The organism is Streptomyces sp. 130, assembly GCF_007096885.1.
In the GTDB taxonomy this organism is placed as follows: domain Bacteria; phylum Actinomycetota; class Actinomycetes; order Streptomycetales; family Streptomycetaceae; genus Streptomyces.
Genome location: NZ_VJNO01000009.1, coordinates 1 through 56,097, shown reverse-complemented (window position 1 = coordinate 56,097; position 56,097 = coordinate 1). Strand labels below are relative to the sequence as shown.

Here is a 56,097-nt window from a genome sequence, read left to right as displayed (position 1 = left end):
GCGCCACGTCCGACGCGCCCATCACCACGGTTCCGATACGCATGGCGCCGAGCCTTTCACGTCAGCGCCCGGGAACGCGCCGGGCCCGGCCCGTCCCGAAGGACGGACCGGGCCCGTGGGCGGCCCGCCGGCGGCCGGTCAGGCGGAAGCCGGCGGATACAGGGCGCGCGGGAGCCGGGAGGCCGCCGCCGCGTCGAGCAGCCACAGCGTGCGGGCGCGGCCGTACGCACCGGCCGCCGGTGCCTGGACCTCGCCGGCCCCGGACAGGGCGATGGCGACCGCCTCCGCCTTGTCCTCGCCCGCGGCCAGCAGCCACACCTCGCGCGCCGCCCGGATGGCGGGCAGCGTCAGCGACACCCGGACCGGCGGCGGCTTGGGCGCACCGTGCACACCGACGACGGTGCGCTCGGTCTCCCGCACCCCGGGCAGTTCCGGGAAGAGCGAGGCGACGTGCGTGTCCGGGCCGACGCCCAGCATCAGCACGTCGAACTCCGGCACCGGGCCGTGGTCCTGGGGCGCGGCGGCCGCCGCCAGCTCGGCCGCGTACCCGGCGGCCGCGGCGTCGGCGTCCGGACCGTGGGGGCCGTCCGAGGCCGGCATCACGTGCACCCGTGAGGGGTCCAGGGGCACGGCGTCCAGCAGGGCCTCGCGGGCCTGCGTGACATTGCGCTCCGGGTCGCCCTCCGGCAGGAACCGCTCGTCGCCCCACCACAGGTCGAGCCGCGACCAGTCGACCGCGTCCCGGGCCGGCGCCGCGGCGAGCGCGGCCAGCAGGCCGTTGCCGTTGCGCCCGCCGGTGAGCACCACCGAGGCGTCGCCGCGCGCGGCCTGGGCGTCCACGATCTTCGTGATCAGCCGGGCCGCGGCGGCCTGCGCCATCAGCTCCTTGTCGCGGTGCACGACGAGCTGCGGGACTCCGGTCACTTCGCCGCCGCCTTCTTCGCCGGGGCGGCCTTCTTCGCTGCGGGGGCCGGGGCGGGCGCCTTGGCCGGCTCGCCCGGGCCCGCCTTGTGGAGGCGGTCCACGCCGAACTTCACGGTCGACTCGTAGATGTTGTCCGGGTCCAGGCGCCGCAGCTCCTCCGCGAGGAGCTCGGCCGTCTCGCGGCGCTTGAGCGCCACCGCGCGGTCCGGCTGGCCCACCATGCAGAGCGTGGCGAGCGAGCCGTCGGCCCGGTCCAGGACGATGTCGCCGTTCTTGGTGACCATCCGGACGGCCGTCAGACCGGGGCCGCCGGACGTGGTGCGCTCCACCGGGACCCCGAGCCGGTCCGCGAGCCACATGGCCAGCAGCTCGCAGCTCGGGTTGTCCGACTCGCCCTCGACCGTGGCCGAGACGACCTCGGCCGGCTGCTGGTCGAGCGCGGCGGCCAGCATCGAACGCCACGGCGTGATGCGCGTCCACGCCAGGTCCGTGTCACCGGGCCGGTAGGTGTCGGCGCGCACTCCCAGCTCGTCGAGCGGGTGCTCGGCCGAGTAGGTGTCGGTGATCCGGCGCTGGGCCAGCGCGCCGAGCGCGTCCCTCGCCGGGTCGGCGGGGGAGTCCTGCGGCCACCACACCACCACCGGGGCGTCCGGCAGCAGCAGCGGCAGGACGACCGACTGGGCGTGGTTGGCCAGTTCGCCGTGGAGCCGGAGCACCACGGTCTCGCCGGAGCCCGAGTCGGAGCCGACCCGGATCTCGGCGTCGAGCCGTGCGTCGCGGCGGGTGCGCGGCGACCGGCTGAGCCGCTTGATGACCGCGATGATCCGCGAGGGGTGCTCCCGCGAGGAGTCGCTCGCCGCCTTCAGCGCGTCGTAGGCGTTCTCCTCGTCGGTGACGATGACGAGGGTGAGGACCATCCCGATCGCCGGGGCGCCGACCGCGCGCCGGGCCGAGATGAGCGCCTGGTTGATCTTGCTGGACGTGGTTTCGGTGAGATCGATCTTCATGGCCGGCGCCAGCTCCGTCCGTCGCGTGCGAGCATCTCGTCCGCCTCGGCCGGACCCCAGGTGCCGGCCGGGTACTGGGCGGGCTTGCCGTGCTTGTCCCAGTACTCCTCGATCGGGTCGAGGATGTTCCAGGAGAGCTCGACCTCCTGGTGGCGCGGGAAGAGGTTGGCGTCGCCGAGCAGGACGTCGAGGATGAGCCGCTCGTACGCCTCCGGGCTGGACTCCGTGAAGGACTCGCCGTACGCGAAGTCCATCGTGACGTCGCGCACCTCCATCGAGGTGCCGGGGACCTTGGAGCCGAACCGCACGGTGACGCCCTCGTCCGGCTGCACCCGGATGACCAGGGCGTTGCCGCCCAGCTCCTCGGTGGCGCCGGACTCGAACGGCAGGTACGGGGCGCGCTTGAAGACGACCGCGATCTCCGTGACCCGGCGGCCGAGCCGCTTGCCGGTGCGCAGGTAGAACGGCACGCCCGCCCAGCGGCGGTTGTTGATCGTCAGCTTGATCGCGGCGAAGGTGTCGGTCTTCGACTTGGGGTCGATGCCGTCCTCCTCCAGATAGCCGACGGCCTCCTCGCCGCCCTGCCAGGCGTGCGTGTACTGGCCGCGCACGGTGTGCTTGCCCAGGTCCTCGGGCAGCTCCACCGCCGTGAGCACCTTGAGCTTCTCGGCGACCAGGGCCTTCGGGTGGAAGGAGCCGGGCTCCTCCATCGCGGTCAGCGCGAGCAGCTGGAGCAGGTGGTTCTGGATGACGTCGCGGGCGGCGCCGATGCCGTCGTAGTAACCGGCCCGGCCGCCGATCCCGATGTCCTCGGCCATCGTGATCTGCACGTGGTCGACGTAGCTGCGGTTCCAGATCGGCTCGAACATCGTGTTGGCGAAGCGGAGCGCCAGGATGTTCTGGACGGTCTCCTTGCCGAGGTAGTGGTCGATCCGGAAGACCTCGTTCGGCGGGAAGACGTCGTGCACGATCTGGTTGAGCTCCTGCGCGCTCTTCAGGTCGTGGCCGAACGGCTTCTCGATGACGGCGCGCCGCCAGCTGCCTTCCTTCTGGTCGGCCAGCCCGTGCTTCTTGAGCTGCTGGACGACCTTGGGGAAGAACTTCGGCGGGACGGACAGGTAGAAGGCGAAGTTGCCGCCCGTGCCCTGCGCCTTGTCCAGCTCCTCGATCGTGGCCCGCAGCGTCTCGAAGGCCACGTCGTCGTCGAAGTTGCCCTGCACGAAGCGCATGCCCTGGCTGAGCTGCTGCCAGACCTCTTCGCGGAAGGGGGTACGGGAATGCTCCTTGACGGCGTCGTGGACGACCTGGGCGAAGTCCTCGTCCTCCCAGTCGCGGCGCGCGAAACCGATGAGCGAGAAGCCCGGCGGCAGCAGGCCGCGGTTGGCCAGGTCGTAGACGGCGGGCATCAGCTTTTTACGGGACAAATCGCCCGTGACGCCAAAGATGACCAGGCCCGACGGCCCCGCGATGCGCGGGAGCCGTCGGTCCTGGGCGTCACGGAGCGGGTTGGCTCCGGGAACACCAGACAAAATGGTCAGCCCTTCGAGGGAGCGAGGCGCTGCAGCTCCGCCTCGGTCGACTTGAGCAGGTCGTTCCAGGCCGTCTCGAACTTCTCGACGCCCTCGTCCTCCAGCACCTGCACGACATCGTCGTAGTCGACGCCGAGCTTCTTGATGGTGTCGAGGTCGGCACGGGCCTGGTCGTACGCACCGGCGACGGTGTTGCCGGTGATCTCTCCGTGGTCCGCCACCGCGTCCAGAGTCGCCTCCGGCATGGTGTTGACCGTGTTCGGCGCGACCAGGTCCACGACGTACAGGGTGTCCTTGAGGGCCGGGTCCTTCACGCCGGTCGAGGCCCACAGCGGACGCTGCTTGTTGGCGTGCGCCTTGTCCAGGGCGGCCCAGCGCTCACCGGCGAAGACCTCCTCGTACGCCTCGTAGGCCAGCCGGGCGTTGGCCAGGGCGGACTTGCCCTTCGCGGCCTTCGCCTCGTCGGAGCCCACGGCGTCCAGGCGCTTGTCGATCTCGGTGTCCACGCGGGACACGAAGAACGACGCCACCGAGTGGATCTTGGAGAGGTCCAGGCCCGCGGCCTTCGCCTTCTCCAGGCCCGCCAGGTAGGCGTCCATGACCGCGCGGTAGCGCTCCAGCGAGAAGATCAGCGTGACGTTGACGCTGATGCCCCGGCCGATCGTCTCGGTGATCGCGGGCAGGCCCGCCTTGGTCGCCGGGATCTTGATCAGCGTGTTCGGGCGGTCCACCAGCCAGGCCAGCTGCTTGGCCTCGGCGACCGTGGCCGCCGTGTCGTGCGCCAGACGCGGGTCGACCTCGATGGAGACCCGGCCGTCCTGGCCCTCCGTCGCGTCGAAGACCGGGCGCAGGATGTCGGCCGCGTCGCGGACGTCCGCGGTGGTGATCATGCGGATCGCCTCCTCGACGGTCACCTTGCGGGCCGCGAGGTCGGCGAGCTGCTGGTCGTAGCCGTCGCCCTGCGAGATGGCCTTCTGGAAGATCGACGGGTTGGTCGTGACCCCCACGACGTGGCTCTGGTCGATCAGCTCGGCGAGGTTGCCCGAGGTGATCCGCTTGCGCGAGAGGTCGTCGAGCCAGATCGCCACGCCCTCGTCGGAGAGGCGCTTGAGTGCGTCTGTCATGAGAAATGCATCTCCTACTAGTCGTATATGGGCGTCAGCGCGTGGCGGCGGCGAGGGATTCCCGGGCGGCCGCGGCGACGTTCTCGCCGGTGAAGCCGTACTCGCGGAACAGGACCTTCGCGTCCGCCGAAGCGCCGAAGTGCTCCAGCGAGACGATCCGGCCGGCGTCCCCCACGTACCGGTGCCAGGTCAGGGCGATGCCCGCCTCGACGGCCACCCGCGCCTTGACCGACGGCGGCAGGACGCTGTCCTTGTAACCCTGTTCCTGCTCCTCGAACCACTCGACACACGGCATCGACACCACACGGGTCGGAATTCCGGCCGCCTGGAGCTCCTCGCGCGCCTCGACGGCGAGCTGGACCTCGGAGCCCGTACCGATCAGCACGACCTGCGGCTCGCCGCCCTCGGCGTCGAAGAGCACGTAGCCGCCCTTGGCCGCGTCCTCGTTCGCCTCGTACGTCGGCACGCCCTGGCGGGTCAGCGCCAGACCGTGCGGGGCACCCTCGCCGAACACCTTGGTGTGGCGGCGCAGGATCTCGCGCCAGGCGATGGCGGTCTCGTTGGCGTCGGCCGGGCGCACGACGTTGAGGCCCGGGATGGCGCGCAGCGAGGCCAGGTGCTCGACCGGCTGGTGGGTCGGGCCGTCCTCGCCGAGGCCGATCGAGTCGTGCGTCCACACGTAGGTCACCGGCAGGTGCATCAGCGCGGACAGGCGCACGGCGTTGCGCATGTAGTCGGAGAACACCAGGAAGGTGCCGCCGTAGACGCGCGTGTTGCCGTGCAGCGCGATGCCGTTCATCGCGGCGGCCATGGCGTGCTCGCGGATGCCGAAGTGGATCGTGCGGCCGTACGGGTCGGCCTCCGGCAGCGGGTTGCCCGCCGGGAGGAAGGACGACGTCTTGTCGATCGTGGTGTTGTTCGAGCCGGCCAGGTCGGCGGAGCCGCCCCACAGCTCGGGGATGATCCCGCCGAGCGCCTGGAGCACCTTGCCGGAGGCGGCGCGGGTGGCGACGCCCTTGCCGGTCTCGAAGACCGGGAGGCTGTCCTCCCAGCCCTTGGGCAGCTCGCCCGCGGCGATGCGGTCGAAGTCGGCGGCGCGCTCCGGGTTGGCGGCCCGCCAGGCGTCGAAGCCCTTCTGCCACTCGGCCTTGGCCTCGCGGCCCCGGTCCAGGGCACGGCGGGTGTGCGCGATGACCTCGTCGGCGACGTCGAAGGACTTCTCGGGGTCGAAGCCGAGCACCTTCTTGGTCGCGGCGACCTCGTCGTCGCCGAGCGCGGAGCCGTGCGACGCCTCGGTGTTCTGGGCGTGCGGGGCCGGCCAGGCGATGATCGAGCGGGCCGCGATGAAGGACGGGCGCTCGGTCTCGGCCTTGGCGGCCAGCAGCGCGTTGTAGAGGCCCTCCGGGTCCAGGTCGCCGTTGGGCAGCTGGTCGACGCGCTGGACGTGCCAGCCGTACGCCTCGTAGCGCTTGACGGTGTCCTCGGAGACCGCGGTCTCCGTGTCGCCCTCGATGGAGATGTGGTTGTCGTCCCACAGCAGGACCAGGTTGCCCAGCTTCTGGTGGCCGGCCAGCGAGGACGCCTCGGCCGAGATGCCCTCCTGGAGGCAGCCGTCACCGGCGACGACCCACACCATGTGGTCGAACGGGGAGGTGCCGGGAGCCGCCTCGGGGTCGAACAGACCGCGCTCGTAGCGGGCGGCCATGGCCATGCCCACGGCGTTGGCGACACCCTGGCCGAGCGGGCCGGTCGTCGTCTCCACACCGGTGGTGTGGCCGTACTCCGGGTGCCCCGGGGTCTTGGAACCCCAGGTGCGGAACGACTTGAGGTCGTCCAGCTCCAGGCCGTAGCCGGCCAGGTAGAGCTGGATGTAGAGGGTCAGGCTGCTGTGGCCCGCCGAGAGCACGAACCGGTCGCGGCCGGTCCAGTCCGCGTCCGCCGGGTCGTGCCGCATCACCTTCTGGAAGATGGTGTACGCGGCGGGAGCCAGGCTCATCGCCGTGCCCGGGTGGCCGTTTCCGACTTTCTGTACGGCGTCCGCGGCGAGGACGCGGACGGTGTCCACGGCCCGCTGGTCCAATTCGGTCCACTGGAGGTCTGTGGTGGTCGGCTTGGTGCTCACCCTGAGTCAGGGCTCCTCTCCAACTGTTGTAGACCGGTGACTGTGACCGCACCGGATGCTGTCGAGCCTACCCCCGTCCGTACCCGTGTTTTCCGGCTCCTACCAGGGTGCGGGCGGCCCGCGGAATCCGCCTCCCGTATGAGCGGAAGGGCTCACCGATGGGCTTCTCCGATGAGCGCGGAGACCCACTCCTGGGCGCTCCGAAGAGCGGCCCCGGGCGCGGTTGCCGAGGGCCCGCAAGGGGGTCGCGCGAACCCTGCGACACCAGTGCGTCACTCGTGCGTACGAGGGGGCCCGCGGCGGCCGTCCGCGCCACATCAACACGACCCCACCCCCGCGAAGGGCGGCCTGTCCCCAACGTCTACAGTGGTCGGGTTCGCGCAAGTCTTTACTGGGCCCTCACGCCCGGAGCTTGCTGGGATTTCTCTGTCAGGGGTGTGCGTGACGGCCGTCGAGTCCCGACCCGCAGGGGTCGCCTTGACTCCGAGCCCAGGGGGCCAACGCCCATTCGGGGCCCGTGTCAAGGCATTCGTGGCACTGACCAAGCCTCGGATCATCGAGCTGTTGCTGATCACCACTGTTCCGGTGATGTTCCTGGCCGCTCAGGGTGTACCCGACCTGTGGCTCGTGCTCGCTACCACCATCGGCGGCTATCTGTCCGCCGGCGGTGCCAATGCACTGAACATGTACATCGACCGCGACATCGACGCGCTGATGGACCGTACGTCGCAGCGCCCGCTGGTCACCGGAATGGTCAGCCCGCGCGAGTGCCTGGCCTTCGGCATCACCCTCGCGGTGGTCTCGACGGTCTGGTTCGGGCTGCTGGTCAACTGGCTGTCGGCGGCCCTGTCGCTGGGCGCCCTGCTCTTCTACGTCGTGATCTACACGATGCTGCTGAAGCGCCGCACCGCGCAGAACATCGTCTGGGGCGGCATCGCGGGCTGCATGCCGGTCCTCATCGGCTGGTCCGCCGTGACGAACGAGATGTCGTGGGCCGCGGTGATCCTCTTCGCCGTCATCTTCTTCTGGACGCCGCCGCACTACTGGCCGCTGTCGATGAAGGTGAAGGACGACTACGCGCGCGTCGGCGTCCCGATGCTGCCGGTCATCGCGTCCAACCGGGTGGTCGCCCGCCAGATCGTCGCCTACAGCTGGGTGATGGTCGCCGTGTCGCTGCTCCTCACCCCACTGGGCTACACCGGCTGGTTCTACACGGCCGTGGCGCTGCTGACCGGCGGCTTCTGGCTCTGGGAGGCGCACGCGCTGCTCGGCCGGGCCAAGGCCGGGGTGACGGGCGCGAAGCTCAAGGAGATGCGGCTGTTCCACTGGTCCATCACCTATGTGTCGCTGCTCTTCGTGGCCGTGGCCGTGGACCCCTTCCTGCGGTAGGACCCCTGCTCCGCCCGTCGCCGGTTGATCTACCCGCCGGTAGCATCCTGTCCATGGCAGAGACGGCAGAGGCTGAGACCCAGCGGGTGGACGGCAGGCGGGCGGCGCGCGCGGAGCGCACGGCGGCCCGGCTGGCCAAGCAGATCGGCGCCTTCGCGAAGGCGCACGGCGGTGCGGAGGGACAGGTCGCCTACCTCGGGCAGATGGGTGCCCGGATCGTCCTGGTGGGCGAGGACGGCGGCTGGGGCGATCTGGTCGCCCCCTCGTACGAGGTCGCCGAGAGCGCGGCGCGGAAGTCCGGGATCACGCTCCACGAGTCCTTCGACGGCGAGTTCGCGGCGAAGGTGCGCACGGGCCCGTACGAGTGGAGCCGGATGGCCGGCATCCAGGTCGGCGGCCCGTCCAACGCGGCCTGACACGCGATACGGACCGGGGCTCCCGCTCCGGCGGCGTAGAGCCGCGGAGCGGGAGCCCCGGTCCGTATCCGTGCGCCCCGCGTCAGCCGGCCGCGGCGGGCTCCGCCCGCTCGACCGCCGGCTCCGGCAGCCGCGCGACGGCCACCGGCCGCTCGCGCAGCGACAGCAGTACGCGGACGACCCCGATCCACACCAGGCACGAGCCGAGCATGTGCACGCCGACCAGGATCTCCGGCACGTCGGTGAAGTACTGCACATAGCCCACGATCCCCTGGGCCATCAGGATCAGGAACAGCTCGCGGGTCCGGTGCAGCGGGCCGATGGGCGCGTCCACGGCCTTCAGGACGAACCAGAGCGCGACGGTCAGCGCCACCACGCCCCAGGCCAGGTCCGCGTGCAGCTGGGCGACCGTCTTCCAGTCGATCGGGATGCGGTGGACGTCGCTGGAGTCGCCCGCGTGCCGCCCGGCGCCCGTGACCACCGTGCCCACGGCGATCAGGAGCCCCGCCGCGACGGCCAGCAGCCAGGCCAGCTGCGCGACCGCCTTGCCGACCAGCGGCCGCGGCGCCTCGTCCCCCTCGCGGACCCGCTGCCAGGTCATCAGGGCGACCGTGAGCAGCGCGGTGGACAGCAGGAAGTGCGCGGCGACGGTGTACGGGTTCAGCCCGACGAGCACGACGATGCCGCCGAGCACCGCGTTGCCCATCACGATCCAGAACTGCACCCAGCCGAGCCGGGTGACGCCGTGCCGCCAGGGCTTCGCGGACCGGGCCGCGATGATCGCCCAGCCCACGGCCGCGCACAGGACGTACGTGAGCATGCGGTTGCCGAACTCGATGGCGCCGTGGAAGCCCATCGCGCTCGTCGCCGTCAGGCTCTCGTCGGTGCACTTGGGCCAGGTCGGGCAGCCGAGGCCGGAGCCGGTCAGCCGGACGGCGCCGCCGGTCACGACGATGACGACGGCCATCACGACCGCGGACATGGCCGCGCGGCGCACCGTCCTCGGCTCGGGCGTCCAGCGTTCGGCGATGTACAGCAGCGGGTTGCGCAGGGCTTGAGCGACTTCGGCTCGGGTCAGCTTGGGCACGCGCACCATGGTAGGACGCCGCTTGTGCAAGCTTTCACGAGGGGACCCCGCCCTGACCGGCGCGACGCCCCCCTGGGGGGACGAGTTGGCGGAAAGGGCGACGGACCGCGTTCGCCGGCTCACTCCCAGCGGAAGAAGCGGGCCGCCGCGCCGAGCCCCAGCACCGTCCAGACCGCGAGGATGCCCAGGTCGCCCCACGGCATCCCGGCGCCGTGCTGGAGGACGTCCCGCAGCCCGTCCGAGAGGGCCGAGATGGGCAGCAGGCCCAGCACCGACCGCACCGCGTCCGGGAACTTCTCCAGCGGCACGATCACCCCGCCGCCCACCAGGAGCAGCAGGAAGACCAGATTGGCGGCGGCGAGCGTCGCCTCCGCCTTCAGCGTCCCGGCCATCAGCAGCCCGAGCCCGGAGAAGGCGGCGGTCCCCAGCACCAGGAGCAGCAGCACGGAGAGGGGGTTGCCGTCCGGCGACCAGCCCAGCGCGAAGGCGATCACCGTCAGCAGGACCACCTGAAGCACCTCGGTGACCAGCACGGACAGGGTCTTCGCGGTCATCAGGGCCCAGCGCGGCAGCGGTGAGGCGCCGAGCCGCTTGAGCACCCCGTAGCGCCGCTCGAAGCCGGTGGCGATGGCCTGGCCGGTGAAGGCGGTCGACATCACGGCCAGCGCCAGCACACCGGGCGTGAGGAAGTCGACCGGCTCGCCCGCGCCGGTGTCGACGATGTCCACGGAGCTGAAGAGCACCAGCAGCAGCGTCGGGATGACCACGGTCAGCAGCAGCTGTTCGCCGTTGCGCAGCAGCATCCGCGTCTCCAGCGCGGTCTGCGCGGCGATCATGCGCGGCAGCGGGGCGGCGCCCGGCCGGGGGGTGTACGTACCGGCGCTCATGCGCGCAGCTCCTTGCCGGTCAGTTCGAGGAAGACGTCCTCCAGGGTGTGGCGCTCGACGGAGATGCCGGAGGGCATCACGCCGTGCTGCGCGCACCAGGAGGTGACGGTGGCCAGCAGCTGCGGGTCGACGTCGCCGGTGATGCGGTACGTGCCGGAGCTCAGCTCGTCCGCCCGCGTGCCGTCGGGCAGCGCCTTGAGCAGCGAGCCGAGGTCGAGCCCGGGGCGCCCGGTGAAGCGCAGGGTGTTCTCGGCGCCGCCCCGGCACAGGGCCTCGGGGGAGCCCTGCGCGACGATCCGGCCGGCGTCGATGACGGCGACCTCGTCGGCCAGCTCCTCGGCCTCGTCCATGAAGTGGGTGGTGAGGACCACGCTCACGCCGTCGGCGCGCAGCTCCCGGACCAGGTCCCAGGTGGAGCGGCGGGCCTGCGGGTCGAGCCCCGCGGTGGGCTCGTCCAGGAAGACCAGCTCGGGCCGGCCGACGACCGCCATGGCCAGGGCGAGCCGCTGCTGCTGGCCGCCGGAGAGCCTGCGGTAGGAGGTCCGGCCGCAGGAACCGAGGCCCAGGCGTTCGATCAGGGCGTCGACGTCGAGCGGGTGGGCGTGCAGCCGGGCCATGTGGCGGAGCATCTCGTCGGCTCGGGCGCCGGAGTAGATCCCGCCCGACTGGAGCATCACGCCGATCCGGGGGCGCAGCCGCGCGGCGTCGGCGACCGGGTCGAGGCCGAGGACCCGGACGGTGCCGCCGTCGGGGCGCCGGTAGCCCTCGCAGGTCTCGATGGTGGTGGTCTTGCCGGCGCCGTTGGGGCCGAGGACGGCCGTGACCGCGCCGGCCGGGATCTCCAGGTCGAGGCCGTCCACCGCGGTCTTGTCGCCGTACCGCTTCACCAGGCCGCTGATCCGGACGGCCGGGCGGGGCTCGCTGTTCATGGCGAATGAGTCTAGGCAGCCGCCGGCCGGTCTCCGGCCCCGGGGCTCGATTAGGTGACCCTAAGTGATGGAGAGCACCGTTGATCGTTTCGGACCGTGGTTGTCAGGGCCGGAGGAATTACGCAACAATGGCGTTGTGAAATACGCGGGCGAGGCTCCCCAGGAGGAACTCGCGACCGGTGAGCGCTCGACGCGCAACCGCGTCGCGCGGTCCATCCTGGACCACGGCCCGTCCACGGTCGCCGACCTGGCGAAGCGGCTGGGGCTCACCCAGGCCGCCGTCCGCCGTCATCTCGACGCGCTCGCCTGCGACGGCGTGGTCGAGGCCCGCGAGAAGCGGGTGTACGGGGCACGGACCCGGGGCCGTCCGGCCAAGGTCTTCGCCCTCACCGACTGCGGCCGGGACGCCTTCGACCAGTCCTACGACACGCTCGCCGCGGACGCCCTCCGCTGGATCGCCGAGACCGCGGGCGACGAAGCGGTCATGGCGTTCGCCCGGGCCAGGACCGCCGAGCAGTCGGCGGCCTACCGCGCGGCGATCGAGGCCGCGGACCCCGACGCCCGTACGGAGGCGCTGGCCAGGGCGCTGTCCGCCGACGGGTACGCTGCTACGGCGCGCAGCGCGCCGGGCCCGCAGCAGGGTGAGCAGCTGTGCCAGCACCACTGCCCGGTCGCGCACGTCGCCGAGCAGTACCCGCAGCTGTGCGAGGCGGAGACGGAGATCTTCTCCAGCCTCCTGGGGACCCATGTGCAGCGTCTGGCCACCATCGCCCACGGCGACGGGGTGTGCACGACGTACATTCCGCGCAGCGGACACCCCACCCCACAGACCACCGATTCAGCATCTGCAAGCACAGCCGGGAGGAACCCCGCATGACGCTCCCCACGGAGACTGCCCACCCTGAGCTCGAGGGCCTGGGCACGTACGAATTCGGCTGGGCCGACTCCGACGAGGCAGGCGCGGCGGCCAAGCGCGGCCTCTCCGAGGCCGTCGTCCGCGACATCTCGGAGAAGAAGAACGAGCCGGACTGGATGCTGAAGCTGCGGCTCAAGGGCCTGAGGCTCTTCGACAAGAAGCCGATGCCGAACTGGGGCTCGGACCTGTCGGGCATCGACTTCGACAACATCAAGTACTTCGTCCGCTCGACGGAGAAGCAGGCCGCCTCCTGGGACGACCTGCCCCAGGACATCAAGAACACCTACGACAAGCTCGGCATCCCGGAGGCGGAGAAGCAGCGCCTCGTCGCCGGTGTCGCCGCGCAGTACGAGTCCGAGGTCGTCTACCACCAGATCCGTGAGGACCTGGAGGAGCAGGGCGTCATCTTCGTCGACACCGACACCGCGCTGAAGGAGCACGAGGAGCTCTTCAAGGAGTACTTCGGCACCGTCATCCCGGTCGGCGACAACAAGTTCGCGTCGCTGAACACGGCCGTGTGGTCCGGCGGCTCCTTCATCTACGTGCCCAAGGGCGTCCACGTGGACATCCCGCTCCAGGCCTACTTCCGTATCAACACGGAGAACATGGGCCAGTTCGAGCGGACCCTGATCATCGTCGACGAGGACGCCTACGTCCACTACGTGGAGGGCTGCACGGCCCCGATCTACTCCTCGGACTCGCTGCACTCCGCGGTGGTCGAGATCATCGTGAAGAAGGGCGGCCGCTGCCGCTACACGACGATCCAGAACTGGTCGAACAACGTCTACAACCTGGTCACCAAGCGGGCCGTGGCCTACGAGGGCGCGACCATGGAGTGGGTCGACGGCAACATCGGCTCCAAGGTCACCATGAAGTACCCGGCCGTCTACCTGATGGGCGAGCACGCCAAGGGCGAGACGCTGTCCATCGCCTTCGCGGGCGAGGGCCAGCACCAGGACGCCGGCGCCAAGATGGTCCACATGGCCCCGAACACCTCGTCCAACATCGTCTCCAAGTCGGTGGCGCGCGGCGGCGGCCGTACCTCCTACCGCGGTCTGATCGAGATCGGCGAGGGCGCCCCGGGCGCGAAGTCCAACGTGCTGTGCGACGCGCTGCTCGTGGACACGATCTCCCGGTCCGACACCTACCCCTACGTCGACGTGCGCGAGGACGACGTGTCGATGGGCCACGAGGCGACCGTCTCCAAGGTCTCCGAGGACCAGCTCTTCTACCTGATGAGCCGCGGCATGACCGAGTTCGAGGCCATGGCGATGATCGTGCGCGGCTTCGTCGAGCCGATCGCCAAGGAGCTCCCGATGGAGTACGCGCTGGAGCTCAACCGGCTGATCGAGCTGCAGATGGAGGGTTCCGTCGGCTGATACGCCGCGAACGCGTCCTGAAGAGTTCTTGACAGAGAAAGCGAGCACTACGACAGCCATGGCTGAGGCTCAGAACATCCCTGCGGGGTCCACCACCGCCGGTTCCATCGCGGTGGCCGCGGAGTCGACCGTCGCCACGCGCATGAGCGCGCCCCCGTCCTTCGACGTCGCGGACTTCCCCGTCCCGCACGGCCGCGAGGAGGAGTGGCGGTTCACCCCGCTGGAGCGGCTGCGCGGCCTGCACGACGGCACCGCCGCCGCCACCGGGAGCGGTGTGAAGGTCGCCATCGAGGCACCCGAGGGCGTCGTGGTCGAGACCGTCGGCCGCGACGACGCCCGGCTGGGCAAGGCCGGCAAGCCGGTCGACCGGGTGGCCGCCCAGGCGTACACCTCCTTCGAGCAGGCCCACGTCGTCACGGTCCCCAAGGAGGCCGTGCTGACCGAGCCGATCCGGATCGCCGTGCACGGCGAGGGCGGTGTCGCCTACGGCCACCAGGTCGTGGAGCTGGGCGCCTTCGCCGAGGCCGTCGTCGTCATCGACCACACCGGTGACGCGGTGCTCGCCGCCAACGTGGACTACGTCCTGGGCGACGGTGCCAAGCTGACCGTCGTCTCCGTGCAGGACTGGGACGAGCGCGCGGTCCACGTCGCCCAGCACAACGCGCTGGTCGGCCGGGACGCCTCGTTCAAGTCCGTCGTCGTCACCTTCGGCGGCGACCTGGTCCGGCTGCACCCCCGGGTCGCCTACGCGGGCACCGGCGGCGAGGCCGAGCTGTTCGGCCTGTACTTCACCGACAAGGGCCAGCACCAGGAGCACCGCCTCCTGGTCGACCACAACACCCCGCACTGCAAGTCCAACGTGGCCTACAAGGGCGCGCTCCAGGGCGACGAGGCGCACGCGGTGTGGATCGGCGACGTGCTCATCCAGGCCGCCGCCGAGGGCACCGACACCTACGAGATGAACCGCAACCTGGTCCTCACGGACGGCGCGCGGGTCGACTCCGTGCCGAACCTGGAGATCGAGACCGGCGAGATCGTCGGCGCCGGCCACGCCTCCGCGACCGGCCGCTTCGACGACGAGCAGCTGTTCTACCTCCAGTCCCGGGGCATCCCGGCCGAGGAGGCCCGCCGCCTCGTCGTGCGCGGCTTCTTCGCCGAGCTGGTCCAGCAGATCGGCCTGCCGGACGTCGAGGCCCGGCTGCTCGACAAGATCGAGGCCGAGCTGGAGGCGTCGGTCTGATGGCCTTCGTCAAAGCCTGTGCGCTGAGCGAGCTGGAGGACGACACCCCCAAGCGGGTGGAGCTCGACGGCACGCCGGTCTCCGTCGTCCGCACCGAGGGCGAGGTGTTCGCGATCAACGACATCTGCTCGCACGCGAACGTCTCGCTGTCCGAGGGCGAGGTCGAGGACTGCTCGATCGAGTGCTGGCTGCACGGATCGAGCTTCGACCTGCGCACCGGCAAGCCGTCCGGCCTTCCCGCGACGCGCCCCGTCCCCGTATACCCCGTCAAGATCGAAGGGGACGATGTGCTCGTCTCCGTCACCCAGGAGTCCTGAGTCACCCATGGCAACGCTTGAAATCCGCGACCTGCACGTCTCCGTCGAGGCCGACAACGCCACGAAGGAGATCCTCAAGGGCGTCGACCTGACCGTGAAGCAGGGCGAGACCCACGCCATCATGGGCCCCAACGGGTCCGGCAAGTCCACCCTCGCGTACTCCCTCGCAGGCCACCCCAAGTACACGATCACCAGCGGCACGGTGACCCTGGACGGCGAGGACGTCCTGGAGATGTCCGTGGACGAGCGGGCCCGCGCCGGCCTGTTCCTCGCCATGCAGTACCCGGTCGAGATCCCCGGGGTCTCGGTCTCCAACTTCCTGCGTACCTCCGCCACCGCCGTGCGCGGCGAGGCGCCCAAGCTGCGCACCTGGGTGAAGGAGGTCAAGGAGACGATGGCCCAGCTCCAGATGGACCCGGCCTTCGCCGAGCGCAACGTCAACGAGGGCTTCTCCGGCGGTGAGAAGAAGCGCCACGAGATCCTCCAGCTGGAGCTCCTCAAGCCGAAGGTCGCCATCCTGGACGAGACCGACTCCGGTCTGGACGTCGACGCCCTGCGCATCGTCTCCGAGGGCGTCAACCGGGTCCGCGAGACCGGCGAGGTCGGCACCCTGCTGATCACGCACTACACCCGGATTCTCCGGTACATCAAGCCCGACTTCGTGCACGTCTTCGCCAACGGCCGGATCGCCGAGTCCGGCGGCGCCGAGCTGGCCGACAAGCTGGAGAACGAGGGCTACGAGGCGTACGTGAAGGGTGGCGCTGCCGCGTGACATATCTGCCGGGCCTCCTCGACACCGAGGCGATCCGCAAGGACTTCCCCCTCCTGGACCGCACGGTCCACGACGGCAAGAAGGTCGTCTACCTGGACAGCGCGGCGACCTCGCAGAAGCCGCGCCAGGTCCTCGACGCCATGGGCGAGTACTACGAGCGGCACAACGCCAATGTGCACCGGGGCGTGTACACGATCGCGGAGGAGGCCACGGCGCTGTACGAGGGCGCCCGTGACAAGGTCGCCGCTTTCATCAACGCGCCCAGCCGCGACGAGGTCATCTTCACGAAGAACGCCTCCGAGTCGCTGAACCTCGTGGCCAACATGCTCGGCTGGGCCGACGAGCCCTACCGGGTCGACCACGAGACCGAGATCGTCACCACGGAGATGGAGCACCACTCCAACATCGTTCCCTGGCAGCTGCTCTCGCAGCGCACGGGCGCGAAGCTGAAGTGGTTCGGCATCACCGACGACGGCCGCCTCGACCTGTCCAACATCGACGAGATCATCACCGAGAAGACGAAGATCGTCTCCTTCACGCTGGTCTCGAACATCATGGGCACGCACAACCCGGTCGAGCAGATCGTCCGCCGCGCCCAGGAGGTCGGTGCGCTCGTCTGCGTCGACGCCTCCCAGGCGGCCCCGCACATGGTGCTCGACGTGCAGGCGCTCCAGGCCGACTTCGTGGCGTTCACCGGTCACAAGATGGTCGGCCCGACCGGCATCGGCGTGCTCTGGGGACGGCAGGAACTCCTGGAGGACCTGCCGCCGTTCCTGGGCGGCGGCGAGATGATCGAGACCGTGTCGATGCACTCCTCGACCTACGCGCCCGCGCCGCACAAGTTCGAGGCGGGTACGCCCCCGATCGCCCAGGCCGTCGGCCTCGGCGCGGCCGTGGACTACCTCTCGGCGGTCGGCATGGAGAACATCCACCGCCATGAGCAGGCCATCACCGGTTACGCGGTCAAGCGCCTCCTCGAAGTGCCGGACCTGCGCATCATCGGACCGGCCGACGCGGAGGACCGCGGCGCGACGATCTCCTTCACGCTCGGCGACATCCATCCGCACGACGTGGGGCAGGTGCTGGACGAACAGGGCATCGCGGTCCGGGTCGGCCACCACTGCGCCCGGCCGGTCTGCCTGCGGTACGGAATTCCTGCGACGACGCGAGCGTCGTTCTATCTGTACTCCACGCCCGCCGAGGTCGACGCCCTGGTGGACGGGCTGGAACACGTCCGGAACTTTTTCGCCTAGACGCGGCTGGGGATTAGAACTCGTGAAGCTGGATTCCATGTACCAGGAAGTGATCCTGGACCACTACAAGCACCCCCACGGGCGCGGCCTGCGGGACGGCGACGCCGAGGTGCACCACGTCAATCCGACGTGTGGTGACGAGATCACGCTGCGGGTGCGGTACGACGGCGAGACCATCGCCGACGTGAGTTACGAGGGCCAGGGCTGCTCCATCAGCCAGGCCAGCGCCTCCGTGCTGAACGAGCTGCTGGTCGGCAAGGAACTGGGCGAGGCGCGGAAGATCCAGGCCGCGTTCCTGGAACTGATGCAGTCGAAGGGGCAGCTGGAGCCCGACGACGCGATGGAGGAGGTGCTGGAGGACGCGGTCGCGTTCGCCGGCGTCTCCAAGTACCCGGCCCGGGTGAAGTGCGCGCTGCTGAGCTGGATGGCGTGGAAGGACGCGACGGCGCAGGCGCTGTCCGAAGGGAAGACCGCATGAGCGACAACGAGACCGTGACCACCAAGCCGGCCACCGAGGAGGAGGTCCGCGAAGCGCTGTACGACGTGGTCGACCCCGAGCTGGGCATCGACGTCGTCAACCTGGGGCTGATCTACGGCATCCACATCGACGACGCCAACATCGCCACCCTCGACATGACCCTGACGTCCGCGGCGTGTCCGCTGACCGATGTCATCGAGGACCAGGCGAAGTCCGCGACGGACGGCATCGTCAACGAGCTCCGGATCAACTGGGTCTGGATGCCGCCGTGGGGCCCGGACAAGATCACGGACGACGGCCGCGAGCAGCTGCGCGCGCTGGGCTTCAACGTCTGAGCGTCCGCGTACGACGCCGTACGACCCGCAGGACCGCAACGGCCCCGGCACCCGCCGGGGCCGTTGCGGCGTTGTGGCCCGGGACTCCGCCGGGCAGACTGTGCCCATGGCTCTCCGCTTCCACCAACTCGCCGTCGACGCCCACGACCTCCCCGCCCAGGCGCGCTTCTGGTGTGCCGCCCTGGACTGGCGGGTGCTCTTCGAGGACGAGGACGAGATCGTCATCGGGGCCGACGAGACCGCGCTGCCCGGCATCTGCTTCCTGCCCGTGCCCGAGGACAAGGCGGTCAAGAACCGGCTGCACATCGACCTCTCGCCGGACGACCAGGCGGCCGAGGTCGAGCGCCTGATCGGGCTCGGTGCCCGGCGCGTCGAGGTCGGCCAGCCGTCGGACGTGACGTGGGTGGTGCTGGCCGATCCCGAGGGCAACGAGTTCTGCGTACTGCGCCCGAAGAAGACGCTGACCGACTGAGGACGGGCTACCGCGGCGGTACGGCGGCGGCCTCGGCGAGCACCGGGCCCAGGTCCTCGGTGCGGATGCGGCGGTCCACGTACAGCAGCCCCGTCACCAGCGGCGGGAACACCGCGACGATCAGCTGGCTCACCAGCTGGCCGAGCACCCCGACGACCAGGTAGCCGCCGAGCAGGGTGAGGATCGCGGCCGGGTGGGTGTTCTCGTCGAAGGCGGCGCCGCCCAGCGCGCCCGTGAACACGCCGAGGAGGCTGAAGGGCAGCTGGATGATGTAGCTCGCCGCCGCGGAGATCACGCCCGCGAGCAGCGTCATCCCGCAGATCCGCCACCAGTCGCCGCGCACCAGCTGGGCCGAGCGGCGGATCGAGGCCACGGGCCCCTGGTTCTCGAAGACGGCGGCCGAGGGGGCGAGCGTCAGCCGCACCCCGAGCCAGAGGGCCAGCGGGACGAAGGCGAGGAAGCAGACCGCGCCGACGACGATCAGTGCCACCGCGCCCCCGCTGCCGTCCGTGGCGACCGCGGCGATGATGCCCCCGGTGAGCGCGGCCACCGCCAGGGCGATCGGCACCATGGTGATCAGCCCGGCCAGCAGCACGGTGCCGACCACCGCGGGCGTCCGCGCCCAGGCCCGCCGCCAGACCGCGGAGAACGTCGTCGGCCGGCCCAGCACCGCCTCCTGGAGGACCGCCGGCACCGCCGCGTAGACGACGGCCGAGGCGATCACCATCGCGAGGATTCCGGCCAGCGCGACCGCGCCGAACGCGACGATTACCGGCACCACGTCCCCCGAGGCGGCGCTCTCGCCCTCCTCCAGCTCGAACAGCCGGTCCAGATGGTCCGAGACCGCCGAGTACGCGACGGCGACCGCCACGCCCACCACGACCAGCGCCCCGCCGTACAGGGCCGCCCCCACCGCGAAGAGCTGCTTGCCGTAGCGGCCCAGCGTCGAGAACGCGCCGTTGAATATGTCCCCCAGCCTCAGCGGGCCCAGGGGTATGACCCCCGGCTTCGGCGGCATCCAGCCACCGCCGCCCCAGCCGCCCCACCCTGCGTCCTGCGCCACTGCCGATCCGCCCGTCTGTTCGATCCTGTGCTGAACCGACCACGGTAGCGGCTAGGCGTTGCGTACACTCGTACACATGGGATACGGACTGCTTGCCGCGGCCATCGCCGCGGAGGTGGCGGGGACGACCGCCATGAAGTACAGCGAGGGATTCACCCGGCTCTGGCCCTCACTGATCACCGTCGCCGGCTATCTGCTGGCCTTCTCCCTGCTCGCCCAGACCCTCAAGACCCTGTCCGTCGGCACCGCCTACGCGATCTGGGCGGGCGTCGGCACCGCGGCCGTGGCCCTCATCGGCATGTTCTTCCTGGGGGAGTCCGCCAGCCCGCTCAAGGCGCTCGGCGTCGTGCTGGTCATCGCCGGCGTGGTGGTGCTCAACCTGGGCGGGGCGCACTGATGGTGCGGCGGTACGACCCCGAGCGGCGCGACCGGATCATCGACGCGGCGATCCGGGTGGTCGGCGAGCGGGGGATCGCCGGGCTGAGCCACCGCTCCGTCGCCGCCGAGGCGGATGTGCCGCTGGGCTCGACCACGTACCACTTCGCCTCGCTGGACGAACTGCTGATCGCGGCCCTGCGCCGGACCAACGAGAACTTCGCCGCCGTCCTGCGAGCGAGCCCCGCCCTCGCCGACCCGGACGCCGACCTCGCCGCCGAACTCGCCCGGCTGCTCGGGGAGTTCTTCGCGGGCGGGCGCGGCCGGGCGGAGCTGGAGTACGAGCTGTATCTCGCCGCCGTGCGCAGGCCCGCGCTGCGCCCGGTCGCCGCCGAGTGGACCGACGGCGTGACCGCCCTGCTCCGCCCCCGCACCGGCCCGGCCACCGCGCGCGCCCTGGTCGCCCTGATGGACGGCATCTGCATCCAGGTGCTGCTCACGGACGGCGCGTACGACGAGGCGTACGCGCGCGAGATGCTGGGCCGGGTCGCGGGCTGAGGGCCCGTCAGCGCGGGGACGGCCCGGCGAACCGGCGCACGATGCGCGGGGTGGCCGCCACGTCCGCCCCCGGGTGGCGCGAGCCGTGGTGGTCGGCCGCGCCGAGGTCCGTGCCCGGGGCGCGCACCCCGTCCCGGGCCGGGGCCGCGCGGGGCCCAGTCCGCGCAGACCGCGTCGGTGGTCCGCAGCGCCTCGGGCAGGGCGCCCGTCGGGTGCGCGAGCGGGGCGTGGCCGTGCCCGGTCAGCAGCTCGTCCGGCGTCTCCGGGGTGCCCGCCATCCGCTCCTGGCCGGTGTGCGCGCCGTCGAAGAGGGCCTCGACCGTACCGGCGTACGGCTCCCGGAAGACCTCGGCCGGGTCGGCGTGGACGGCGTGCAGGCGGTTGCAGGCGACCAGCGTGTACGCGGCGTAGACCACGCTCGGCTTGGCGTCCGGCCCGCCCGCGAGGAGTGCGCGACTCCGCGCCGCCGAAGTCGTTACGCCCAGCTGACCGGCGCCGGCGCGCCGCGCCGGAATCAGCGGTCCTCGCCCGCCTGGAGTGCCCGGCCGAGCCCGAGGGCCGTGGACGCGTCCTGCGAGAAGCCGGTGACCAGGACCTCGCGGTCCAGGACGTGCCCGGTGCGGGGCGCGAAGGCGCGGGCGGCCCGGAGCATGCCGGGAAAGGCCGTGGTCTCGGAGCCGATGTCCATCCAGGGGCCCGCCGACGCGCAGGGCCGCTCCGGAGCCCGTACGCGGGCGCCTCGGTCAGCGGTCAGGCCCGCGTCGCTCCGGCGGTGCGTCGCCCGGACGCTGAGACCGGTTCGCCCGCGCGGCTCCGGTCCGGTTAGGTTTCTGGTCATGACCGACACGACTTCCACCCGTACCACCGGCGCCGTCGCCGCCGGCCTCGCCACCATCGCCGGCGACGGTGCCGTCCTCGACACCTGGTTCCCCGCCCCCGAGCTCACCGCCGAGCCCGGCCCCGCCGGAACCGAGCGGCTCGGCCCCGACCAGGCCGTCAACCTGCTCGGGGAGGGCGCCGCCAAGGCCATCGGCGTGGACGCCCGCCGCGGGGTCGAGGTCGTCGCCGTGCGCACGGTCATCGCCTCGCTGGACGACAAGCCGCTCGACGCCCACGACGTCTACCTGCGCCTGCACCTGCTCTCGCACCGCCTGGTCCAGCCGCACGGCCAGAACCTGGACGGCATCTTCGGCCACCTCGCCAACGTCGCCTGGACCTCGCTCGGCCCGGTCGCCGTGGACGATCTGGAGAAGGTGCGGCTCAACGCCCGCGCCGAGGGCCTGCACCTCCAGGTGACCTCCGTCGACAAGTTCCCGCGCATGACGGACTACGTGGCGCCGAAGGGGGTGCGGATCGCCGACGCCGACCGGGTGCGCCTCGGCGCGCACCTCGCCTCCGGCACGACCGTGATGCACGAGGGCTTCGTCAACTTCAACGCCGGCACGCTCGGCACGTCCATGGTCGAGGGCCGCATCTCCGCCGGTGTCGTCATCGGTGACGGCTCGGACATCGGCGGCGGCGCCTCCACCATGGGCACGCTCTCCGGCGGCGGCAAGGAGCGCATCGTGATCGGCGAGCGCTGCCTGGTCGGCGCGGAGGCCGGGGTCGGCATCGCGCTCGGCGACGAGTGCGTCGTCGAGGCCGGGCTGTACGTCACCGCCGGGACGCGCGTCACCATGCCGGACGGCCAGGTGGTCAAGGCCCGCGAGCTCTCCGGCGCCTCGAACATCCTCTTCCGCCGCAACTCGGTCACCGGCGCCGTCGAGGCCCGCCCGAACAACGCGGTCTGGGACGGCCTCAACGACGTCCTGCACAGCAACGACTAAGCGGACACGAGGAGTTCCTCGTACGCCGCGCGCAGCCCGTCGGACGCCTCGCGCCCGGCGGGCTGCAGCGGTTCGCGCACCGGGCCCGCCGCCAGCAGCGCCTTCGCGGTCACCGTGCCGGGCAGCCCGGACGCCATCATCAGCGCGGTCAGCGGCGCGAGCCGCGCGTTCAGCCGGGCCGCTCCGGCGGTGTCCCCGGCGTCGAACGCGTCCAGCACCGCCCGCAGCCGGCCGGGCACCACGTTGGCGACCGTGCTGACGAACCCCGCGCCGCCCACCGCGTACAGCGGCAGGTTCAGCTCCTCGCAGCCCGAGTAGTAGGCGAGCCCGCCGGCGGCGATCACCCGGGTCGCCGTCAGCAGGTCCTGCGAGCAGTCCTTCACGGCCACGACGCGCGGGTGCTCCGCGAGCCTGAGCATGGTCTCCGGCTCGATGCGGGTGCCGGTGCGGCCGGGGATGTCGTACAGCATCACCGGCAGGCCCGCCTCGTCCGCGATCCGCCGGAAGTGGGCCTCCACCGCCGCCTGCGGTGGCCTGCTGTAGTACGGAGTCACCACCAGGAGCCCGTCCGCGCCCGCGCGTTCCGCCTGACGGGCCAGCTCGATCGTGTGCCGGGTGTCCGCGGTGCCGACGCCCGCCACCAGCGGTACGCCGGGGCCGACCGCCTCGCGCACCGCGCGCAGCAGCTCCGCCTTCTCGCTGTCGGAGGTGGTCGGGGACTCCCCGGTCGTGCCGCTGAGCACCAGCCCGTCGCAGCCGCCCGCGACCAGGGCGGCGGCGTGCGCGGCGGCGGCCTCCCGGTCGAGGGCGCCCTCGGCGGTGAACGGCGTGATCATGGCGCAGAGGGCGCGGCCGAAGGGGCGCGGGCGGGCGGAAGCGGAAGGTGTCATACCCGCAGTCTCGGGCGCCGGATCGTGAAGGTCCACTTAGATCTGCTGCGGGTGAAGGTGAAGCAACGCTCAAGAATGGGCGATGATCCGTACGGCAGGTGTCCGGGGCCCGGGCCCCTTGCCCGCATTCCGGTCGGCACGCGGCGAAATGCGTTTACGCTTGGGGCGTGTTCCGCCCGCGCCCCGCCGAAGGTCCTGGGCCGCGGCACACGTCCTGAGCCGGCCCGGCCCGGCGACCAGCCCCCGCACGTTCCGAGGAGACCCCCTGATGTCCGCAGAGCGCCCGACCCTGCCGCCGGTCCGGCTGCACACCGAGGCCGAGCTGGCACGGGACGCCCTTGCCGCGCCGCTGCTCGCCCGTGCCGCACGGCTCGCCCGCTGGGCCGGCCCGGACACCAGGGTCGGCGCCGGCGGCGAACTGGTCGACGCGCAGCTGCCCGCCGCCGCCGAACACCTCGGCCTCACCCCGGACGAGGACGGCGCGGCGGAGGCCAGTGAGGCGTGGCGGCTCGCCGTGGACACCGGCCTGGTCGAGGTCGAGGACCCCGCCGGTGAGACGGGCGACCCGGACGACGGCTTCGGCGGGGACGACGGCTTCGGCGACGAGGAGGCCGGGGACCAGGAGCCGGCCGGGACGGTCACGGCCGGGGAGAACCTGGCGCTGCTGACCGGGGGTTCACCGGCGGACGTCCTCGCGATCTGGCTCGACGGCCTGGAGGCCGCGTACGCCGACGCCACCGCGCCCGCCTTCGACGACTTCGCCGACCTCATCGGCGAGGACGGCTCGGTCGACTTCGACGCGCTCGACTGGGACCCGGAGACCGAGGCGGAGTTCCTGGACGGCGTCCTCGGCAATCTCTACCTGCTCACCGTCGGCGAAGGGGCGGACGGGGCGCCCGTGCCGCTGCCCGCGCTCGCCGCCTCGATGATCGTCCCCGACGACATGGGGGAGCCCACCGACGACGTCCTGGAGCAGATCTCGGACGCGATGATGCGGCTGGACGACCAGTTCCGGGTCCTCGAACCCATCGGCATCGTCGAGTACCAGCCGGTGGACGAGGCGCTGCTGGTCGAGGAGGGCGAGGGCGCCCTGTCCCCGGGCGACGAGGAGGACGTCACCCGGTACGGCATGGTCCGGCTGACGCCCCTCGGCCTCTACGGCATCCGCGCCCGGATGCTGGACGCCGGGGTGGACGCCCCGGCGATCGGGGACCTCGCGGACAAGGGCGCCGACGCGCTCCTCGGCGGCGTCGCCCACTACCCGGAGGCCGCCGCGCGCGCGGAGATCCAGCTGTGGCTCACCCACCGGGGCCCGGACGGCGCCGCCGCCGAACTCCTGGACGCGGCACGGGGCGCGGACGAGCTGGGACCGCTGCGCCGGCTGCACTGCCAGCAGGCGCTCGCCCTGGTCGGCGCCGAGGCGGAGCCCGCCGTGCGCGCGGTGCTCGACGACGCGGAACTCGGCGGCCTGGCCCGGGTCTGGCTCGCCGAACGCGGCGCGGAGGACGTCCCGGCGCCCTCGGAGGAGATGATCTTCTGGCTCGCCATCGACACGATCGCGGCCCAGCTGGAGGCCGCCGGTGACCTCGACGAGCTCCAGGGCCTGGTCGAGGGTCTGTCCGGCCAGCACAGCGGCTTCTTCGAGGAGGCGTGGCGCGTCGACCACCCGGCCACGGCGGACGTCCTGGAGGCGATGGGGCGGCTGCACAGCGACAAGAAGCAGGCCAAGGACGCCCGCAAGGCCGCGTTCAAGGCACGCTCACGCGGCGGTTCGGCCGACTGAGCGGGCGTAGCGCGACGGGGTGAGGGGCGGCCGAAGTTCACCGAACGGGTCGCCCCGAAGTCGTCGCGGGTTCAACTGGTGTTGGGGAACGGACGGAACGGTGAGCCCGTCAACAGCACGCCCCCGCAGCACCAGGAGTACGTGATGGCCTTCACGCGCAGGGAATTCACCAGACAGTCCGCCCTCACCGGCGCAGGCATCGCCCTCACCGGAACCGTCGCCGCGCTGGCCACCGCGCCCGGCGCCCTCGCCGCCGGGGACCCGAAGCACGGCCACGGCCACGACGGCCACGGCCACGACGACCACGACGGCCACGGCCACGGCGGTCACGACAACGGACCCGGGTACGGCCCGCTGCGCCCCGACCCGAAGGGCATACTGGCGCTGCCCGCCGGCTTCTCGTACCGGATCATCACGCGGTGCGGGGTCACCAAGCTGGAGAGCGGCGAGTACACGCCGTCCAACCACGACGGCACGGCCGCCTTCGAGGGCCCGCGCGGGGTGACCCTCCTGGTCAACAACCACGAGCTGAGCGGCACCCGGGCCGGCTGGGAGCACCCCGTGCCCCTCACCGACGGCCTGGTCTACGACCCGGTCGCGGCGGGCGGCTGCACCGTCGTGGAGACCCGCCGCGACGGCCGCACCGCCGAGTGGGTCGGCATCGCCGGCACCTCCACCAACTGCGCGGGCGGCGCCACCCCGTGGGACACCTGGCTGACCTGCGAGGAGACCGAGGACAAGGCCGGCAAGAACGGCCTCCTGAAGGACCACGGCTACGTCTTCGAGGTCGACCCGTACGACAAGCGCGCCAACCGCTCGCCGCGCCCCATCAAGGCGTTCGGCCGGTACGCGCACGAGGCGGTCGTCATCGACCCCAAGCAGGGCCACGCCTACCTCACCGAGGACGCCTCGGGCCCCAACGGCCTGCTCTACCGCTGGGTGCCGCCGCACGGCTTCCGGCACGGCCGGGGCAAGCTGCGCACCCTCGCCGACGACGCGGGCGTGCTCCAGGCGTTCAAGTGCTTCGACAAGCAGGGCAAGTTCGTCGACGACCTCTCGCGCGCCACGAAGACCGGCACGGTGTACGGCGTGGACTGGGTGGACGTGCCGGACCGCGACGCGAAGTCGGTCTCGGTGCGCAAGCAGTTCGCGGACGGCCAGGTCACCCGCGCCCGCAAGCTGGAGGGCATGTGGTGGGCCGACGGCGGCGCGTACGTCGTGTCGTCCTTCGCCCGTGACGAGAGCCCCGTCCAGCACGACGGCCAGGTCTGGTTCTACGACCCGAAGCGCCGCACGCTGACCCTGAAGGTGCTCCTCGGCGTCAACCCGGACCCGTCGAAGGACGGCGCGTTCGACGGCCCGGACAACATCACCGTCTCGCCGTACGGCGGCCTGGTCATCGCCGAGGACGGCGAGGGCGTCCAGCACCTCTTCGGGGCGACCGAGAGCGGCCGTACCTACCCGATCGCGCGCAACGAGCTGAACATCGGCAGCGAGGAGGAGCCGGAGTACAGCGAGTTCACCGGGGTCACGTTCTCGCCGGACGGGCAGACGCTGTTCGCCAACATCCAGACCCCGGGGATCATGGTCGCGATCACCGGCCCGTGGAAGCGGCAGCCCAACCGTTAGCAGCGGGGCATGGCGCCGGGGGCGCCGGGGGCGCATACTCGACCTCAATGAAACAGTCAGCCGGCTCCCGGCGCCACCTGCCGTCCAGTCCCTTCAACCGCCCGGCCCAGGCGGCCCCACCGGTCGAATTGTTCGACGTGGGTGACCGGGTCTCGCACGACCAGTTCGGTCTCGGACGCGTCCTCGCCGTCGAGGGCGACAACGACGCGGTGCTCATCGACTTCGCGGGCCGCCAGGGCCGCATCATGAGTCCGTACTCCAAGCTCACGAAGCTCTGAGGCCGTCTCAGGGGCCGTCCGCCAGCCGCGCGGACGGCCCCTGAACCGTGCTCGGGGCCCTACAGGGCCTGGGCGGCCGGCTTGACCATGCCCCGGACGGTCCGCGACTTCACGAAGTCGCCCATCGCGGTCATCTCCCACTCGCCGGAGAACTGCTTGATCAGCTTGGCCATCATCACGCCGGTCTGCGGCTCGGCCCCGGTCAGGTCGAAGCGGACCAGCTCCTCGTCGGTGGCGGCGTCGACCAGCCGGCAGTACGCCTTGGCCACCTCGGTGAACTTCTGGCCGGTGAAGGAGTTGACCGTGAACACCAGGCCCGTGGCCTCCGCCGGAATCCGGCCCAGGTCCACGACGATCACCTCGTCGTCCCCCGCGCCCTCACCGGTGAGATTGTCCCCGGAGTGCTTGATCGCGCCGTTCAGGACGGAGAGCCTGCCGAAGTAGCAGCTGTCCAGGTGGTTGCGCTGAGGTCCGTAGACGATGACCGAGGCGTCCAGGTCGATGTCCTTGCCGCGGAAGGCGGGCTCCCAGCCGAGGCCCATCTTGACCTGGGAGAGCAGCGGGCGCCCCGCCTTGACCAGCGAGACCGTCTCGTTCTTCCGGAGGCTGACCCGGCCCTTGTCCAGGTTGATCCGGCCGGGCGCGGGCGGCGCCGCGGGGGCGGCGGCCGGCGGCGGGGGAGCGGGGGCGGTGACCGGGGCCGGGGCGGCGGCCGGCGGCGGGGGCGCCGGGGTGGTGGCCGCGGGCGCGGCGGGGGGCTCCTCGACCGTGACGCCGAAGTCCGTGGCGATGCCGGCCAGGCCGTTCGCATAGCCCTGGCCGACCGCGCGGACCTTCCAGGCGCCGCCGCGCCGGTAGACCTCCATGATCACGAGCGCGGTCTCGGCGCCCAGCCGGGGCGGGGTGAAGGAGGCGATCACGGCACCGCCGTCCGCGTCGCGCACGGTGGCGGTCGGCTCGATGCCCTGAAAGGTCTGGCCGGCGGCGTCCGGGCTCGCCGTGACGACGATCTTCTCGATGCCGGCGGGCACCGAAGCGGTGTCCACGACGACGGCGTCCGGCGCGCCGCCGCCGGAGCGGTAGCTCACGCCGGGGCCCGTGGGCTGGTTGTAGAAGATGAAGTCGTCGTCGGAGCGCACCTTGCCGTCGGCGGTGAGCAGCAGGCCCGATACGTCGAGCCGCACGGGCGCGGCGACGTCCACCGCCACGCGGACGGCGGTGAGCGGGAGGTTCGAGCCGGGTGTCATAGCGGTCATGTCCGGATGAACGAACGACCCGGCTTTGCCGTTCCCTTACCTTTCGACGGCTTCGCCCGGACGGCGGAACGCCCCGCTCCGGCCCTTCGGTCAGTGCGGCCAGATCGGCGGGTTGGTGCAGAAGTGGCCGCCGAGGTGGGCGTGGTCCGGGTTGTCCGGGTCCAGCTCGCCCTGGTCCGCGACGAGCTGTGCCGCGTACGGCTCCGAGTCGTCGCGCGGCTCGTAGCCGAGCGCCCGGGCCGAGCTGAGGTCCCACCACAGCCGGGTGTTGTCCGACGAGCCGTACACGACGGTGTGGCCGACGTTCTCGGCGGTGAGCGCGGCGTCGAAGAGCCGGGCGCCGTCGGCGGGGCTCATCCACACCGACAGCATCCGGACGGACGTCGGCTCCGGGAAGCAGGAGCCGATGCGGACGGAGACCGTCTCCATGCCGTGCAGGTCCCAGTACAGCTGGGCCAGGTCCTCGCCGAACGACTTGGAGAGGCCGTAGAAGGTGTCCGGGCGGCGCGGGGTCTCCACCGGGATCAGCGGATCGCCCGGGAGCGGGCGCGGGGTGAAGCCCACCGCGTGGTTGGACGAGGCGAACACGACGCGCCGCACGCCTGCCTCGCGCGCGGCCTCGTACAGGTTGTACGTGCCCTCGATGTTCGCCTTGAGGATCTTGTCGAACGAGGCTTCCAGGGAGATGCCCGCGAGGTGGATGATCGCGTCGACCCCCGTCACGGCCGCGCGCAGCGCCTCCCGGTCCCCGAGGTCGGCGGTGATCGCGTCCGGCTCGCCCTCGATCGGCACCATGTCGAACAGGCGCAGGGTGTAGCCGTGGGCGGGCAGCAGCTCGCGCATCAGCGTGCCGAGGCCGCCGGCGGCGCCGGTGAGCAGGACGGTGCGGGGCTTTTCGGCGGGCATGCGGGGTCTCCTCTTGGATCAGGTTCACATGCGTGGACAAGGTATGCGGGGGGTCGGGGGGCGTCAAGGGAACCCGGTGTCGGGATGGCCCGGACCAGGGTGTCGGCGCCTTGACCCCGGCGCCCCGGCGGGCCTAGCTTAGGCGTCGTTCATGAATATGGACGTTAATCAGAGATGCGCACGCCTCAGGAGGCGCCCGTGAGCTCAGACCCGCTTGCCGCCCGGCTCACCGCCGTTGCCGGGCCGCTCTTCTTCCCCGTCACCGCCTACGACGCGGCCGGCTCCGTCGACCTGGACGCCTTCCGGGCGCACGTCCGTCAGGGCGTCGACGCGGGCGCGGCGGCCGTCTTCGCGTGCTGCGGCACCGGGGAGTTCCACGCCCTGGCACCGGAGGAGTTCCGGCGCGTCGTCGCCGCCGCCGTGGCGGAGACCGCCGGGCGGGTGCCGGTCGTCGCGGGAGCCGGATACGGCACCGCGCTGGCCGTCCACTTCGCCGAGCTCGCCGAGGAGGCCGGCGCGGACGGACTCCTCGCCATGCCCCCGTACCTGGTCCACGCGGACCAGGAGGGGCTGCTGGCCCACTACACCGCGCTGGCCGGGGCGACCGGCCTGGAGACCATCGTCTACCAGCGCGACAACGCCGTCTTCACCCCCGAGACCGTGCTCGCCCTGGCCCGGACCCCGGGGATCATCGGGCTGAAGGACGGCTACGGCGACCTGGACCTCATGCAGCGCATCGTGAGCGCGGTGCGCACCGGGCTGCCCGGGCAGGACTTCCTCTACTTCAACGGGCTCCCCACCGCCGAACTCACCGGCCTCGCCTACCGGGGCATCGGCGTCACGCTCTACTCCTCGGCCGTCTTCGCCTTCGCCCCGGACATCGCGCTCGCCTTCTACCGCGCCCTGGACTCCGGCGACGACGCCCTGGTCAACGCGCTGCTCGACTCCTTCTACCGGCCGCTCGTCGAACTCCGGGCCCGGGGGCGCGGCTACGCCGTCTCCCTCGTCAAGGCCGGCGTCCGGCTCGGCGGCCTGGACGTGGGGCCGGTCCGCAGCCCGCTCACCGAGCCGCCCGCCGCCCACGTCGAGGAGCTGACGGAGATCATCGCCGCCGGCCGCGCGCTGCTGGAGCGGCACCGGACGCAGGGGCGCGGATGAGGACGTCCGCCTTCCTCTACCCCTGGGACGTCGTCGGCGACCCGGACGCCGCCGCCCGCGTCGCGGACCTCGGTGTCCAGCAGGTGACGCTGGCCGCCGCCTACCACTCCACCCGGGCGCTGACCCCCCGCCACCCCGGCCACCGCATCGTCACGGCCGAGTACGCGGCGGTCCTGTACCCGCCGGACGAAGGCCGCTGGGCGGGCCGGGCGCTGCGCCCGTACCGGCAGGCGTGGACCGCTTCCGACGACGCCTTCGCCGAGGCCGCCGAGGCGCTGTCCGGCGCCGGTCTCGACGTGCACAGCTGGGTGGTCCTCGCGCACAGCTCCCGGCTGGGCGCGGAGCACCCGGACACCTCCGTGGTCAACGCCTACGGGGACCGCTACCCGTGGGCGCCCTGCATCGCGCGCCCCGAGGTCCGCGCCTACCTGGTGGACCTGGCGGCGGAGGCGGCGGTACGCGACGGGGCGCGGGGCACCGAGCTCGAGTCCTGCGGCTGGTACGGCTTCGCCCATCTGCACGCCCACGACAAGGTGGCGGGCGTCGGGCTCGGCGACGCGGCGCAGTACCTGATGTCGCTCTGCTTCTGCGCCGTCTGCCGGGCCGGTTACGCCGGACAGGGCCTCCACCCCGACGAGCTGGGGGCGGCCGTGCGCCGGGCCCTGGAGCCGGTCTGGTCCGGGTCCGGATCACCGGACGCGGGCTGGGACGCCGTCGGGAAGCTGCTGGGCGCCGGCCTCGCGGAGGCGACGCTGCGGTGGCGCACGGAGACGGCCCGCAGCCTCCAGGAAGCGGTGACCGGCGCGGTGCGGGCGGCTGCCGCGCCCGGGTTCCAGGTGCTGCTGCACGCCGACCCCGCCCCGTACCGCTGCGGGGCCAACGCGGGCGTCGATGCCGGGCACATCCTGTCCGTGGCGGACGGGGTGGTCCTGCCGTGCACCGGGGCGGACGCGGCGCGCGAGGCGGTGCTCGGGCCGTTCGCCGGCGCCTCCGGCGCGGTCGTCGCCGCCAACCTCACCGTGGTGCGCGGCATGGGCGGCAGCCCGGACACGCTGGAGCGGGACGCCGCGCACGCCGCCTCGCTCGGCGCCAACCAACTCCGCCTGTACCACGCGGGCCTGGCCTCCGACCCGGACCTGGCCACCGTCAGGGGGGCGCTCTCGCGCCTCGGCTGAGACGGGCGGGCCGGCGGGTGCCAGGGGGCCCCGCCGGCCCGTCACCAGCGGCAGCGCCGCCGTCGGCACCGCCCCCGCGCCCACGGGCGGCAGCCGCACCGTGACGCGTCCACCCACGCCACCGGCCCCGCTCCCGCCCGGGTGCCGCCGCGCGGGCCGGCACGAGCCCGCCGCCCCACCGCGATCCCGGACACCGCGCCACCGGTCCCGCTCCCGCCCGGGTGCCGCCGCGCGGGCGGGCACGAGCCCGCCGCTCTACCGCGCTTCCGGACGCCGCGCTCCCGGTCCCGTTCCCGCCCGGGTGCCACCGTGCGGGCCGGCATGAGCCCGCCGCTCCACCGCGCTTCCGGACGCCGCGCTCCCGGTCCCGCTCCCGCCCGGGTGCCACCGTGCGGGCCGGCGCGAGCCCGCCGCTCCACCGCGATCCCGGACACCGCGCCACTGGTCCCGCTCCCGCCCGGGTGCCACCGTGCGGGCCGGCGCGAGCCCGCCGCTCCACCGCGATCCCGGCCGCCCCGCGGACACCCGCCCCGGCAGCCGGGGCATCGGCGCGCCCGCGAACAGGCCGACCGCGACGGCGTACGGCGCCGCCCCGTTGAGCGCGGCGTACGGCATCGTGTCCGAGGCGGAGGAGGCCGCGCCCGGAGCGCTACGGCCGGCCCCGCCATCTCGCCTTCCTGACCTGCGCGTTCGTCAGGCGGCCAGGCCGGCGGCCGAGGTCCCGGCGCGGCCCGGGCGGATGCCCCGCGCCGGTGAACTTCCGGCGGGCACACCGCAATCCGTGTACGGCACATGTCCTCGTTCCACGAAGTTCTTTCGTCAGAAGCGTTGACGAAACATTCGCGGCGGCCCTAGCTTCATCGCGTCGTACTCCGTACGTCATATATGAGACGCGATACGCGAGATGTGAGAGCCCTGCACCCATGACCTTTGCGCCCACCCCGATTCCGTCCCGCACCCAGTACGTGCTGGAGGCGGTCAAGCACGCGATCCTCACGGCACAACTGAGGCCGGGGCAGGCGCTCGTGGAGACCGAGCTCGCCGCGCAGTTCGGGGTCTCCAAGACCCCCGTCCGCGAGGCGCTGAAGACCCTCGCCGGCACCGGACTCGTCGTCATGAGCCAGTACAAGGGCGCCACCGTCCGGCTGGTCGACGCGGCCATGGCCCGCGAGGTGTACGACGTACGGCTGCTGCTCGAGCCCGAGGCGCTGCGCCGCTCGATCACCCGCAAGGCGTCGCTCGACGAGGCGCAGGAGGCCCTGGAGCGGGCGGACTCGGCGGGCGACAAGGCCGACCGGTCGCTCGCCAACCGGGACTTCCACCGCGCGCTCTACCTGCCCTGCGGCAACCCGCTGCTGGCCCGGATGCTCGACGAGGTCCGCGACCAGGCGGCGCTCGTCTCCACGGTCGCCTGGTCCACCATCCCCTCCTGGGAGCGGGAGGCGGCCGAGCACCGGGAGATCCTGCGGCTCGCGCTCGCCGACGACGCGGACGCGGCGGCCGGGGCCCTGCACGACCACATCGCGTCGTTCGTCCGCCGCGCCTTCCCCGACGACGAGGACGGGGGCGGCGCGGCGTGAACCGGCACACCGACGAAAGGCCAGTCCGCATGGACCTCACACCGCTGAAGGCGGCCCTCGCAGATGTCGTGGCGATCCCGGTCACCCCGTTCGCCGGGGACGGGACCGTCGACACGACGGCGCACCGCGCCCTGCTGCGGAGACTGCTCGACGGCGGCGTGCGCATCGTCACCCCGAACGGCAACACCGGGGAGTTCTACGCGCTCACCCCCGAGGAGCGGCGCACCGTCACCGAGCTGACCATCGACGAGGCCGGCGGCCGTGCCACGGTCCTGGTCGGCGTCGGGCACGACGTGCCGACCGCCGTCGCCGCCGCCGAGCACGCCCGGGACGCCGGGGCCGAGATGGTGATGGTCCACCAGCCCGTCCACCCGTACGTCTCGCAGGACGGCTGGATCGACTACCACCGGGCCATCGCGGAGGCCGTCCCCGGACTCGGCGTCGTCCCGTACATCCGCAACCCGCACCTGGACGGCTCCTGCCTGGCCGTGCTCGCCGACAGCTGCCCCAACGTCATCGGCGTCAAGTACGCGGTGCCGGACGCGGCCCGCTTCGCCGCCTTCGCCCGCGACGCCGGGCTGGAACGTTTCGTCTGGATCGCCGGGCTCGCCGAGCTGTACGCCCCGGCCTACTTCTCGGCCGGCGCCACCGGCTTCACCTCCGGGCTCGTCAACGTGGCGCCCGGCGTCTCGCTGGCCATGCTGGAGGCGCTGCGGGCAGGCGACCACCCGGCGGCCATGAAGGTCTGGGAGCAGATCCGCCGCTTCGAGGAGCTGCGCGCCGACCGCCAGTCCGCCAACAACGTCACCGTCGTCAAGGAGGCCCTGGCCGCCCTCGGGCTGTGCGACCGCTCGGTGCGCCCGCCCAGCCGGGTGCTGCCCGAGGCCCAGCGCGCCGAGGTGGCCGACCAGATCGCCGGGTGGTCCATATGACCGGCCGCATCGCCCCCGAGGAACTGCGCAGCCACCAGTGGTACGGCACCGACGGGCTCCGCTCGTTCAGCCACCGCGCCCGCACCCGCCAGCTCGGCTACCTCCCCGAGGAGCACCTGGGCAAGCCGGTCGTGGCGATCCTCAACACCTGGTCGGACATCAACCCCTGCCACGTACACCTGCGCGACCGGGCGCAGGCCGTGAAGCGCGGGGTCTGGCAGGCGGGCGGCTTCCCGCTGGAGTTCCCGGTCTCCACGCTCTCGGAGACCTTCCAGAAGCCGACCCCCATGCTCTACCGCAACATGCTGGCGATGGAGACCGAGGAGCTGCTGCGCTCCTACCCCGTCGACGGGGCGGTGCTGCTCGGCGGCTGCGACAAGTCCACCCCGGCGCTGCTGATGGGCGCCGCGTCCGTGGACCTGCCGGCCGTCTTCGTACCGGCCGGGCCGATGCTGCCGGGGCACTGGCGCAACGAGGTCCTGGGCTCCGGGACCGACATGTGGAAGTACTGGGACGACAAGCGCGCCGGGCTCATCGGTGACTGCGAGATGGGCGAGCTGGAGAACGGCCTCGCCCGCTCGCCCGGCCACTGCATGACCATGGGCACCGCGTCCACCCTCACCGCCGCCGCCGAGGCGCTGGGCGTCACCGTCCCCGGCGCCTCCTCGATCCCCGCCGTCGACTCCGGGCACGACCGGATGGCCGCCGCGTCCGGACTGCGCATCGTCGAACTGGTGTGGCAGCAGCGGAAGCTGTCGCAGATCCTCACGGCCGATGCCTACGAGGACGCCGTCGCGACCGTCCTCGCGCTCGGCGGGTCCACCAACGCGGTCATCCACCTCATCGCGATGGCCGGCCGCTCCGGGATCAAGCTCACCCTGGACGACTTCGACCGCATCGCCCGCACCGTCCCGGTCCTGGCCAACCTGCGCCCCGGCGGGAAGTACCTGATGGAGGACTTCCACTTCGCCGGCGGGCTCCCCGGCTTCCTGGCCCGGATCGCCGACGTCCTCCACCTGGACCGGCCCACCGTCGCCCACGACACGCTGCGCGAACAGCTCGACGGGGCGCTCGTGCACAACGACGACGTCATACGGGAGCGCTCCAACCCGCTCGCGGACGAGGGCGGCGTGGCGGTGCTGCGCGGCAACCTCTGCCCGGACGGCGCCGTCATCAAGCACATCGCCGCCGAGCCGCACCTGCTGCGCCACACCGGGCCCGCGGTCGTCTTCGACGACTACAAGGAGATGCAGCGCACCATCAACGACCCGGCGCTCGCGCTCACCCCCGACCACGTCCTGGTCCTGCGCAACGCGGGCCCCAAGGGCGGTCCCGGGATGCCCGAGTACGGCATGCTGCCGATCCCCGACTACCTGCTCAAGCAGGGTGTACGGGACATGGTCAGGCTCTCCGACGCCCGGATGAGCGGCACCAGCTACGGGGCGTGCGTGCTGCACATCGCGCCCGAGTCCTACGTCGGCGGGCCCCTCGCCCTCGTCCGCACCGGTGACCTCGTCACCCTGGACGTCGAGGCGCGGCTGCTGAACCTCGACGTGCCCGACGAGGAGCTGGCGCGCCGCCGCGCCGAGTGGACCCCGCCGCCCGTCCGGTACGAGCGCGGCTACCAGGCGCTCTACCAGGACCAGATCACCCAGGCCGACACCGGCTGCGACTTCGCCTTCCTGGCCCGGCCGGGAGAAGTGCCCGACCCGTACGCCGGCTGAACGGCCCCTCAGGAATTCCGGCGCCCCCTTGTTCGGCATGCCGAACACCATGCGGGAAGCGCTTGCGTACTACACGCACCACCGGCTCCGCCGCGTAACACCGCACCACCCGCACCCCCGTACAGAGAGAACGGAGACGTGTCATGGCCCAAGCCTCCGCCGCGGCCACACCGCCCAAGGTGCCCAGGCGCCGCTCCGCGAGCCCCCGCAGGCTGCCGTATCTGCTGATCGCCCCCGCGGGGCTGCTGATGCTCGGCTTCATCGCCTATCCGGTGGTCAGCGTCTTCTACTACAGCCTGCAGAACTACAACGTCACCAAGCCGTGGCGGAACGGCTTCGCCGGCTTCGACAACTTCACCCGGATCTTCACCGAGGACGACCAGTTCTGGACGACGCTCGGCTTCAGCGCCCAGTGGGTCTTCGTGCAGGTCGCGCTCCAGCTCACGCTGGGGCTCGCACTGGCCCTGATCGTCAACCAGAGCTTCATCGGCCGGGGCATCTCCCGCGCCATGGTCTTCTCGCCGTGGGCCGTCTCCGGGGTGCTGACCAGCACCATCTGGATTCTGCTCTACAACTCCTCGACCGGCTTCAGCCGCTACCTCGCGGACGCCGGGATCGGTGAGTACGGCACCTCGGTGCTCTCCGACACCGGCACCGTCTTCTGGGCCGCGACCGTCTCCGAACTCTGGCGCGGCGTCCCCTTCTTCGCCATCCTCATCCTCGCCGACCTCCAGTCCGTCTCCAAGGAGCTGTACGAGGCCGCCGCCGTGGACGGCGCCGGACGGATGCGGCAGTTCTTCCACATCACCCTGCCCCACCTGCGGGACGCGATCATCCTGTCCACGCTGCTGCGCGGGGTCTGGGAGTTCAACAACGTCGACCTGCTCTACACCCTGACCGGCGGCGGACCGGCCGGCGAGACCACCACCCTGCCGCTCTACGTCGCCAACACCGGCATCGAGGGCCACGACTTCGGCTACGCCTCCGCGCTCACCACCGTCGCCTTCGTGATCCTCCTCTTCTGCTCGATCGTCTATCTGCGCCTGAGCAAGTTCGGAGGCGACCACAAGTGACTGCCGCCCTCGCCGAGAAGAACGGCACCCACGCCGCACGGCCGGCCGCCCCCGAGGGCCCGCCGCCCGCCAGGCCCCGCCGCAGGCCCGGCCGCGAACGCGCCTTCGACGACGTACCGCGCTGGCAGATCTACGTGCCCCTGGGCATCTACCTGATCTTCACGCTCGTCCCGTTCTACTGGATGTTCCTCTTCGCCGTACGGCCCGCGGGCTCCACCTCGCTGGTGCCGTGGCCGATGACCGGGGAGCACTTCTCCAAGGTCTGGAACGAACGCAGCTTCGCCGTCTTCTTCCAGAACAGCATGATCGTCGGCGTCTGCACCCTGGTCGCCACGACCCTCGTCGCACTGGCCGGCGGCTACGCCCTCGCCCGGTTCGACTTCAAGATCAAGAACGGCTTCATGCTGGCGCTGCTCTGCTCGCAGTTCATCCCCGGCGCCCTGATGCTCGTCCCGCTCTTCGAGATCTTCAAGAACCTCCAGATGATCAACTCCCTGGGGAGCGTGGTCATCGCCGAGACGGTCTTCCAGCTGCCGCTCTCCATCATCCTGATCAGCGGATTCATCAAGAACGTGCCGCCCTCCCTGGAGGAGGCCGCCTGGGTGGACGGCTGCTCGCGCTTCCGGGCCTTCTGCGCGGTCGTGCTGCCGCTGCTGCGCCCCGGCCTCATCGCCGTCGGCTCGTTCGCCTTCGTGCACAGCTGGAACCACTTCCTGTTCGCGCTGATGTTCCTCAGCGAGCAGGACAAGCAGACGATCCCGGTCGGCCTGAACACCCTCATCGGCGCGGACAGCGTCGACCTGGGCGCGCTCGCCGCGGGCGGGGTGATCGCCGCGGTGCCCGTGGTGATCGTCTTCGCCTTCATCCAGAAGTGGCTGATCACCGGCTTCAGCGCCGGCGCCGTGAAGGGGTGACGGACATGACCTCGCTGCCCCCCACCGCCACCCCCGTCCCGATCGTCCTCGCGGGCGCCCGGGGCCACGGCCGCTGGCACCTCGCCAACATCCGCCGCCTCCAGCACCAGGGCCTCGTCCGCCTGGCCGGCATCTGCGAGCTCACCCCGCTCGACGCCACCGAGCTCGACGCCTTCGCGGACGAACCCCCCGAGCAGTCCGCCGACTTCGGCGCCCTCCTGGACTCCACCGGGGCCCGTGCCGCCGTCATCTGCACCCCCATCCAGACCCACACCGCCCTCGCCCTGACCGCCGCCGGGCGCGGCGTGCACCTCCTCCTGGAGAAACCGCCCGCCGCCACCCGCGCCGACTTCGACCGCATCCTCGCCGGGGTGCGGGAGGCGGGCACCGCCTGCCAGGTCGGCTTCCAGTCCTTCGGCTCGCACGCCGTCCCCGCCATCCGGGAACTCGTCGCCGCCGGCGCCATCGGCACCGTCCGGGGTTACGCGGCGGCAGGCGCCTGGGTCCGCGACGACGCCTACTACCGGCGGGCCCCCTGGGCCGGGCGGCGCCGCATCGGGGACACCGACGTGGTGGACGGCGTCCTCACCAACCCGCTCGCCCACGCCGTCGCCACCGCCCTCGAACTCGCCGGCACCACCGCCGAGGACGTCACCGCCATCGACACCGAGCTCTTCCGGGCCCACGACATCGAGGCCGACGACACCTCCTGCCTACGCGTCACCACCGCGTCCGGGCCGCCCGTCACCGCCGCCGTCACCCTCTGCGCGGAACAGGCGGGGGAGCCGTACGTCATCGTCCACGGCGACCGGGGCCGGGTCACCTTCTGGTACAAGCAGGACCGCGTCCTCGTCCAGCGCGCCGGACACGGCCCCCTGGAGACCGTGCACGGGCGCACCGACCTCCTGGAGAACCTGGTCGCCCACCTGACGGACGGCACCCCGCTCCTCGTACCGCCGGAGCGCACCGGCGCCTTCATGGAGGTCGTGGAGGCCGTACGCACCGCGCCCGAACCGCGCCCCCTGCCGTCCGGCGCCTGGCACACCGTCCCCGTGCCCGGCACCGGCGCCACCCGCCGGGTGGTGCGCGGCATCGACGCCCTGGTCGCGTCCGGCGCCGAGACCCTCGCGCTCTTCTCCGAACTCGGCGCGCCCTGGGCGCTCAGCGAGGTGGCCTCCTCATGACGACCACCGCCCTGCTCAGCTGCGCCGGCCGCCCCGTCGGCCGCTACACCTACCTCCCCGCCGACGCGGGCCGCCCCTACCTGCACCCCGTCACCACCCTCGCCGGCATCCCCGTCACCGAGGAGCGCCCGGCCGACCACATCCACCACCTCGGCGCCTCCGTGGCCGTCCCGGACGTCTCCGGGCACAACTTCTGGGGCGGGCGCACCTTCGTCCGGGGCCAGGGGCCCACCGTGCTCGACAACCACGGGACGCAGCGCCACCTGGGCTGGAAGCTGTGCGACCCGGACGGCTTCGTGGAGGAGCTCGGCTGGGAGGCCGGCGGCGGCGAACTGCTGCGCGAACACCGCACGGTGGCCGCCACCGCCCTCTCCGACACCGCCTGGGCGCTGGACCTGTCCTTCTCGCTCACCAACCCCGGCCCCGGCGACCTGTCGATCGGCAGCCCCGCCACCAACGGCCGCCCCGGCGCCGGATACGGCGGCTTCTTCTGGCGCGCCCCCAAGGAGGCGTCCCCGCCCGCCGTGTTCGGCCCGGCGGCGGACGGCGAGGAGGCGGTGCACGGGCGGGCCGCCGACTGGGTCGCGCTCTGCGGCGACGGCTGGTCCCTGGTCTTCGCCGGGGCCACCGAGGAGACCCGCCGCGACCCGTGGTTCGTGCGCACCGCCGAGTACCCGGGCGTCGGCTCCTCCCTGGCCGCCGCCGAACGGCTGCCCGTCCCCGCCGGCGCCACCGTCGTACGCCGCGTCGTCACCGTCGTCGCGGACGGCCGGCTCGACCGGGCCGGCGCCGCCGCCCTCGTCCGCCGGGCGGTGACCGCGTGAACGGAACCCGCCCCTGGACCGCCGACCTCGGCGACACCTACCGCAACCCGGTCCTGAACGCCGACTGGTCCGACCCGGACGTCATCCGCGTCGGCGACGACTTCTACCTCACCGCCTCCAGCTTCGGCCGCGCCCCCGGGCTGCCGCTGCTCCACTCCCGCGACCTCGTCAACTGGACGCTGACCGGGCACGCCCTGGACCGCCTGGAGCCCGCCGCCGAATTCGCGGTGCCCCGCCACGACTGCGGGGTGTGGGCGCCCTCGCTCAGGCACCACGCCGGACGGTTCTGGATCTTCTGGGGCGACCCCGACCACGGCATCCAGCAGATCAGCGCCGAGGACATCCGGGGCCCGTGGACCACCCCGCACCTGGTGAAGGCCGGACGCGGACTGATCGACCCGTGCCCGCTGTGGGACGAGGAGACCGGCGAGGCGTACCTCGTGCACGCCTGGGCCAAGTCCCGCTCCGGGATCAAGAACCGGCTCACCGGACACCGGATGAGCCCCGACGGGCGGGAACTGCTCGACGGGGGCAAGACCCTGATCGACGCCGACACCCTGCCCGGCTGGTTCACCCTGGAGGGCCCCAAGCTCTACCGGCGCGGCGGCGAGTTCTGGATACTCGCCCCGGCCGGCGGGGTCGCGACCGGCTGGCAGGGCGCCTTCCGCTCCCGCGACTTCTTCGGCCCGTACGAGGAGCGCGTCGTCCTCGCCGAGGGCCGGACCGGGGTCAACGGCCCGCACCAGGGCGGCTGGGTGACCACCCCGTCCGGCGAGGACTGGTTCCTGCACTTCCAGGAGCGCGGGGCGTACGGGAGGCTGGTGCACCTCCAGCCGATGCGCTGGGACGCTGACGGCTGGCCGGTCATCGGGGACGCCGGCGAACCCGTCGCCACGCACCGCAAGCCCGCCCTGCCCGCCCAGCCCGTCGAGGCCCCGGCCTGCGACGACGGCTTCCCGGGCGGCCGGTACGGCAGGCAGTGGCAGTGGACGGCGAACCCGCGCCCCGGCTGGACCGTCGAGCACGCCGGGGACGGGCTGCGGCTGAGCTGCGTACCGGCCCGGGACGCGCACGACCTGCGGCTCCTGCCCCACGTACTGGTCCAGCGGCTGCCCGCCGAGACGTTCACCGCCGAGGTCGGGCTCGCCCTGGACAGCGAGGCGCCCGGGGCCAGGGCGGGGTTCGCCGTGCTCGGCGACGCCTACTCCTGGATCGGCCTCGAACGCGAGGCGGAGGGCGGGGTGCGGCTGGTGCACCGGTTCGCCGAGACCACCGCCACCGCCGAGCGCGACGCCGGGCACGCCAGGCCGGCGCCCTCGGGCACGGCGCGGCTGCGGATCGAGGTGGCGCCCGGCGCCCGGTGCCGCTTCCTCGCCGACACCGGGGACGGGGGCGGGTTCCGGCCCTCCGGGCAGGTCTTCGCCGCCACCCCGTGGCGCTGGGTCGGCGCGCTGCTCGGACTGTTCGCCACCGCGCCGCCCGGGACGGGCCCGACCGGGACCGCCCGCTTCACCGGCTTCCACGTAACCGCGTAACCGGACCACCGTCCGGCGCACAACCCCCCATGCACGCGCACGACCCGAGAGACCCGAGAGAACCGAGAGAGAAGAGCCGATCATGAACATCTCGAAGACGCAGCGGGGGCGCGCCACGGCCGCCGTCTCCCTCGCGGCGGTGCTCGCCCTGACGGCGACCGCCTGCGGCGACGACGGCAGCGACAGCGGCAACGAGGGCAGCGGCAAGGGCGAGATCACCTTCTGGGACAACAACGGCGGTCCGCGCACCGCCGTCTGGAAGGAGATCATCCAGGACTTCGAGAAGAAGTACCCGGACATCAAGGTCAAGTACGTGCCGATCCCGATCGCCGACGTGCAGTCCAAGTACGACACGGCCATCGCGGGCGGCGGCGTGCCGGACGTCGGCGGCGTCGGCACCGCCTACCTGGCCAACATCGTCTCCCAGGAGGCCCTGGAACCGCTGGGCGACCGCATCAAGGACTCCTCGCTGAACGGCAAGCTCGTCGAGGGCATGGTCGAGAGCGTCAAGGACGCGGCCGGCCGGGGCGGCGAGATGTACACCGTGCCGACCTCCGCGAACAACGGCGCGCTGTGGTACCGCACCGACCTCTTCAAGGCGGCGGGCCTCGAAGCGCCGACCACCTGGGCGAAGTTCTACGAGGCGGCCGAGAAGCTGACCGACGCCGGGAACAACAAGTTCGGCTACACCATCCGCGGCGGCGCCGGCTCGATCGCCCAGGCCATCGACGCGGCGTACGGGCAGTCGGGCATCACGGAGTTCTGGAACGGCGACAAGACCACCCTCAACGACCCGAAGAACGTGGCGGCGCTGGAGAAGTACGCCGCCCTCTACAAGAAGGCGACGCCGTCCGCCGACGTCAACAACGACTTCACCAAGATGGTCGCCCAGTTCGACACCGGCACCATCGGCATGCTGAGCCACAACCTCGGCTCCTACCAGGACCACCTGAAGGCCCTCGGCAAGGACAAGTTCGCCGGCATACCCAACCCGATCGGCGACGGCGGCACCCGCGTCCAGGTCTCCAACCCGGTCGACGGCCTCGGTCTGTTCAAGGCGAGCAAGAACAAGACGGCCGCCTGGAAGTTCATCGAGTTCGCCGCCTCGCACGAGTCGAACAGCAAGTGGAACGAGTCCGCCGGCGCCATCCCGGCCAACACCGAGGCCGCCAAGGACCCGTGGATCAGCGAGGCCGCGCCGACCGAGCTGGCCGCGAAGGCCCTCACCGACGGCTCCACCAAGATCGTGCAGCTGCCGTACTACCTGCCCGACTGGAACAACATCAGCAAGGCCGACAACGAGCCGGAGTTCCAGAAGCTGCTGCTCGGCAAGGTCACGGCCAAGGCGTTCCTGGACAAGATGGCCGACGAGCTGAACGCGGCCCAGAAGGAGTGGAAGGAGCGGAGCGAGGGCTGACCCCGCTCCCGCCGGCGCGGGGCCGGCGGCGGGACCGTCCCAAACGGCCCGCCCCGCCCCGCCGCCCCTGCCCTTCTGCGTACCCACCCACGAGAGAGGCAGTTCCCCCGTGTCACTCACCCGCAGGCAGACCGCGGCAGCGCTCGCCGCGCTGCCCCTGGCGCTCGCCGCCACCCCGGCGACGGCGCACGGCGCCGCCCGCCGCACCCGCACCGTGCACATCGCGGGCGACTCGACGGCCGCGCAGAAGTACGCCGACGCCGCCCCCGAGACCGGCTGGGGCATGGCCCTGCCGTTCTTCCTCGGCCACGGGCTCACCGTGGCCAACCACGCCGTGAACGGCCGCAGTTCCAAGAGCTTCATCGACGAGGGACTGCTCGCCGCCCTGCTGCCGGACGTCCGCCCGGACGACCTCCTGCTGATCCAGTTCGGGCACAACGACGAGAAGACCGAGGACCCGGCGCGCGGCACCGACCCGTACACCACCTACCAGGACCACCTGCGCGTCTACATCGCCGAGGCCCGCGCCCGGCGCGCCCGGCCCGTGCTCATCACCCCGGTCGAGCGCCGCAGGTTCGCCGCCGACGGCACCGCGAAAGCCACCCACGGCGACTACCCGGCCGCCATGCGCGCCCTGGCCGCCGAGCAGCGGGTCCCCCTGCTCGACCTCCAGGCCCGCACCCTCGCACGCTGGCAGGAACTCGGCCCCGACGGCACCGAGGCGTACTTCAACTGGCTGGCGCCCGGCGAGTCCCCCAACTACCCCGACGGGCGGCAGGACAACACCCACTTCCGGCCCGCCGGCGCCGTCGAGGTCGCCCGGATGACGGCGCACGCCCTGCTCGACGCGCGCGTGCTCGCCCCGCGTGAACTGCGCCGGCTCGGCGCCCGCATACCCGAGACGTGGATCAGCTGGCCGCCGGCCTCCTGACGCCCGCGCCACCCCCCTTTCTCCTCCTTCCACAGGTCCCGCACCAGAACCGAGGATTTGTCATGTCCGCATACACCTCTGCTCGCAGGAACCGCGCCCGTGCCGTCGCCGTCGCGATGGGCTGCGCCTCGCTGGCCCTCGCCCTGAGCGTCCCCGCCCAGGCGGCCCCGCACCCGCACGGAAAGAAGGGCATCGAGCGCGCCGTCCTCGCCAAGGGCGACGGCTGGGCCTCCGCCGAGGGCTCCACCACCGGCGGTGCCGCCGCGACGCCCGACCACGTCTACACCGTCCACAACCGCGCCGAACTCATCGCCGCCTTCGAGGACGCGGGCGACGCGCCGAAGATCGTCCGGATCGCCGGGACCATCCACGGCAACGCCGACGCCGAGGGCAACCCGATCGACTGCGAGGCCTACCAGACGGACGGCTACACCCTGGACAAGTACCTCGCCGCCTACGACCCCGAGACCTGGGGCCGCGAGGAGGTCCCCTCCGGGCCGATGGAGGACGCCCGGCTCGCCTCCGCCAAGCTCCAGAAGGCCGCCGTCAACGTCTACGTGCCGTCCAACACCACGCTGATCGGCGTCGGCAAGGACGCCACGGTCATCGGCGCCTCGATCCAGATCCAGAACGTCTCCAACGTCATCGTCCGCAACATCAGCTTCGAGGACACCTACGACTGCTTCCCGCAGTGGGACCCGACCGACGGCGAGACCGGCCACTGGAACTCCGAGTACGACAACCTCGTCGTCTACGGCTCCGACCACGTCTGGGTCGACCACAACACCTTCAGCGACGGGGACCGCTCCGACGCCGACCAGCCCCGCTACTTCAACGAGCTGTACCAGCAGCACGACGGGCTCTTCGACATCGTCAAGGGCGCCGACCTGGTCACCGCCTCGTGGAACGTCCTCAAGGACCACGACAAGACGATGCTGATCGGCAACAGCGACAAGGCCGGCGACACCGACCGGGGCAAGCTCCGCGTCACCCTGCACCACAACCTGTTCAAGGACCTCAACGAGCGCGCGCCCCGCGTCCGCTTCGGCCAGGTCGACTCGTACAACAACCACTTCGTCGCCACGAAGGGCAGCGTCTACGGCTACACGTACGGGATCGGCGCCGAGTCCCACCTGGTCGCCGAGCACAACGCGTTCTCGCTGAGCGGCGAGTTCGACAAGGCGAAGATCCTCAAGAAGTGGTCCGAGTCCTCGCTGACGGCCTCCGACAACTGGGTCAACGGCCGCCGCACGGACCTGATCGCCGTCCACAACGCGGGCGTTCCCGAGGAGCAGCTGACCACGGGCGCCGGCTGGACCCCGACCCTGCGCAACCGGGTCGACCACCCGCTGCTGGTCCCGCTCACCGTGGGCCTCGGCGCGGGCGCGGGCCGGCTGCCCGGCGCCTGACAGCCGCCCCCCTTCCTCCGCCGGCGCCCGCGCGGCGCCGGCGGAGGCCGCCCCCGCAAAGGAGTACCCATGCCCACCCGCCGTGCCGCCCTGGCCCTCCTCGCCGGCTCCACCACCGCACTCGCCCTCTCCACCGCCCCGCCCGCCGCCGCCCACGCCCGCCCCTTCGGCCGCTACGGCTCACCCGCCCGCCGCCTCGACCGCGCGACCCTGTACGTCGACGCCCGGGGCCGGGGCGACCACACCACCGTCCAGGCCGCCGTGGACGCGGCCACCGGCACCGGGCGCACCCTGGTCATCGCCCCGGGCACCTACCGGGAGACCGTCGACATCCCGGCCGACCGGACCGGCCTCACCCTCATCGGCGCGAGCGGCGACCCGCGCGACACGGTGATCGTGTACGACAACGCCAACGGCACCCCGCGCCCCGACGGCTCGGGCACCTACGGCACCAGCGGGTCCGCCACCGTCACCGCCCGGCCCGCCGGACTCACCGCCCGCGATCTGACCTTCGCCAACGACTGGCTGCGCGCCGACCACCCGGACTACACCGGCACCCAGGCCGTCGCCGTCAAGGTGACCGGCGACCGCTCGTCGTTCACCGGCTGCCGCTTCCTGGGCCACCAGGACACGCTGTACGCGGACTCCCCGTCGCTCACCGTCTTCGCCCGGCAGTACTACCGCGACTGCTACGTGGAAGGGGACGTCGACTTCGTCTTCGGCCGGGCGTCGGCGGTCTGGGACCGCTGCCACTTCCGCACCCTGGTCCGCACCGACCTGGCCGGGCCGCCCCACGGCTTCGTCTTCGCGCCCAGCACCGCCGGGACCAACCCGCACGGCTTCCTGGTGCTGCGCTCCCGCGTCACCAGCACCGCCCCCCGCGGGTACTTCAAGCTGGCCCGCCCCTGGGTGCCGTCCTCGGACCTCACCGCGCACCCGATGCTGACCGTGCGCGAAAGCCACCTCGGCGCGGGCATCGACACGGACGAGCCGTACGGCACCATGTCGGCCGGCTTCCCGTGGCAGGACCAGCGGTTCGCGGAGTACCGCAACACGGGCCCGGGCGCCCGCGTCACCGTCCCCGCCGGCCGGCCGCAGCTCTCCCGGACCGAGGCGCGGGAGCACACCCCGGCCGCGTGGTTCGGCGACTGGCGGCCGTAGGGGGCCGGGGGCCGGTCAGCGCGAACGCCGGAAGCGGTCGCCCACCGACGCCTTTCCGCCCGAGGCACGGACCGCGTGCGCGGTCACGTAGTCGCCGGTGGCGTCCCGGTCGCCCTCCGCGTGGTTGTACTGCCCGGCGAACGTGTGCGTGCCGGCCGGGACGGTCCGCCCGGCACGCAGCGTCCACCGGTAGACCAGAAAGCCGCCGCTCTCGTTCACCGAGACGGTGAAGTCCGGCTCGGGCAGCGAGCGCCAGGAGCCGGTGCTGTTCACCCCGCCGGTCTGGGCGACCCGCAGCTCCACGGTGAGCGCGGACAGCGGCTCGGTGGTCCGCAGCGTGACGTTGCTCTGCGCCCAGTACGCGTTGGAGTGCGGGTCCACCACGCCACCGGTCCACAGCGGTCCGTCCTCGGGCCGCAGCCCACCGGGGGCCGCCGCGTCACCGGGTGCCTTCGCGGCGGGGGAGTCCGGCGCCGGGGAGTCAGGGGCCCCGGAGTCAGGGGCGGCGGAGGGCGCCGAGGCCGCCTGCCCGCCGCGCGCCCGGTCGTCGTCGCCCGCCGTGGTGACCGCGAACGCCCCGGCCGCCAGCACCCCGCAGACCGCCGCCGTCGCCCCGGCCACGCGCAGCCACGGGCGCACCGCGCGCGGCGGGCGCACGGACCGGGGTGCCGGGCCGCCGCCCGCCATCCCGCGCTCGATCCGGGCCAGCATCCGGGCCCGGTCGGGGCGGTGGGCCCCGGCGGCCTCCCGCAGCCGCCCGGACAGCTCCTCGTCCTTCACCGGTCTCCTCCGCTGCGCTGCGCCTCGACGGCCGTCCGGACCCGCGCGGCGGGCGTCCCGGTCCCCGGGGGCGTCTTGCCGATCATGGCCGGGTCCGCGACGCCTGGCACGGCATCTCGCCGCGTCGCCGGAACATCCCGATGGCTCCGCCGTCACGACGCTCCGGCGCCTCGCTGCGCACCGCACCGGACGCCGCGGCCCGTCCGACCCCGACCGGCAGGACGCCCCCGAGCAGCCGCTGCAGTTCCGCGACGCCGCGCGAGGTCTGGCTCTTCACCGTGCCCACCGAGATCCCCAGCACCAGCGCGGTGTCCCGCTCCGAGAGGTCGAAGGCGTGCCGCAGCACCACGCAGGCCCGCTTGCGGAACGGCAGCCGCCGCAACGCCTCCTGCACGTCCACCACCGCCGGCACGTCGGGCCCCTCGGCCACCCCGTCGTCCCCACCGCCGCGCGGCGCCCAGAAAAGGGCGATCCGGCGCCGCTCGCGGACCGCGCTGCGGATGCGCGTCCGGGCCAGGTTGGCGACCACGCCCCGCGCGTACGCCACCGGGTGCCCGGCCTCGCGGACCCGGTCCCAGCGGTGCCAGAGCGCGAGCAGGGCGTCGGCCGCGAGATCGTCGGCGGCGTCGGCCTCACCGGTCAGCAGATGGGCGAGGCGGGCCAGTTCCGCGTAATGGGCCTCGAAGAAGTCGTGGAACTCGGCGGCGGCGGCATCGTCGACTGCTGTGCCCACGGCTACCTCGTCCCCCTGCGCTCGCACGCCCGGCCCGTCCGGATACGCCCCCGCCGGGGCGTGAGCGTACCGCAAGCGCTTCGACAGCGGGACGGGGCTACCGCCGCAGCGCCGCCTCCATCATCTTCCTGGCGACCGGCGCCGCGAGCCCGTTGCCGCTGACCTCCGACGCCGTCGAGCCGGAGTCCTCCACGACCACCGCGACCGCGACCTCCTGGCCGCCGGACTTCGCGTACGAGGTGAACCAGGCGTACGGCGTGTTGCTGTTGTCCACGCCGTTCTCGGCGGTGCCCGTCTTGCCGCCGACCTCGGCCCCGGCGATCCGGGCGTTGGTGCCGGTGCCCTTCTCCACCACGGTCACCATGGCGCTGCGCAACTGCTTCGCGGTGTCCTCGGAGACGATCCGTTCGGTGTCGCCGTCCGCGAAGTCCTCCAGCGTGCCGCCGTCCCCGTCGGTCACCTCGGAGACCATGTGCGGGGCGGCCAGCTCACCGCCGTTGGCGAGCGCGGCGGAGACCATCGCCATCTGGAGCGGGGTCGCGGTCACCTCGAACTGGCCGATGCCCGTCAGCGCCGTCTGCGCCTTGTCCATGTCCGTCGGATACACGCTCGTCGACGCCCGCACCGGCACGTCCAGCTTCTCGTCGTCGAAGCCGAACTTCTCCGCCATCGCCCGCACCTTGTCCTGGCCCAGGTCGGCGGCGGCCTTGCCGAAGACGTTGTTGCACGAGTACTGGAGGGCGACGCGCAGCGAGGCGTTCTCGCAGGGGGCGGACGCGCTCTCGTTCGGCAGGGGGGTGCTGGTGCCCGGCAGGGTGTACGGGACCGGGCTCCGCGTCGGCTCGTCCACGGAGTCGTACAGCCCGTACTCCAGCGCCGCCGACGCCACGACCAGCTTGAACGTCGAACCGGGCGCGAGCGGCTGCCGCATGGCGCGGTTGACGAGCGGCTTGTCCTCGTCGGCGAGCAGCTTCGACCAGGTGTCGCCGTCGTTCGTGCCGCTGATGTCCGTGGGGTCGTACGACGGGGAGGACACCATGCCCAGGATCTGCCCGCTCCTCGGGTCGATCGCCACGGCCGCGCCCTTGTCGTCGCCGAGCGCGTCGCTCGCCGCCTTCTGGACGTCCGGGTCGATCGTCGTCACCACGTCACCAGGGGCGGACCGCTCGCCGGTCAGCGCGCCCAGCGGACTCTTCAGCCGGTCGTCGGTGCCGTCCAGCACATGGCTGTAGATCCCTTCCAGCTGCGTCGAGCCGTACGCCTGCGAGCTGTAGCCGGTCACGGCCGAGTAGAGGCCGCCCTGCCGGTAGGTGCGCTGGTACGCGAGATCGCCGCCCTCCGTCCGCTTCGAGCCCGTGACCGGCGAACCGGCCACGATGATGTCCCCCAGCGGCTGCGCGTACTGCGCGATGATCTTCCGCCGGTTGTGGTCGTCGTCTGCGAGCGCCTTGGCCTGGTACGCCTGCACCCAGGTCGCCCGCCCGAGGAGGGCGAGGACCAGCAGCAGGCAGAAGACCGAGGCGCGCCTGATCGTCTTGTTCATCCTGCTCGGCAGACGAGCGGGGCCGGGCGAGTCGTTCCCGGTTGTGCCGCTTCTCACCGATTCCTCATACGGTGACCGCGGCGTTCACGGCCGGGCGGGCGGCGGGGCGCGGGATCAGAGCCGGCGGGTGGCGAGCGTCAGCCGGTCGCGCGCGTCGAACAGCGCGTCCTTGACCATCTGCTCGTGCGCGGGGGTCAGCCGGGCGACCGGCACCGAGCAGCTGATCGCGTCCCGGGCCGGGGTGCGGTACGGGACGGCGACGCCGAAGCAGCGCAGCCCCAGCGTGTTCTCCTCGCGGTCCACCGCGTACCCCTGCTCACGGATCTGGTGCAGCTCCTCGATGAGCTTCTCGCGGTCGGTCAGGGTGTGTTCGGTGAGCGCGGGCAGCGTCTCGGGCAGCATCTTGCGGACCTGCTCGTCGCTGTAGGTGGCGAGGAGCGCCTTGCCGAGCGAGGTGGAGTGGGCGGGCAGCCGGCGGCCGACGCGGGTGAAGGGGCGCAGGTAGTGCTGGGACTGGCGGGTCGCGAGGTAGACCACGTTGGTGCCGTCGAGCCGGGCCAGGTGGATGGTCTCGGTGGTGTCGTCGGAGAGCCGGTCCAGGGTGGGGCGGGCCGCGGCGACGACCTCGTCGCCGTCGATGTACGAGGTGCCGACCAGCAGGGCCCGTACGCCGATCCCGTAGCGCGTGCCCGTCGCGTCGGTCTCCACCCAGCCCAGCTCGACCAGGGTGCGCAGCAGCATGTAGAGGCTCGACTTCGGATAGCCGACGGCCTCCTGGACCGCGGCGAGCGAGTGCATGCCGGGCCGCCCGGCGAAGTACTCCAGCAGCTCGACCGTCCGTACCGCGGACTTGACCTGTGCCCCACCCGACTCGGGAACCGACATCGCCCTGTGCCCCTTTCACCCCGCCGACGAAACCCCGCGACTTCTTGCCAACACCGAAGGCCCGGAAATAGAGTCGCTTCACATTCACGTTCAGGAACGCTGTTCAGAATACCGAACAGCTTATACCGGACGACTTCTGATGTGCGGCAGTGGAGCGGAAGGAAACACGGTGGCAGCAACACCAGTCTGGAGCGTCGACCCCCGCACCGGGAACCCGCGCGAGCAGGTTGCGGTGGAGGCCACAGCGGAGGAGGTCGACCGCGCGGTCCGCGCCGCCCACGCGGTACGCGGCTCCCTCGCCGACCGCACCGCGCGCGCCGCGTTCCTGCGCACGGCGGCCGAACTGCTCACCGAGGCCGGGGAACACGTCATCGAGGCCGCCGACGCCGAGACGGCCCTCGGCCCGGCCCGGCTGACCGGCGAACTCGCGCGCACCGCCGCCCAGTTGCGGGCGTTCGCGGAGGTCGTCGACGAGGGCGCCTACCTGGACATCCACATCGACCACGCGGACCCCACCCGCACCCCGCCCTGGCCCGACCTGCGCCGCTACAAGATCCCGCTCGGCGTCGTCGCGGTCTACGCCGCCAGCAACTTCCCGCTCGCCTTCTCCGTGCCCGGCGGCGACACCGCCAGCGCCCTCGCGGCCGGCTGCCCCGTCGTCGTCAAGGCCCACCCGGACCACCCGGCGACCTCCGAGCTGTGCGCCTCGATCCTGCGCCGGGCCGCCGCGCGCACCGGGCTGCCCGAGGACGTCGTCACCCTCGTCCACGGCTTCGAGGCCGGGGTCGCCCTCGTCCGCCACCCGCTCGTCGCCGCCGCCGGCTTCACCGGCTCGGTGCGCGGCGGACGCGCCCTGTTCGACGCCGCCGCCGCCCGCCCGGTCCCCATCCCCTTCCACGGCGAGCTGGGCTCCCTCAACCCCGTCGTCGTCACCGAGGCCGCCGCCGCCGAGCGCGGCGAGGAGATCGGCGCGGGCCTGGCCGGCTCGATGACCATGGGCGTCGGCCAGTTCTGCACCAAGCCCGGATTCGTCCTGGCCCCCGAGGGCGAGGGCGGTGACCGCCTGCTCAAGGCGCTCACCGAGACCGTCAGCGGCACCGAGGCCGGCGTCCTGCTCGACCACCGCATGCGCGACGCCTTCCTCGCCGGGGTCACCGAGCGCGCCGCGCTCCCCGGGGTCGAGGCGCCCGTCACCCCCGGAGCGGGCGGCGAGCACACCGTCGCGGCCGGCTTCCTGACCGTCCCGGCCCGCGAGCTGACCGCCGAGGGCCCGCACGACACGCTTCTGGAGGAGTGCTTCGGCCCGGTCACCGTCGTCGCCCGGTACGCCTCCGAGGACGAGATCACCGCCGTCCTGACCCGCCTGCCCGGCAACCTCACCGCCACCCTCCACATCGCCACCGAGGAGGCCGGAGGCGGCGCGGCGGACCTCCTCGCCGCCCTCACCCCGCTCGCCGGGCGGGTCCTCGTGGGCGGCTGGCCGACCGGCGTCGCCGTCGCCCCCGCCCAGCACCACGGCGGCCCCTACCCGGCCACCACCTCCACCTCCACCTCGGTCGGCGCCACCGCCATCGAGCGCTGGCTGCGCCCGGTCAGCTACCAGACCACCCCCGACGCGCTGCTGCCGCCCGAACTGCGCGACGCCAACCCGCTGGGCCTGCCCCGCCGCGTGAACGGAAGCCCCGCGTGAACCTCCCCGAACTCCCCTTCGCGCTCCGGCCGTACGGCCCCGACGGCGGCTGGACCTACGCGGACGGCGTGCTCACCGGCCGCGCCGGCGCCCGCCAGGACCGCTTCGTCCCGCCGGGCGGCGACAGCCTGGAACCGGCGAGCGACGCGCCCCGGCTGCTGGGCGCCGCCCCGGCGGGCGACTTCCAGCTCATCGCCCGGGTGAAGGTGGGCTTCGCCGCCGCCTTCGACGCGGGCGTGCTCTACCTCCACGCCGGCGACCGGGAATGGGCCAAGCTCTGCCTGGAGCTGTCCCCGGAGCGCCCGACCATCTGCACGGTGGTCACCCGGGGCCACTCCGACGACGTCAACTCCTCCGTCGTGGACGGCGACACCCACTGGCTGCGGCTGAGCCGTACCGGACACGCCTTCGCCTTCCACGCCTCGGCCGACGGCGAGAAGTGGACCTTCGTCCGCGTCTTCACCCTCGGCACCCCGGAGCAGGCGGCCACCGCGTCCGTCGGCTTCCTCGCCCAGTCGCCCACGGGCGACGGCTGCGAGGTGGCCTTCGACCGGATCGCCTTCCGGCCGGAGGGCCCGGCGGACCTCCGCGACGGCAGCTGACCGGGGCCGGGGCGGCGGAACCGGCGCCCCGGCCCGTACGTCCTCCCCACCATGATCCGTACAGCGAGGCGGGACGACCTCGACGCGATAGTCACCCTGCACACCGAGGCCAGGGCCACCTACTACAGCGGCCACCTCGCCGAGGAGGAGTACGCGGGCGCGGCCGAGGCCGGCCGGAGCCGGGACGGCTGGGCCCGCGCGGTGGACCGGGAGGAGACCACCGTGCTCGTCGCCGAGGAGGACGGCGCCCTCGTCGGCGTCGCCGCCCACTCCGTGCGCGACGGGTGGACCTGCCTCACCCAGCTCCACGTCTCCCCGGCGCACTGGCGCGAGGGGGTCGGCAGCGCCCTGCACCTCGCGTGCGTCGCCGACTGGCGGCGGCGCGGAGTCACGCGGGCCCGTCTGGAGGTCTTCGGGCCCAACGAGCGGGCCCGGGCCTTCTACTCCGCCTGCGGCTGGGTCCCCGACCCGGAAACGCCCCGGCACGGCGACCATCTGGTGCTGCGCCTCGCGGTGGCGGAAGCGCCGGGGAGAGGCTGAGCACATGGGCCCGGGCGCGGGAATGGCGCGGGCCCGTCATACGTTTGGGCGGGGAGCGGAGGGTGCCTCCGCGCCCCGCCGCAGCCGTCGACGAGTCCGGAGAGAAGAAGAGTCATGCGCGTCGAGATCTGGAGCGACATCGCCTGCCCCTGGTGTTATGTCGGAAAGGCCCGTTTTGAGAAGGGTCTCGCGGGCTTCGCCCACCGCGACGACGTCGAGGTGGTGCACCGCTCCTTCGAGCTCGACCCCGGCCGCGCCAAGGGCGACACCGAGCTGGTCACCGACATGCTGGCGCGCAAGTACGGGCGCACCCCCGACGAGGTCCGCTCGATGGAGGCCAATGTCGCGGCCAACGCCCGGGCCGAAGGGCTCGGCTATCTCACCGAGGGCCGGGACCACGGCAACACGTTCGACATCCACCGCCTGCTGCACCTCGCCAAGGCCCGTGGCCGCCAGGACGAGCTGCTGGCCCTCGCCTACCGGGCCAACTTCGCCGAGGAGCGGTCCGTCTTCGACGACGCCGTCCTGCTGGACCTGGCCGTCGAGGCGGGGCTGGACGCCGACGAGGCGCGCGCGGTGCTCGCCGACCCGAAGGCGTACGCCGACGAGGTGCGCGCCGACGAGCGGGAGGCGGCCGAGCTGGGCGCCAACGCGGTGCCGTTCTTCGTGTTCGACCGGCGCTACGGCATCTCCGGCGGCCAGCCCGCCGAGGTCTTCGCCCAGGCGCTGGAGCAGGCGTGGAAGGACCGCCCGGTGACCGCCGCCGCCGACGCGGCGGCCTGCGACGCCGACGGGGCCTGCGAGGTCCCCGCAGCCACCCGGAACGCCTGACCCGCCACGCGGGCCGTCCCCGGCGGCCCGCGTTCCCGGCGGTCCGCGTTCCTGGTGGTCCGCGTTTCTGGTGGTCCGCGTCCACGGCGGTCCGCGTCCTCGGTTCCGGACGCATAAGCATCGCTTGGGGCCGCCGTGAGTTTTTGTCAATTGACCCCAGGTCGGCGAGGGTTCACGCTGAGCTCATGACGCACTCTCCGCTCAGCCGTGCCGTAGCCGCCGAGTTCGCGCCCGAGACCACCTACCTCAACACCTCCACCTGCGGGCTGCTGCCCCGCCGCACCGTCGACGCCGTGAAGGCGCTTGCCGACGAGGGCGCCTCCGGCCGCCGCGCCGGTTCCGGAGACTTCGAGGCGGTGGACCGCGCCAGGGACGGCTTCGCGCGGCTCGTCGGCGTAGGGGCCGGCCGGGTCGCCGTCGGCAGCTCCGTCGTCGCCCACGTCGGGCTGATCGCGGCCTCACTGCCCCCGGGGGCCGAAGTGCTCGCCCCCGAGGGCGAGTTCAGCTCTGTCGTCAGCCCCTTCGCGGTCCGCGGCGACCTCGACATGCGGTACGTGCCGCTGGAAGGGCTGGCCGGGGCCGTGCGCCCCTCCACCGCGCTCGTCGCCTTCTCCTCGGTGCAGTCGGCGGACGGCCGCCGCGCCGACCTGGACGCGGTCCGGGCCGCCGCGGCGGCCCACGGCGCCCGTACGCTGCTGGACGCCACCCAGTCCGCGGGCTGGCTGCCGCTGGACGCGGGGGCCTACGACTACACGGTGACCGGCGGCTTCAAGTACCTGCTCTGCCCGCGCGGCACCTCGTTCCTCACCGTCACCGAGGACGCGCAGGAGAGCCTGAAGCCGGTCGACGTGGGCATGGCCGCCTCGGAGGACCCGTGGGGCAGCGTGTACGGACCGGTCGCCAAGCTGGCCTCCGACGCCCACCGCTACGACGAGCCGCCCGTCTACCTCGCGTACCACGGCGCCGAGCACTCCCTCGCCCTGCTCCACGAGATCGGCGTCGACGCGCTGCACGACCACGCCCTCGCGCTGGCCGGCCGCTTCCGCGCCGGGGTGACGGCCCTCGGGCACGAGCCCGTGGCGGCGGACACCGCCGTCGTCGCGGTGCCCGGCCTCGGCGACCGGGCACCGGAGCTCCAGCGGTCCGGGGTGCTGGTCGCCGGCCGGGCGGGCAATCTGCGCGCGTCCTTCCACCTCTACAACACCGAGGCGGACGTGGACCGCGCGCTCGACGTGCTCGCCCGCTGATTCAGGCCAGCGGGGCGCTGTGCCACTTCCACGACGTCACGCGCTCGCGCCCGGGCAGCTCGCCGCGACCGGTGGACCAGAGCAGCACGGCCCACCGGTCCCTGTCGTCCGGCGCGCCGGGGAAGAGCCGGGCCAGCGCCCGGTCGCACAGGGCGGCGGGCGGTTCCCAGGAGACGCCCAGGGCCGAGGCGATGTCATGGGCGTGCACCAGGGTCTCCACGACGCCCATGGCCGCGAAGCCCTCCGCGTCGGAGACCCCGTAGCTGTGGAACGAGCGGGTGGCCGGCGAGGCCGTACGGACCATCGCGGCCAGCAGCGCGCCGCTCGCCTCCACGGTCTGGAGCAGCCCCGCCACACCCGCCTCCGGGTCCGCGAAGACCGCGTTCCACGGGCCGCCCTCGCGCCGGGGGCCCCAGTGGTACGGCACCTCGGTCTCCACCGACGGCGTACGCGGGCCCAGCTGGACGGCGTACGCGAAGAGGTCGTCGCTCAGGTGCTCCGCGGTCTCCCGGCAGTCCCACGTCAGCGTCCCGGCCGGGACGCGCCAGTCGCCCTCCGCCGCGCCGGTGAGGGCGTCGACCGCCAGCCGGACCGCCCGCGTCACGTCGTCCGCGGTCACCGGCAGCCGCGTACCGCTGAGCGCCGCCCGCTCGGCCGCGCCGCACTCCACGCAGAACTCGTTGCCCTCCGGGTCGGCCAGCGTCGCCCAGCCCCGTCCGTTCGGTTTGCGGTGGTCGGCGACCAGGGTCGCGCCGAGGGCCAGCAGCCGTTCGACCTCCTCGTCCCGGGTGCGGTCCTCGGGCTTGATGTCCAGGTGGACGCGGTTCTTGCCCTGCTTGCGGTCCGGCACGGTGACGAACAGCAGGGCGGCGCCCGGCGCTTCGACCAGGGCCTCGGGGTCGCCGGGGTGGTCCTCGTCGGAGAGCGGGGCGCCGAGCACGGCCGACCAGAAGGTGCCCAGCGTGTAGGCGTCGGCGCAGTCGATGGTGATGTGTTGCACGTGGGATGTCATGCGCTCACTGTCGCCGCCGGTCCCGCGCCGGTCCACCGAGATATGCCGGAGGGGGGTGGCACGGGAATCCGTGCCAC

At 72.6% G+C, this 56,097-nt stretch carries 55 protein-coding genes (1 of these 55 only partly in view); 36 read left to right on the top strand and 19 right to left on the bottom strand.

Features of this window, described 5'->3' with window-relative positions; all coding sequences use genetic code 11:
• The 6 genes from FKN01_RS10615 to tkt all read right to left on the bottom strand — a co-directional run.
• A protein-coding gene (locus FKN01_RS10615) for a VOC family protein (protein ID WP_143618916.1) crosses the window boundary here: on the bottom strand, positions 1-43 show its start. It extends 314 nt beyond the left edge of the window; 43 of the gene's 357 nt are visible here — the first part of the coding sequence; it begins with the start codon at positions 41-43; the stop codon falls past the left edge of the window.
• 95 nt (positions 44-138) lie between these two features.
• Entirely contained in the window at positions 139-924 is a 786-nt protein-coding gene (gene pgl / locus FKN01_RS10610) for a 6-phosphogluconolactonase (protein ID WP_143618914.1), read from the bottom strand.
• A complete protein-coding gene (opcA, locus tag FKN01_RS10605; RefSeq protein WP_143618912.1) occupies positions 921-1,931 on the bottom strand; it encodes a glucose-6-phosphate dehydrogenase assembly protein OpcA in 1,011 nt (336 codons plus the stop codon). The genes pgl and opcA overlap by 4 nt, the downstream gene beginning before the upstream one ends.
• A complete protein-coding gene (gene zwf / locus FKN01_RS10600; protein ID WP_018104613.1) occupies positions 1,928-3,460 on the bottom strand; it encodes a glucose-6-phosphate dehydrogenase in 1,533 nt (510 codons plus the stop codon). Before zwf ends, opcA begins: the two co-directional genes overlap by 4 nt.
• Before the next feature lie 5 nt (positions 3,461-3,465).
• Positions 3,466-4,584 (bottom strand): transaldolase, encoded by a 1,119-nt coding sequence (gene tal / locus FKN01_RS10595; RefSeq protein WP_143618910.1) that lies wholly within the window; start codon positions 4,582-4,584, stop codon positions 3,466-3,468.
• A gap of 34 nt (positions 4,585-4,618) precedes the next feature.
• Positions 4,619-6,706, bottom strand: a complete 2,088-nt coding sequence (gene tkt / locus FKN01_RS10590; RefSeq protein WP_143618908.1) for a transketolase — start codon at positions 6,704-6,706, stop codon at positions 4,619-4,621.
• A 441-nt stretch (positions 6,707-7,147) separates the two neighbouring features.
• On the opposite strand from tkt, the gene FKN01_RS10585 reads away from it, so the two are divergent.
• Together FKN01_RS10585 and FKN01_RS10580 are read left to right on the top strand one after the other, a co-directional pair.
• Complete coding sequence (locus tag FKN01_RS10585) at positions 7,148-8,095, top strand: heme o synthase (protein ID WP_185992805.1); 948 nt, start codon at positions 7,148-7,150, stop codon at positions 8,093-8,095.
• Between the two features lie 53 nt (positions 8,096-8,148).
• On the top strand, positions 8,149-8,511 hold the full coding sequence (locus tag FKN01_RS10580) for a hypothetical protein (RefSeq protein ID WP_143618906.1): 363 nt from the start codon (positions 8,149-8,151) through the stop codon (positions 8,509-8,511).
• A gap of 82 nt (positions 8,512-8,593) precedes the next feature.
• Here the strand turns inward: FKN01_RS10580 and FKN01_RS10575 are convergent, their stop codons facing one another.
• The 3 genes from FKN01_RS10575 to FKN01_RS10565 form a co-directional block, all read right to left on the bottom strand.
• Positions 8,594-9,607 (bottom strand): heme A synthase, encoded by a 1,014-nt coding sequence (locus tag FKN01_RS10575; protein ID WP_143618904.1) that lies wholly within the window; start codon positions 9,605-9,607, stop codon positions 8,594-8,596.
• A 110-nt stretch (positions 9,608-9,717) separates the two neighbouring features.
• The gene (locus FKN01_RS10570) at positions 9,718-10,485 is read right to left on the bottom strand and encodes an ABC transporter permease (RefSeq protein WP_143618902.1); all 768 of its coding nucleotides are present in this window, start codon (positions 10,483-10,485) and stop codon (positions 9,718-9,720) included.
• Positions 10,482-11,414 (bottom strand): ABC transporter ATP-binding protein, encoded by a 933-nt coding sequence (locus FKN01_RS10565; RefSeq protein WP_143618901.1) that lies wholly within the window; start codon positions 11,412-11,414, stop codon positions 10,482-10,484. Before FKN01_RS10565 ends, FKN01_RS10570 begins: the two co-directional genes overlap by 4 nt.
• Before the next feature lie 136 nt (positions 11,415-11,550).
• On the opposite strand from FKN01_RS10565, the gene FKN01_RS10560 reads away from it, so the two are divergent.
• The 9 genes from FKN01_RS10560 to FKN01_RS10520 all read left to right on the top strand — a co-directional run bounded on the left by FKN01_RS10560 (position 11,551) and on the right by FKN01_RS10520 (position 18,576).
• The gene (locus FKN01_RS10560; RefSeq protein WP_143618899.1) at positions 11,551-12,291 is read left to right on the top strand and encodes a metalloregulator ArsR/SmtB family transcription factor; all 741 of its coding nucleotides are present in this window, start codon (positions 11,551-11,553) and stop codon (positions 12,289-12,291) included.
• The gene (gene sufB / locus FKN01_RS10555) at positions 12,288-13,709 is read left to right on the top strand and encodes a Fe-S cluster assembly protein SufB (RefSeq protein WP_143618897.1); all 1,422 of its coding nucleotides are present in this window, start codon (positions 12,288-12,290) and stop codon (positions 13,707-13,709) included. Before FKN01_RS10560 ends, sufB begins: the two co-directional genes overlap by 4 nt.
• Before the next feature lie 58 nt (positions 13,710-13,767).
• Positions 13,768-14,949, top strand: coding sequence for a Fe-S cluster assembly protein SufD (sufD, locus tag FKN01_RS10550; protein WP_143618895.1), 1,182 nt, complete (start codon positions 13,768-13,770; stop codon positions 14,947-14,949).
• Positions 14,949-15,266, top strand: coding sequence for a bifunctional 3-phenylpropionate/cinnamic acid dioxygenase ferredoxin subunit (locus FKN01_RS10545; RefSeq protein WP_018555702.1), 318 nt, complete (start codon positions 14,949-14,951; stop codon positions 15,264-15,266). The genes sufD and FKN01_RS10545 overlap by 1 nt, the downstream gene beginning before the upstream one ends.
• A gap of 7 nt (positions 15,267-15,273) precedes the next feature.
• Positions 15,274-16,038, top strand: a complete 765-nt coding sequence (gene sufC / locus FKN01_RS10540) for a Fe-S cluster assembly ATPase SufC (RefSeq protein WP_073968339.1) — start codon at positions 15,274-15,276, stop codon at positions 16,036-16,038.
• The gene (locus tag FKN01_RS10535; RefSeq protein ID WP_143618893.1) at positions 16,035-17,291 is read left to right on the top strand and encodes a cysteine desulfurase; all 1,257 of its coding nucleotides are present in this window, start codon (positions 16,035-16,037) and stop codon (positions 17,289-17,291) included. The genes sufC and FKN01_RS10535 overlap by 4 nt, the downstream gene beginning before the upstream one ends.
• A 22-nt stretch (positions 17,292-17,313) precedes the next feature.
• Positions 17,314-17,769, top strand: coding sequence for a Fe-S cluster assembly sulfur transfer protein SufU (gene sufU / locus FKN01_RS10530; protein ID WP_143618891.1), 456 nt, complete (start codon positions 17,314-17,316; stop codon positions 17,767-17,769).
• Entirely contained in the window at positions 17,766-18,104 is a 339-nt protein-coding gene (locus FKN01_RS10525; protein WP_143618889.1) for a metal-sulfur cluster assembly factor, read from the top strand. Before sufU ends, FKN01_RS10525 begins: the two co-directional genes overlap by 4 nt.
• A 106-nt stretch (positions 18,105-18,210) precedes the next feature.
• Positions 18,211-18,576: a VOC family protein gene (locus tag FKN01_RS10520; protein ID WP_143618887.1), complete on the top strand. Its 366-nt coding sequence runs from the start codon at positions 18,211-18,213 to the stop codon at positions 18,574-18,576.
• A gap of 7 nt (positions 18,577-18,583) precedes the next feature.
• On the opposite strand, the gene FKN01_RS10515 is transcribed toward FKN01_RS10520, so the two are convergent.
• Positions 18,584-19,594, bottom strand: coding sequence for a hypothetical protein (locus tag FKN01_RS10515; protein WP_143619160.1), 1,011 nt, complete (start codon positions 19,592-19,594; stop codon positions 18,584-18,586).
• 121 nt (positions 19,595-19,715) lie between these two features.
• Here FKN01_RS10515 and FKN01_RS10510 point away from each other — a divergent pair, with 121 nt between their 5' ends.
• Positions 19,716-20,036, top strand: a complete 321-nt coding sequence (locus FKN01_RS10510; protein WP_143618885.1) for a multidrug efflux SMR transporter — start codon at positions 19,716-19,718, stop codon at positions 20,034-20,036.
• Entirely contained in the window at positions 20,036-20,572 is a 537-nt protein-coding gene (locus FKN01_RS10505) for a TetR/AcrR family transcriptional regulator (protein WP_143618883.1), read from the top strand. The genes FKN01_RS10510 and FKN01_RS10505 overlap by 1 nt, the downstream gene beginning before the upstream one ends.
• A gap of 514 nt (positions 20,573-21,086) precedes the next feature.
• Here FKN01_RS10505 and FKN01_RS10500 read toward each other — a convergent pair.
• On the bottom strand, positions 21,087-21,410 hold the full coding sequence (locus FKN01_RS10500; protein WP_143618881.1) for a hypothetical protein: 324 nt from the start codon (positions 21,408-21,410) through the stop codon (positions 21,087-21,089).
• On the opposite strand from FKN01_RS10500, the gene dapD reads away from it, so the two are divergent.
• Entirely contained in the window at positions 21,409-22,398 is a 990-nt protein-coding gene (gene dapD / locus FKN01_RS10495) for a 2,3,4,5-tetrahydropyridine-2,6-dicarboxylate N-succinyltransferase (RefSeq protein ID WP_143618879.1), read from the top strand. The two genes, FKN01_RS10500 and dapD, sit on opposite strands and share 2 nt — an antisense overlap.
• Here dapD and dapA read toward each other — a convergent pair.
• Entirely contained in the window at positions 22,395-23,288 is an 894-nt protein-coding gene (dapA, locus tag FKN01_RS10490; protein WP_143618877.1) for a 4-hydroxy-tetrahydrodipicolinate synthase, read from the bottom strand. The genes dapD and dapA overlap by 4 nt on opposite strands.
• A gap of 268 nt (positions 23,289-23,556) precedes the next feature.
• Between dapA and FKN01_RS10485 the strand changes: the two genes are divergently transcribed.
• The 3 genes from FKN01_RS10485 to FKN01_RS10475 all read left to right on the top strand — a co-directional run bounded on the left by FKN01_RS10485 (position 23,557) and on the right by FKN01_RS10475 (position 26,978).
• Positions 23,557-25,071: a hypothetical protein gene (locus FKN01_RS10485; protein WP_143618875.1), complete on the top strand. Its 1,515-nt coding sequence runs from the start codon at positions 23,557-23,559 to the stop codon at positions 25,069-25,071.
• Positions 25,072-25,215: 144 nt separating this feature from the next.
• Positions 25,216-26,700 (top strand): alkaline phosphatase PhoX, encoded by a 1,485-nt coding sequence (locus FKN01_RS10480; RefSeq protein WP_143618873.1) that lies wholly within the window; start codon positions 25,216-25,218, stop codon positions 26,698-26,700.
• Between the two features lie 47 nt (positions 26,701-26,747).
• Positions 26,748-26,978, top strand: coding sequence for a CarD family transcriptional regulator (locus FKN01_RS10475; RefSeq protein ID WP_018104640.1), 231 nt, complete (start codon positions 26,748-26,750; stop codon positions 26,976-26,978).
• A 59-nt stretch (positions 26,979-27,037) separates the two neighbouring features.
• On the opposite strand, the gene FKN01_RS10470 is transcribed toward FKN01_RS10475, so the two are convergent.
• Together FKN01_RS10470 and FKN01_RS10465 are read right to left on the bottom strand one after the other, a co-directional pair.
• A complete protein-coding gene (locus FKN01_RS10470) occupies positions 27,038-28,225 on the bottom strand; it encodes a TerD family protein (protein WP_143619158.1) in 1,188 nt (395 codons plus the stop codon).
• Between the two features lie 99 nt (positions 28,226-28,324).
• Positions 28,325-29,140, bottom strand: a complete 816-nt coding sequence (locus FKN01_RS10465; RefSeq protein WP_143618871.1) for an NAD(P)-dependent oxidoreductase — start codon at positions 29,138-29,140, stop codon at positions 28,325-28,327.
• 198 nt (positions 29,141-29,338) lie between these two features.
• On the opposite strand from FKN01_RS10465, the gene FKN01_RS10460 reads away from it, so the two are divergent.
• From FKN01_RS10460 to FKN01_RS10395, 14 genes are all read left to right on the top strand, one after another.
• Positions 29,339-30,298 (top strand): 5-dehydro-4-deoxyglucarate dehydratase, encoded by a 960-nt coding sequence (locus tag FKN01_RS10460; protein ID WP_143618869.1) that lies wholly within the window; start codon positions 29,339-29,341, stop codon positions 30,296-30,298.
• Entirely contained in the window at positions 30,295-31,473 is a 1,179-nt protein-coding gene (locus tag FKN01_RS10455; protein WP_143618867.1) for a hypothetical protein, read from the top strand. The genes FKN01_RS10460 and FKN01_RS10455 overlap by 4 nt, the downstream gene beginning before the upstream one ends.
• A 923-nt stretch (positions 31,474-32,396) precedes the next feature.
• Complete coding sequence (locus FKN01_RS10450; RefSeq protein ID WP_143618865.1) at positions 32,397-33,053, top strand: GntR family transcriptional regulator; 657 nt, start codon at positions 32,397-32,399, stop codon at positions 33,051-33,053.
• Positions 33,054-33,082: 29 nt separating this feature from the next.
• Positions 33,083-33,985, top strand: coding sequence for a dihydrodipicolinate synthase family protein (locus FKN01_RS10445; protein WP_143618863.1), 903 nt, complete (start codon positions 33,083-33,085; stop codon positions 33,983-33,985).
• Positions 33,982-35,709, top strand: a complete 1,728-nt coding sequence (araD, locus tag FKN01_RS10440) for an L-arabinonate dehydratase (RefSeq protein ID WP_143618861.1) — start codon at positions 33,982-33,984, stop codon at positions 35,707-35,709. Before FKN01_RS10445 ends, araD begins: the two co-directional genes overlap by 4 nt.
• A gap of 143 nt (positions 35,710-35,852) precedes the next feature.
• Positions 35,853-36,782, top strand: a complete 930-nt coding sequence (locus FKN01_RS10435; RefSeq protein WP_143618859.1) for a carbohydrate ABC transporter permease — start codon at positions 35,853-35,855, stop codon at positions 36,780-36,782.
• Positions 36,779-37,696, top strand: coding sequence for a carbohydrate ABC transporter permease (locus FKN01_RS10430; protein ID WP_143618857.1), 918 nt, complete (start codon positions 36,779-36,781; stop codon positions 37,694-37,696). Before FKN01_RS10435 ends, FKN01_RS10430 begins: the two co-directional genes overlap by 4 nt.
• Before the next feature lie 5 nt (positions 37,697-37,701).
• The gene (locus tag FKN01_RS10425) at positions 37,702-38,880 is read left to right on the top strand and encodes a Gfo/Idh/MocA family protein (protein ID WP_185992804.1); all 1,179 of its coding nucleotides are present in this window, start codon (positions 37,702-37,704) and stop codon (positions 38,878-38,880) included.
• Entirely contained in the window at positions 38,877-39,704 is an 828-nt protein-coding gene (locus FKN01_RS10420) for a PmoA family protein (protein ID WP_143618853.1), read from the top strand. The genes FKN01_RS10425 and FKN01_RS10420 overlap by 4 nt, the downstream gene beginning before the upstream one ends.
• Positions 39,701-41,239 carry a glycoside hydrolase 43 family protein gene (locus FKN01_RS10415; RefSeq protein ID WP_143618851.1) on the top strand — a complete coding sequence of 513 codons (1,539 nt, stop codon included), beginning with the start codon at positions 39,701-39,703 and terminating at the stop codon, positions 41,237-41,239. The genes FKN01_RS10420 and FKN01_RS10415 overlap by 4 nt, the downstream gene beginning before the upstream one ends.
• Before the next feature lie 82 nt (positions 41,240-41,321).
• Positions 41,322-42,656, top strand: coding sequence for a sugar ABC transporter substrate-binding protein (locus FKN01_RS10410; RefSeq protein ID WP_143618849.1), 1,335 nt, complete (start codon positions 41,322-41,324; stop codon positions 42,654-42,656).
• 109 nt (positions 42,657-42,765) lie between these two features.
• Positions 42,766-43,587, top strand: a complete 822-nt coding sequence (locus tag FKN01_RS10405; protein WP_143618847.1) for a rhamnogalacturonan acetylesterase — start codon at positions 42,766-42,768, stop codon at positions 43,585-43,587.
• Positions 43,588-43,649: 62 nt separating this feature from the next.
• Positions 43,650-44,996, top strand: coding sequence for a polysaccharide lyase family 1 protein (locus tag FKN01_RS10400; protein WP_260696845.1), 1,347 nt, complete (start codon positions 43,650-43,652; stop codon positions 44,994-44,996).
• A 69-nt stretch (positions 44,997-45,065) separates the two neighbouring features.
• On the top strand, positions 45,066-46,157 hold the full coding sequence (locus FKN01_RS10395) for a pectinesterase family protein (protein ID WP_143618845.1): 1,092 nt from the start codon (positions 45,066-45,068) through the stop codon (positions 46,155-46,157).
• A 15-nt stretch (positions 46,158-46,172) separates the two neighbouring features.
• Here FKN01_RS10395 and FKN01_RS10390 read toward each other — a convergent pair whose 3' ends face one another.
• From FKN01_RS10390 to FKN01_RS10375, 4 genes are all read right to left on the bottom strand, one after another.
• Positions 46,173-46,937 (bottom strand): hypothetical protein, encoded by a 765-nt coding sequence (locus tag FKN01_RS10390; protein ID WP_143618843.1) that lies wholly within the window; start codon positions 46,935-46,937, stop codon positions 46,173-46,175.
• An 82-nt stretch (positions 46,938-47,019) separates the two neighbouring features.
• Positions 47,020-47,670 (bottom strand): SigE family RNA polymerase sigma factor, encoded by a 651-nt coding sequence (locus FKN01_RS10385; RefSeq protein WP_143618841.1) that lies wholly within the window; start codon positions 47,668-47,670, stop codon positions 47,020-47,022.
• Positions 47,671-47,767: 97 nt separating this feature from the next.
• Positions 47,768-49,213, bottom strand: coding sequence for a penicillin-binding transpeptidase domain-containing protein (locus tag FKN01_RS10380; RefSeq protein WP_143618839.1), 1,446 nt, complete (start codon positions 49,211-49,213; stop codon positions 47,768-47,770).
• A 114-nt stretch (positions 49,214-49,327) separates the two neighbouring features.
• Complete coding sequence (locus FKN01_RS10375) at positions 49,328-50,098, bottom strand: IclR family transcriptional regulator (RefSeq protein ID WP_018104665.1); 771 nt, start codon at positions 50,096-50,098, stop codon at positions 49,328-49,330.
• A 169-nt stretch (positions 50,099-50,267) separates the two neighbouring features.
• Here FKN01_RS10375 and FKN01_RS10370 point away from each other — a divergent pair, with 169 nt between their 5' ends.
• The 5 genes from FKN01_RS10370 (at position 50,268) to FKN01_RS10350 (ending at position 55,008) form a co-directional block, all read left to right on the top strand.
• Positions 50,268-51,788 (top strand): aldehyde dehydrogenase (NADP(+)), encoded by a 1,521-nt coding sequence (locus FKN01_RS10370; protein ID WP_143618837.1) that lies wholly within the window; start codon positions 50,268-50,270, stop codon positions 51,786-51,788.
• Positions 51,785-52,390 carry a DUF1349 domain-containing protein gene (locus FKN01_RS10365; protein WP_143618835.1) on the top strand — a complete coding sequence of 202 codons (606 nt, stop codon included), beginning with the start codon at positions 51,785-51,787 and terminating at the stop codon, positions 52,388-52,390. The genes FKN01_RS10370 and FKN01_RS10365 overlap by 4 nt, the downstream gene beginning before the upstream one ends.
• A gap of 51 nt (positions 52,391-52,441) precedes the next feature.
• Complete coding sequence (locus FKN01_RS10360) at positions 52,442-52,930, top strand: GNAT family N-acetyltransferase (RefSeq protein ID WP_143618833.1); 489 nt, start codon at positions 52,442-52,444, stop codon at positions 52,928-52,930.
• Positions 52,931-53,044: 114 nt separating this feature from the next.
• Positions 53,045-53,761 carry a DsbA family oxidoreductase gene (locus tag FKN01_RS10355; protein ID WP_143618831.1) on the top strand — a complete coding sequence of 239 codons (717 nt, stop codon included), beginning with the start codon at positions 53,045-53,047 and terminating at the stop codon, positions 53,759-53,761.
• 185 nt (positions 53,762-53,946) lie between these two features.
• Positions 53,947-55,008, top strand: coding sequence for an aminotransferase class V-fold PLP-dependent enzyme (locus tag FKN01_RS10350; protein ID WP_143618829.1), 1,062 nt, complete (start codon positions 53,947-53,949; stop codon positions 55,006-55,008).
• 1 nt (position 55,009) lies between these two features.
• Here the strand turns inward: FKN01_RS10350 and FKN01_RS10345 are convergent, their stop codons facing one another.
• Positions 55,010-56,020 (bottom strand): VOC family protein, encoded by a 1,011-nt coding sequence (locus FKN01_RS10345; RefSeq protein ID WP_143618828.1) that lies wholly within the window; start codon positions 56,018-56,020, stop codon positions 55,010-55,012.
• Positions 56,021-56,097 lie beyond the last annotated feature (77 nt).

Coding starts and splice junctions, on each gene's coding strand:
- FKN01_RS10465 (WP_143618871.1), bottom strand. CDS start 29,140: ATGCCCGCCGAAAAGCCCCGCACCGTCCTGCTCACCGGCGCCGCCGGC.
- FKN01_RS10450 (WP_143618865.1), top strand. CDS start 32,397: ATGACCTTTGCGCCCACCCCGATTCCGTCCCGCACCCAGTACGTGCTG.
- FKN01_RS10525 (WP_143618889.1), top strand. CDS start 17,766: ATGAGCGACAACGAGACCGTGACCACCAAGCCGGCCACCGAGGAGGAG.
- FKN01_RS10395 (WP_143618845.1), top strand. CDS start 45,066: ATGCCCACCCGCCGTGCCGCCCTGGCCCTCCTCGCCGGCTCCACCACC.
- FKN01_RS10445 (WP_143618863.1), top strand. CDS start 33,083: ATGGACCTCACACCGCTGAAGGCGGCCCTCGCAGATGTCGTGGCGATC.
- FKN01_RS10455 (WP_143618867.1), top strand. CDS start 30,295: ATGAGGACGTCCGCCTTCCTCTACCCCTGGGACGTCGTCGGCGACCCG.
- FKN01_RS10425 (WP_185992804.1), top strand. CDS start 37,702: ATGACCTCGCTGCCCCCCACCGCCACCCCCGTCCCGATCGTCCTCGCG.
- sufD (WP_143618895.1), top strand. CDS start 13,768: ATGGCTGAGGCTCAGAACATCCCTGCGGGGTCCACCACCGCCGGTTCC.
- opcA (WP_143618912.1), bottom strand. CDS start 1,931: ATGAAGATCGATCTCACCGAAACCACGTCCAGCAAGATCAACCAGGCG.
- FKN01_RS10570 (WP_143618902.1), bottom strand. CDS start 10,485: ATGAGCGCCGGTACGTACACCCCCCGGCCGGGCGCCGCCCCGCTGCCG.
- FKN01_RS10475 (WP_018104640.1), top strand. CDS start 26,748: ATGAAACAGTCAGCCGGCTCCCGGCGCCACCTGCCGTCCAGTCCCTTC.
- FKN01_RS10410 (WP_143618849.1), top strand. CDS start 41,322: ATGAACATCTCGAAGACGCAGCGGGGGCGCGCCACGGCCGCCGTCTCC.
- araD (WP_143618861.1), top strand. CDS start 33,982: ATGACCGGCCGCATCGCCCCCGAGGAACTGCGCAGCCACCAGTGGTAC.
- FKN01_RS10420 (WP_143618853.1), top strand. CDS start 38,877: ATGACGACCACCGCCCTGCTCAGCTGCGCCGGCCGCCCCGTCGGCCGC.
- tal (WP_143618910.1), bottom strand. CDS start 4,584: ATGACAGACGCACTCAAGCGCCTCTCCGACGAGGGCGTGGCGATCTGG.
- dapD (WP_143618879.1), top strand. CDS start 21,409: ATGACCGACACGACTTCCACCCGTACCACCGGCGCCGTCGCCGCCGGC.
- FKN01_RS10480 (WP_143618873.1), top strand. CDS start 25,216: ATGGCCTTCACGCGCAGGGAATTCACCAGACAGTCCGCCCTCACCGGC.
- FKN01_RS10355 (WP_143618831.1), top strand. CDS start 53,045: ATGCGCGTCGAGATCTGGAGCGACATCGCCTGCCCCTGGTGTTATGTC.
- FKN01_RS10515 (WP_143619160.1), bottom strand. CDS start 19,594: ATGCCGCCGAAGCCGGGGGTCATACCCCTGGGCCCGCTGAGGCTGGGG.
- dapA (WP_143618877.1), bottom strand. CDS start 23,288: ATGACACCTTCCGCTTCCGCCCGCCCGCGCCCCTTCGGCCGCGCCCTC.
- FKN01_RS10485 (WP_143618875.1), top strand. CDS start 23,557: ATGTCCGCAGAGCGCCCGACCCTGCCGCCGGTCCGGCTGCACACCGAG.
- FKN01_RS10400 (WP_260696845.1), top strand. CDS start 43,650: ATGTCCGCATACACCTCTGCTCGCAGGAACCGCGCCCGTGCCGTCGCC.
- sufC (WP_073968339.1), top strand. CDS start 15,274: ATGGCAACGCTTGAAATCCGCGACCTGCACGTCTCCGTCGAGGCCGAC.
- FKN01_RS10565 (WP_143618901.1), bottom strand. CDS start 11,414: ATGAACAGCGAGCCCCGCCCGGCCGTCCGGATCAGCGGCCTGGTGAAG.
- FKN01_RS10350 (WP_143618829.1), top strand. CDS start 53,947: ATGACGCACTCTCCGCTCAGCCGTGCCGTAGCCGCCGAGTTCGCGCCC.
- FKN01_RS10520 (WP_143618887.1), top strand. CDS start 18,211: ATGGCTCTCCGCTTCCACCAACTCGCCGTCGACGCCCACGACCTCCCC.
- FKN01_RS10360 (WP_143618833.1), top strand. CDS start 52,442: ATGATCCGTACAGCGAGGCGGGACGACCTCGACGCGATAGTCACCCTG.
- FKN01_RS10345 (WP_143618828.1), bottom strand. CDS start 56,020: ATGACATCCCACGTGCAACACATCACCATCGACTGCGCCGACGCCTAC.
- FKN01_RS10380 (WP_143618839.1), bottom strand. CDS start 49,213: ATGAACAAGACGATCAGGCGCGCCTCGGTCTTCTGCCTGCTGCTGGTC.
- FKN01_RS10500 (WP_143618881.1), bottom strand. CDS start 21,410: ATGACCAGAAACCTAACCGGACCGGAGCCGCGCGGGCGAACCGGTCTC.
- FKN01_RS10510 (WP_143618885.1), top strand. CDS start 19,716: ATGGGATACGGACTGCTTGCCGCGGCCATCGCCGCGGAGGTGGCGGGG.
- FKN01_RS10545 (WP_018555702.1), top strand. CDS start 14,949: ATGGCCTTCGTCAAAGCCTGTGCGCTGAGCGAGCTGGAGGACGACACC.
- FKN01_RS10505 (WP_143618883.1), top strand. CDS start 20,036: ATGGTGCGGCGGTACGACCCCGAGCGGCGCGACCGGATCATCGACGCG.
- FKN01_RS10575 (WP_143618904.1), bottom strand. CDS start 9,607: ATGGTGCGCGTGCCCAAGCTGACCCGAGCCGAAGTCGCTCAAGCCCTG.
- FKN01_RS10375 (WP_018104665.1), bottom strand. CDS start 50,098: ATGTCGGTTCCCGAGTCGGGTGGGGCACAGGTCAAGTCCGCGGTACGG.
- FKN01_RS10470 (WP_143619158.1), bottom strand. CDS start 28,225: ATGACACCCGGCTCGAACCTCCCGCTCACCGCCGTCCGCGTGGCGGTG.
- FKN01_RS10435 (WP_143618859.1), top strand. CDS start 35,853: ATGGCCCAAGCCTCCGCCGCGGCCACACCGCCCAAGGTGCCCAGGCGC.
- sufB (WP_143618897.1), top strand. CDS start 12,288: ATGACGCTCCCCACGGAGACTGCCCACCCTGAGCTCGAGGGCCTGGGC.
- FKN01_RS10580 (WP_143618906.1), top strand. CDS start 8,149: ATGGCAGAGACGGCAGAGGCTGAGACCCAGCGGGTGGACGGCAGGCGG.